Annotated in this window: 42 protein-coding genes, 1 rRNA gene, 1 other RNA gene and 1 pseudogene (1 of these 45 only partly in view); 22 read left to right on the forward strand and 23 right to left on the reverse strand. The window is 58.8% G+C overall.

The features are described 5' to 3' along the window. Positions 1-283 carry the 5' end (the start) of an FCD domain-containing protein gene (locus tag ACP7BN_RS06835; protein ID WP_420647540.1) on the reverse strand. 485 nt of this gene lie to the left of the window's left edge, so 283 of the gene's 768 nt are visible here — the first part of the coding sequence; its start codon is at positions 281-283; its stop codon lies off the left edge, out of view. 261 nt (positions 284-544) lie between these two features. Here ACP7BN_RS06835 and ACP7BN_RS06840 point away from each other — a divergent pair, with 261 nt between their 5' ends. The 13 genes from ACP7BN_RS06840 to ACP7BN_RS06900 all read left to right on the forward strand — a co-directional run bounded on the left by ACP7BN_RS06840 (position 545) and on the right by ACP7BN_RS06900 (position 15,003). Then, positions 545-2,239 (forward strand): lactate permease LctP family transporter, encoded by a 1,695-nt coding sequence (locus tag ACP7BN_RS06840; protein WP_426202655.1) that lies wholly within the window; start codon positions 545-547, stop codon positions 2,237-2,239. Positions 2,240-2,389: 150 nt separating this feature from the next. Further along, on the forward strand, positions 2,390-3,214 hold the full coding sequence (locus ACP7BN_RS06845; RefSeq protein ID WP_426202656.1) for a (Fe-S)-binding protein: 825 nt from the start codon (positions 2,390-2,392) through the stop codon (positions 3,212-3,214). Further along, positions 3,211-4,665, forward strand: a complete 1,455-nt coding sequence (locus ACP7BN_RS06850) for a LutB/LldF family L-lactate oxidation iron-sulfur protein (protein ID WP_426202658.1) — start codon at positions 3,211-3,213, stop codon at positions 4,663-4,665. The genes ACP7BN_RS06845 and ACP7BN_RS06850 overlap by 4 nt, the downstream gene beginning before the upstream one ends. Then, positions 4,665-5,336, forward strand: coding sequence for a LutC/YkgG family protein (locus ACP7BN_RS06855; RefSeq protein ID WP_426202660.1), 672 nt, complete (start codon positions 4,665-4,667; stop codon positions 5,334-5,336). Before ACP7BN_RS06850 ends, ACP7BN_RS06855 begins: the two co-directional genes overlap by 1 nt. Then, complete coding sequence (locus ACP7BN_RS06860; protein WP_426202662.1) at positions 5,333-8,143, forward strand: FAD-binding and (Fe-S)-binding domain-containing protein; 2,811 nt, start codon at positions 5,333-5,335, stop codon at positions 8,141-8,143. Before ACP7BN_RS06855 ends, ACP7BN_RS06860 begins: the two co-directional genes overlap by 4 nt. A 129-nt stretch (positions 8,144-8,272) precedes the next feature. Then, complete coding sequence (locus ACP7BN_RS06865; protein ID WP_420647534.1) at positions 8,273-8,554, forward strand: hypothetical protein; 282 nt, start codon at positions 8,273-8,275, stop codon at positions 8,552-8,554. 206 nt (positions 8,555-8,760) lie between these two features. Then, positions 8,761-9,036, forward strand: coding sequence for a hypothetical protein (locus ACP7BN_RS06870; protein WP_420647533.1), 276 nt, complete (start codon positions 8,761-8,763; stop codon positions 9,034-9,036). A gap of 97 nt (positions 9,037-9,133) precedes the next feature. Next, positions 9,134-9,530, forward strand: a transfer-messenger RNA (tmRNA) gene (ssrA, locus tag ACP7BN_RS06875). Between the two features lie 182 nt (positions 9,531-9,712). Further along, complete coding sequence (locus tag ACP7BN_RS06880; protein ID WP_426202665.1) at positions 9,713-10,957, forward strand: integrase domain-containing protein; 1,245 nt, start codon at positions 9,713-9,715, stop codon at positions 10,955-10,957. Between the two features lie 236 nt (positions 10,958-11,193). After that, positions 11,194-12,117 (forward strand): hypothetical protein, encoded by a 924-nt coding sequence (locus tag ACP7BN_RS06885; RefSeq protein WP_426202667.1) that lies wholly within the window; start codon positions 11,194-11,196, stop codon positions 12,115-12,117. 150 nt (positions 12,118-12,267) lie between these two features. After that, the gene (locus tag ACP7BN_RS06890) at positions 12,268-12,696 is read left to right on the forward strand and encodes a DUF6124 family protein (RefSeq protein WP_426202670.1); all 429 of its coding nucleotides are present in this window, start codon (positions 12,268-12,270) and stop codon (positions 12,694-12,696) included. Positions 12,697-12,913: 217 nt separating this feature from the next. Further along, positions 12,914-13,501 carry a ribosomal protein S5-alanine N-acetyltransferase gene (gene rimJ, locus ACP7BN_RS06895; RefSeq protein ID WP_426202672.1) on the forward strand — a complete coding sequence of 196 codons (588 nt, stop codon included), beginning with the start codon at positions 12,914-12,916 and terminating at the stop codon, positions 13,499-13,501. A gap of 68 nt (positions 13,502-13,569) precedes the next feature. Further along, positions 13,570-15,003 (forward strand): ArnT family glycosyltransferase, encoded by a 1,434-nt coding sequence (locus ACP7BN_RS06900; RefSeq protein ID WP_426202674.1) that lies wholly within the window; start codon positions 13,570-13,572, stop codon positions 15,001-15,003. Here ACP7BN_RS06900 and ACP7BN_RS06905 read toward each other — a convergent pair. Further along, positions 14,954-15,793 carry a phosphatase PAP2 family protein gene (locus ACP7BN_RS06905; protein ID WP_426202676.1) on the reverse strand — a complete coding sequence of 280 codons (840 nt, stop codon included), beginning with the start codon at positions 15,791-15,793 and terminating at the stop codon, positions 14,954-14,956. The two genes, ACP7BN_RS06900 and ACP7BN_RS06905, sit on opposite strands and share 50 nt — an antisense overlap. Next, complete coding sequence (locus ACP7BN_RS06910; protein ID WP_426202678.1) at positions 15,790-16,458, reverse strand: histidine phosphatase family protein; 669 nt, start codon at positions 16,456-16,458, stop codon at positions 15,790-15,792. Before ACP7BN_RS06910 ends, ACP7BN_RS06905 begins: the two co-directional genes overlap by 4 nt. Before the next feature lie 401 nt (positions 16,459-16,859). Between ACP7BN_RS06910 and ACP7BN_RS06915 the strand changes: the two are divergent. The 3 genes and pseudogenes from ACP7BN_RS06915 to ACP7BN_RS06925 form a co-directional block, all read left to right on the forward strand. Further along, positions 16,860-17,738: pseudogene (locus ACP7BN_RS06915) on the forward strand (methyl-accepting chemotaxis protein); the annotation flags it as partial. Between the two features lie 201 nt (positions 17,739-17,939). After that, the gene (locus tag ACP7BN_RS06920; RefSeq protein WP_426202734.1) at positions 17,940-18,644 is read left to right on the forward strand and encodes a methyl-accepting chemotaxis protein; all 705 of its coding nucleotides are present in this window, start codon (positions 17,940-17,942) and stop codon (positions 18,642-18,644) included. A gap of 607 nt (positions 18,645-19,251) precedes the next feature. Then, complete coding sequence (locus ACP7BN_RS06925) at positions 19,252-19,635, forward strand: DUF6124 family protein (RefSeq protein ID WP_426202680.1); 384 nt, start codon at positions 19,252-19,254, stop codon at positions 19,633-19,635. A gap of 53 nt (positions 19,636-19,688) precedes the next feature. Here ACP7BN_RS06925 and ACP7BN_RS06930 read toward each other — a convergent pair whose 3' ends face one another. Both ACP7BN_RS06930 and ACP7BN_RS06935 read right to left on the reverse strand, forming a co-directional pair. Continuing rightward, positions 19,689-20,081, reverse strand: a complete 393-nt coding sequence (locus tag ACP7BN_RS06930; protein WP_426202683.1) for a hypothetical protein — start codon at positions 20,079-20,081, stop codon at positions 19,689-19,691. A 93-nt stretch (positions 20,082-20,174) separates the two neighbouring features. After that, positions 20,175-20,444: a hypothetical protein gene (locus ACP7BN_RS06935; protein WP_426202685.1), complete on the reverse strand. Its 270-nt coding sequence runs from the start codon at positions 20,442-20,444 to the stop codon at positions 20,175-20,177. A 331-nt stretch (positions 20,445-20,775) separates the two neighbouring features. Here ACP7BN_RS06935 and ACP7BN_RS06940 point away from each other — a divergent pair, with 331 nt between their 5' ends. Then, on the forward strand, positions 20,776-21,801 hold the full coding sequence (locus tag ACP7BN_RS06940; protein WP_426202687.1) for an AraC family transcriptional regulator: 1,026 nt from the start codon (positions 20,776-20,778) through the stop codon (positions 21,799-21,801). Between the two features lie 240 nt (positions 21,802-22,041). On the opposite strand, the gene ACP7BN_RS06945 is transcribed toward ACP7BN_RS06940, so the two are convergent. From ACP7BN_RS06945 to ACP7BN_RS06985, 9 genes are all read right to left on the reverse strand, one after another. After that, positions 22,042-22,410, reverse strand: a complete 369-nt coding sequence (locus ACP7BN_RS06945) for a glyoxalase superfamily protein (protein ID WP_420651076.1) — start codon at positions 22,408-22,410, stop codon at positions 22,042-22,044. A gap of 107 nt (positions 22,411-22,517) precedes the next feature. Continuing rightward, on the reverse strand, positions 22,518-23,975 hold the full coding sequence (locus ACP7BN_RS06950; protein WP_426202689.1) for a D-aminoacylase: 1,458 nt from the start codon (positions 23,973-23,975) through the stop codon (positions 22,518-22,520). Between the two features lie 26 nt (positions 23,976-24,001). After that, on the reverse strand, positions 24,002-24,640 hold the full coding sequence (locus ACP7BN_RS06955) for a YdcF family protein (protein WP_426202691.1): 639 nt from the start codon (positions 24,638-24,640) through the stop codon (positions 24,002-24,004). Next, entirely contained in the window at positions 24,637-25,254 is a 618-nt protein-coding gene (locus ACP7BN_RS06960; protein ID WP_426202693.1) for an HAD family hydrolase, read from the reverse strand. Before ACP7BN_RS06960 ends, ACP7BN_RS06955 begins: the two co-directional genes overlap by 4 nt. Position 25,255: 1 nt before the next feature. After that, the gene (locus ACP7BN_RS06965) at positions 25,256-26,431 is read right to left on the reverse strand and encodes an MFS transporter (protein WP_426202695.1); all 1,176 of its coding nucleotides are present in this window, start codon (positions 26,429-26,431) and stop codon (positions 25,256-25,258) included. A 66-nt stretch (positions 26,432-26,497) separates the two neighbouring features. Next, positions 26,498-28,219, reverse strand: a complete 1,722-nt coding sequence (locus tag ACP7BN_RS06970; RefSeq protein WP_426202697.1) for a carbamoyltransferase family protein — start codon at positions 28,217-28,219, stop codon at positions 26,498-26,500. Between the two features lie 455 nt (positions 28,220-28,674). Further along, positions 28,675-29,568 (reverse strand): NAD-dependent epimerase/dehydratase family protein, encoded by an 894-nt coding sequence (locus tag ACP7BN_RS06975; RefSeq protein WP_426202699.1) that lies wholly within the window; start codon positions 29,566-29,568, stop codon positions 28,675-28,677. A 103-nt stretch (positions 29,569-29,671) separates the two neighbouring features. Then, positions 29,672-30,583 carry a LysR substrate-binding domain-containing protein gene (locus ACP7BN_RS06980; protein ID WP_426202702.1) on the reverse strand — a complete coding sequence of 304 codons (912 nt, stop codon included), beginning with the start codon at positions 30,581-30,583 and terminating at the stop codon, positions 29,672-29,674. Positions 30,584-30,655: 72 nt separating this feature from the next. Continuing rightward, positions 30,656-31,420 carry a sulfite exporter TauE/SafE family protein gene (locus ACP7BN_RS06985; RefSeq protein ID WP_420651068.1) on the reverse strand — a complete coding sequence of 255 codons (765 nt, stop codon included), beginning with the start codon at positions 31,418-31,420 and terminating at the stop codon, positions 30,656-30,658. 232 nt (positions 31,421-31,652) lie between these two features. Here ACP7BN_RS06985 and ACP7BN_RS06990 point away from each other — a divergent pair, with 232 nt between their 5' ends. The 4 genes from ACP7BN_RS06990 to ACP7BN_RS07005 all read left to right on the forward strand — a co-directional run bounded on the left by ACP7BN_RS06990 (position 31,653) and on the right by ACP7BN_RS07005 (position 34,033). Continuing rightward, positions 31,653-32,534, forward strand: coding sequence for a LysR substrate-binding domain-containing protein (locus ACP7BN_RS06990; RefSeq protein ID WP_426202704.1), 882 nt, complete (start codon positions 31,653-31,655; stop codon positions 32,532-32,534). A gap of 44 nt (positions 32,535-32,578) precedes the next feature. Continuing rightward, positions 32,579-33,154, forward strand: coding sequence for an NAD(P)H-dependent oxidoreductase (locus tag ACP7BN_RS06995; RefSeq protein WP_426202706.1), 576 nt, complete (start codon positions 32,579-32,581; stop codon positions 33,152-33,154). A 49-nt stretch (positions 33,155-33,203) separates the two neighbouring features. Further along, positions 33,204-33,575 carry a MerR family transcriptional regulator gene (locus ACP7BN_RS07000; RefSeq protein WP_426202709.1) on the forward strand — a complete coding sequence of 124 codons (372 nt, stop codon included), beginning with the start codon at positions 33,204-33,206 and terminating at the stop codon, positions 33,573-33,575. Between the two features lie 107 nt (positions 33,576-33,682). After that, complete coding sequence (locus tag ACP7BN_RS07005; protein ID WP_420651064.1) at positions 33,683-34,033, forward strand: cupin domain-containing protein; 351 nt, start codon at positions 33,683-33,685, stop codon at positions 34,031-34,033. A gap of 187 nt (positions 34,034-34,220) precedes the next feature. Here the strand turns inward: ACP7BN_RS07005 and mmsB are convergent, their stop codons facing one another. Continuing rightward, positions 34,221-35,108 carry a 3-hydroxyisobutyrate dehydrogenase gene (mmsB, locus tag ACP7BN_RS07010; protein WP_426202712.1) on the reverse strand — a complete coding sequence of 296 codons (888 nt, stop codon included), beginning with the start codon at positions 35,106-35,108 and terminating at the stop codon, positions 34,221-34,223. Between the two features lie 10 nt (positions 35,109-35,118). Beyond that, a complete protein-coding gene (locus ACP7BN_RS07015; RefSeq protein ID WP_426202714.1) occupies positions 35,119-36,645 on the reverse strand; it encodes a CoA-acylating methylmalonate-semialdehyde dehydrogenase in 1,527 nt (508 codons plus the stop codon). A 125-nt stretch (positions 36,646-36,770) separates the two neighbouring features. On the opposite strand from ACP7BN_RS07015, the gene ACP7BN_RS07020 reads away from it, so the two are divergent. After that, positions 36,771-37,718 (forward strand): LysR family transcriptional regulator, encoded by a 948-nt coding sequence (locus ACP7BN_RS07020; RefSeq protein ID WP_426202716.1) that lies wholly within the window; start codon positions 36,771-36,773, stop codon positions 37,716-37,718. Here ACP7BN_RS07020 and ACP7BN_RS07025 read toward each other — a convergent pair. The 7 genes from ACP7BN_RS07025 to rrf form a co-directional block, all read right to left on the reverse strand. Further along, complete coding sequence (locus ACP7BN_RS07025) at positions 37,715-38,173, reverse strand: OmpA family protein (protein WP_426202736.1); 459 nt, start codon at positions 38,171-38,173, stop codon at positions 37,715-37,717. The two genes, ACP7BN_RS07020 and ACP7BN_RS07025, sit on opposite strands and share 4 nt — an antisense overlap. A 41-nt stretch (positions 38,174-38,214) precedes the next feature. After that, positions 38,215-39,483, reverse strand: a complete 1,269-nt coding sequence (locus ACP7BN_RS07030) for a diguanylate cyclase domain-containing protein (RefSeq protein ID WP_426202718.1) — start codon at positions 39,481-39,483, stop codon at positions 38,215-38,217. Further along, positions 39,480-40,055, reverse strand: a complete 576-nt coding sequence (locus tag ACP7BN_RS07035) for a YfiR family protein (protein ID WP_420651122.1) — start codon at positions 40,053-40,055, stop codon at positions 39,480-39,482. Before ACP7BN_RS07035 ends, ACP7BN_RS07030 begins: the two co-directional genes overlap by 4 nt. A 119-nt stretch (positions 40,056-40,174) precedes the next feature. Further along, a complete protein-coding gene (gene recD, locus ACP7BN_RS07040; RefSeq protein WP_426202722.1) occupies positions 40,175-42,280 on the reverse strand; it encodes an exodeoxyribonuclease V subunit alpha in 2,106 nt (701 codons plus the stop codon). Next, positions 42,277-45,966: an exodeoxyribonuclease V subunit beta gene (gene recB / locus ACP7BN_RS07045; RefSeq protein WP_426202724.1), complete on the reverse strand. Its 3,690-nt coding sequence runs from the start codon at positions 45,964-45,966 to the stop codon at positions 42,277-42,279. Before recB ends, recD begins: the two co-directional genes overlap by 4 nt. Continuing rightward, positions 45,963-49,409 (reverse strand): exodeoxyribonuclease V subunit gamma, encoded by a 3,447-nt coding sequence (recC, locus tag ACP7BN_RS07050; protein ID WP_426202726.1) that lies wholly within the window; start codon positions 49,407-49,409, stop codon positions 45,963-45,965. Before recC ends, recB begins: the two co-directional genes overlap by 4 nt. Positions 49,410-49,563: 154 nt before the next feature. Beyond that, positions 49,564-49,679 (reverse strand): 5S ribosomal RNA (rrf, locus tag ACP7BN_RS07055). Between the last annotated feature and the right edge of the window lie 150 nt (positions 49,680-49,829).

The following is a 49,829-nucleotide window of genomic DNA, read 5'->3' on the forward strand; positions in this document are numbered from 1 at the left end:
CAGGGTTGCTTTCAAGCAGCTGCAACAGCGGATCGCTGAACGTTGAACCCAGCGACTCCACCACATAATTACCGCCGCCCTGCTTGCTGATCAGCAAACCTTTGGCCGCCAGTTTCTGAATCGCTTCGCGCAACGATGGGCGTGAAACCCCGAACTGCTCGGCCAGCGTGCGCTCAGCCGGCAGCCGCTCACCGGACTTCAGCGTGCCCTCGAGGATCATCCCCTCAAGCCGCTCGACAATATCGTCAGACAAACGGCGCTGACGTATCTGATCAAACCCCATAACTCACTTCTCCACGAGCCCGACCGCTCGCCGGGCTCTCTATTCTGGCCTATCGGCGCCTTCACGACACCTACCAGACAGCACTCGCTCGAGCGGATCAGATGCGCTCTGCACCGCTCATTCGACGAAATTTTCGGGGCGGCAAATTGACACACCCACATCAAGGCTTTTACCCTAGCCAACAGCGATTGTAAATTGGTCTTACCAATTAACCAAGAACGCTGACAGTGCCTGACCAACAACAATTAGGGGCCACCCCATATGCAAACCTGGCAACAGATCTACAGCCCGCTCGGCAGTCTCGGCGTTTCCGCACTCGCGGCCGTCATCCCCATCATATTTTTCTTCCTTGCTCTGGCGGTGTTCCGCCTCAAGGGCCATGTGGCCGGCAGCATCACGCTGGCGCTGGCGATCATCGTGGCGATTTTTGCGTTTCAGATGCCGGTCGACATGGCGTTTGCGGCTGCCGGATATGGCTTTGCCTACGGCTTGTGGCCGATCGCGTGGATCATTGTCGCGGCAGTATTCCTGTACAAGCTGACGGTCAAGAGTGGTCAGTTTGAGGTGATCCGCAGCTCGGTGCTGTCGATCACTGACGACCAACGCATACAGGTGCTGTTGATCGGTTTTTGCTTCGGCGCATTCCTCGAAGGTGCCGCCGGTTTCGGTGCGCCGGTGGCGATTACCGCAGCGCTCCTTGTAGGACTGGGCTTCAATCCGCTGTACGCCGCCGGCCTGTGCCTGATCGCCAACACCGCGCCGGTTGCTTTCGGTGCCCTGGGGATTCCGATCATCGTCGCCGGTCAAGTCACCGGCATCGACGCTTTCAAGATCGGCGCAATGACTGGCCGGCAACTGCCGCTGCTGTCGCTGTTCGTGCCGTTCTGGCTGGTGTTCATGATGGACGGCCTGCGCGGCGTGCGCGAAACCTGGCCGGCAGCATTGGTCGCGGGCCTGAGCTTCGCCATCACCCAATACTTCACTTCGAACTTCATCGGTCCGGAACTGCCGGATATCACCTCGGCCCTCGCCAGCCTGATTTCGCTGACGCTGTTCCTGAAAGTCTGGCAGCCGAAACGCACCGCAGGCGCGCAAATCGCTGGCGTGACTTCCAGCGAAATCGTCACCGCCAGCGTCGGCGGTTTCGGCCAGAAGCGCACTACCGTGGCGTCGCCTTACAGCCTTGTGGAAATTTTCAAGGCCTGGTCGCCGTTCCTGATCCTCACCGTACTGGTGACCATCTGGACCCTGAAACCTTTCAAAGCGATGTTTGCCGCCGGCGGCTCGATGTACGCCTGGGTGTTCAACTTCGCGATCCCGCATCTTGATCAACTGGTGATCAAAACCGCACCGATCGTCGCCGCGCCAACCGCGATCCCGGCCGTATTCAAACTCGACCCGATTTCCGCGACCGGCACGGCAATTTTCTTCTCCGCGCTGATCTCGATGCTGGTACTGAAGATCAATTTCAAAACTGGTCTTACCACTTTAAAAGAGACCTTCTACGAACTGCGCTGGCCAATTCTGTCGATCGGCATGGTGCTGGCCTTCGCCTTCGTCACCAACTATTCCGGCATGTCTTCGACCATGGCTTTGGTGCTAGCCGGAACTGGCGCGGCGTTCCCGTTCTTCTCGCCGTTCCTGGGTTGGCTGGGTGTGTTCCTCACCGGTTCCGATACCTCGTCCAACGCACTGTTCAGTTCGCTGCAAGCGACCACCGCGCACCAGATCGGCGTCAGTGACGTGCTACTGGTGGCGGCGAACACCAGCGGCGGCGTGACCGGCAAGATGATTTCGCCGCAATCGATCGCCGTGGCCTGCGCCGCGACGGGTCTGGTGGGCAAGGAGTCGGATCTGTTCCGCTTCACCCTCAAGCACAGCCTATTCTTTGCAACGATTGTCGGCCTGATCACGCTGGCCCAGGCCTACTGGTTCACCGGCATGCTGGTGCATTGAGATTACAAGCAACACGGATAAAACCGACGCCGGTGCGTGATTCCGGCGTCAGCAATTCACAACCCGGTCTGTAAGGCTGCTGAAAGCAACTCTCTCTATATTCAGCAGCCGCAGCAGACGGATAACCGGGCCCACCCGGAGACACGCCTGATGAGCGAGCTTTTTTACAACGCAGTGCCCAATGCCACGCGCGTCGCACCGCCACTGCCCGAACCTCGGCAGTACCCCAGCGAGAAACCGTCGCGGGTCTATCTGTTCGGCACGTGCGTGGTTGATCTGTTCTATCCCGAAGCGGGGATGGACGCGATCCACTTGCTGGAGCGCGAAGGCATTCGGGTCGAATACCCGCAAGGGCAGAGCTGCTGCGGACAACCGGCCTACACCTCGGGTTACACCGAGCAGGCGCGGACGGTGGCGCGCTCGCAACTGGCGCTGTTTGCCGGGGATTATCCGGTGGTGGTGCCGTCAGGTTCCTGCGCGGGCATGCTGCGTGAGCATTACGCCGACTTGTTCAAGGACGAGCCGGAAACGCTGCAACAGGTTCAAGCCCTCGCGGCGCGAACCTACGAACTGGCCGAGTTTCTGCTGTTCGTGTGCAAGGTGCAGCTCAAGGACAGCGGCGCACCGGTCAAAGTGGCGCTGCACACCTCGTGTTCGGCGCGACGGGAAATGAATACCCACCTGCACGGTCGCGAGCTGTTGGCGCAACTGAGCAACGTGGAGCGGGTCAATCACGACCACGAAAGCGAATGCTGTGGCTTCGGTGGAACATTCAGCGTCCGTATGCCAGACATTTCCGGCGCGATGGTGGCTGACAAGACCCGGTCGCTGAAGGAGTCCGGCGCGCATCAGGTACTCAGTGCCGATTGCGGCTGCTTGATGAATATCAACGGCTCACTGGAGAAACAAAAGGAAGCATTACGCGGGCAACACTTGGCGAGCTTCCTCTGGCAACGAACCGGAGGTGCGCAATGAGCACTTCCGCGATTATTCCTACGGTTGCCGTAGAAGAAGACTTCCGCACCCGGGCGCACAACGCCTTGGGTGACCAGCAGCTACGGAACAACTTCCGCACTGCGATGGATTCACTGATGACCAAGCGGGCAGCGGCTTTCAGCGATGCCCACGAAAGAGAACACTTGCGTGAACTGGGCAATGCAATCCGTGCCCGCGCGCTCTCCAAGTTGCCCGACCTGCTCGAGCAACTGGAACAGAACCTGACCCGCAACGGTGTGACAGTGCACTGGGCGGAAACGGTGGACGAGGCCAATGGCATCGTCCTCTCGATCATCCGCGCTCACGAGGCGCGGCAAGTGATCAAGGGCAAATCGATGGTCAGCGAAGAAATGGAGATGAATCATTTCCTCGCTGATCAAGGCATTGAATGCCTGGAATCGGACATGGGCGAGTACATCGTCCAGCTCGACCACGAGAAGCCTTCACACATTATTATGCCGGCGATCCACAAGAATGCCGGTCAGGTCGCGTCCTTGTTCCACGACAAACTTGGCGTGGAATACACCAAGGACGTTGACCAACTCATTCAGATCGGTCGCAGGGTTCTGCGGCAGAAATTTTTCGAAGCGGACATCGGCGTCTCCGGCGTCAACTTCGCCGTGGCCGAAACCGGCACTTTGTTGCTGGTGGAAAACGAAGGCAACGGGCGCATGACCACCACCGTGCCGCCAGTGCACATCGCCGTCACCGGCATCGAAAAAGTCGTGGAAAACCTGCGCGACGTGGTGCCGCTCTTGTCCCTGCTGACGCGCTCGGCACTGGGCATTCCGATCACCACCTACGTCAACATGATCTCCGGGCCACGCAAGGAACATGAACTCGACGGCCCGCAGGAAGTGCATCTGGTGCTGCTCGACAACGGTCGCAGCCAGGCCTTCGCCGACAGCGAATTGCGCCAGACCCTGAACTGCATCCGCTGCGGCGCCTGCATGAATCATTGCCCGGTCTACACCCGAATCGGCGGCCACGCCTATGGCGAGGTTTACCCCGGCCCTATCGGAAAAATCATCACCCCGCACATGGTCGGCCTGGCGAAAGTCCCGGACCACCCGAGCGCGTCTTCGTTGTGCGGCGCTTGTGGTGAAGTGTGTCCGGTAAAAATCCCGATTCCGGCGCTGCTGCGGCGTTTGCGCGAAGAAAACGTCAAAGCCCCGGACGCGCCAAATCAAGTGATGCGCGGTCAGGGCAGCAAGTATTCGCGCAAGGAGCGTTTCATCTGGAACGCCTGGGCGAAGCTCAACAGCTCGCCAACGCTGTATCGACTGTTCGCGTTCTGCGCCACACGCCTGCGCGCCCTCGCCCCGAGCAACGTCGGGCCGTGGACACAAAACCACAGCGCACCGAAACCCGCCGCCCGCTCACTGCACGACATGGCGCGCGAGCATCTGGCCAAACAGGGAGATCGTTGATGAGCGCCAAGCAAAATATCCTCGGCAAGCTTCGGAAAAGTCTGACTGGCGCCACGCCGATTGCCGACAACTTCGACGTCGAACTGGTGACCCAGCCCTACACCTACAGCGCCGAACAACGCATTCCGCAACTGCGCAAACTGATGGAAGCGGTGCACACCGAAATCCATCTGACTACCGATCAGGAGTGGCCAGCGCTGTTGGCGCAGCTGTTACATGATCGCCAACTGCCAAGCCTGCTGATCGCGCCGACTACGCCCCACGGTCAACGCATCGCACAGCACTGGGCGAACAATCCCGAGCTGCCGACACTGAAATCCTACGCCCGGCCGATGGAAGAGTGGAAAGCCGAGCTGTTCAACGACACCCCGGCCAGTCTCACCGGCACCCTCGGCGCCATCGCCGCAACCGGCAGCCTGATTCTCTGGCCGAGCCGCGAAGAACCACGGCTGATGAGTCTGGTGCCGCCAGTGCATTTCGCCCTGCTCAAGGCCAGCCAGATCCGCGACAACTTCTATCAGGTGCAGCAGGAATTCGAGTGGGCGCAAGGCATGCCGACCAACGCGCTGCTTGTGTCCGGCCCGTCGAAAACCGCTGACATCGAACAAGTCTTGGCGTACGGCGCCCACGGCCCGAAAGATTTGGTGGTTCTGATCCTGGAGGACCAATGACATTACCGGCGGCTTTCCTGCGCGATGTGCAAAACCTGATTCCTGCCGAACGGCGTTTCGACGATGCGTTGTCGACTTTAGCCTTCGGCACTGACGCGAGTTTCTATCGGCTGATCCCCAAACTGGTGATCCGCGTCGAATCCGAAGATGAAGTGGTAGCGCTGCTGCAACTGGCCCAGCGCGATCAGGTTGCGGTGACCTTTCGTGCGGCCGGTACCAGCCTCTCCGGGCAAGCAATCAGCGATTCAGTGCTGATCGTGCTTGGGGATAACTGGAACGCGCGTGAGATTCGCGGCCAAGGTATGCAGATTCGCCTGCAGCCGGGGGTGATCGGCGCTCAGGCCAATGCCTGGCTGGCGCCGTTCGGGCGCAAGATCGGCCCGGACCCGGCGTCGATCAACGCCTGCAAGATCGGCGGCATCGTCGCTAACAACGCCAGCGGCATGTGCTGCGGAACCGCGCAAAATACTTACCACACGCTGGCCGGGATTCGTCTGGTACTGGCCGACGGCACGCGCCTTGATACCGAAGATGCCGCCAGTGTTGCGGCGTTTCGTGTGAGCCATGGGGATTTGCTTGAGCGTCTGGCGACGCTGGGTCGTGAGACTCGCGCGAATGCCGAACTCGCCGCGAGAATCCGCCACAAATATCGTCTGAAAAATACCACCGGCCTGTCACTCAACGCCCTGGTGGATTTTGACGAGCCTGTGGATATCTTGAGCCACTTGCTGGTCGGCTCCGAAGGCACCCTCGGGTTCATCAGCGCAGTGACTTACGACACGGTGATCGATCATCCGAACAAAGCTTCGGCATTGATCGTGTTCCCGGACGTGGAAACCTGCTGCAACGCGGTCACGGTGTTGAAAAGCCAACCGGTGTCAGCGGTGGAACTGCTTGATCGACGCAGTCTGCGCTCGGTGCAGGACAAACCCGGCATGCCGGATTTCGTACAACAGCTGTCGAACAATGCCTGCGCGCTGCTGATCGAATCCCGCGCGGCGTCTTCCACTTTGTTGCAAGAACAACTTGCGCAGATCATGGCTTCACTGCACGGTTTCCCGGTGGAGAAACAGGTCGACTTCACCGAAGATCCGCTGGAAAACGCCCGTCTCTGGGCGATCCGCAAAGACACTTTCCCCGCGGTCGGCGCGGTGCGCAAAACCGGCACCACGGTGATCATCGAAGACGTGACCTTCCCGGTCGAGCAACTGGCAATCGGTGTTAACCGTCTGATCGAGCTGTTCGACAAGCATTCCTACGACGAAGCGATCCTTTTCGGACACGCACTGGAAGGCAATCTGCACTTCGTCTTCACCCAAGGCTTCAACAGCCCGGAAGAAGTCGCACGCTATCAGGCGTTCATGGACGACGTGGCGCAACTGGTCGCGGTGGAATTCGGCGGTTCGCTCAAGGCTGAACACGGCACCGGGCGCAACATGGCGCCGTTCGTGGAGCTGGAATGGGGCAGCGACGCTTACCAGTTGATGTGGCAGCTGAAACGATTGCTCGACCCCAACGGCATTCTCAATCCGGACGTGGTGCTCAGCGAAGATCCGCAGATTCATCTCAAACATCTGAAACCGCTGCCGGCGGCCGACGAGATCGTCGACAAGTGCATCGAGTGCGGTTTCTGTGAACCGGTGTGCCCGTCGAAAGGCCTGACCCTGAGCCCGCGCCAGCGCATTGTGATCTGGCGCGATATTCAGGCGAAAAAACGCGCAGGCGTCGACACCACCGAGCTGGAAAAAGCCTACGAATACCAAGGCATCGACACCTGCGCGGCGACCGGTCTGTGCGCGCAACGCTGCCCTGTAGGAATCAATACCGGGGAGCTGGTGAAAAAGCTCCGCGCCCGCACCGCCACGCATACGAAAGCGGCCAACTGGATTGAAGGAAATTTCGCCAGGACGCTGCAAGGTGCGCGACTCACCCTGCACGTGGCCAACGGCGCACGGATGATGTTGGGGGCGCCGCGTCTGGCCAAACTGTCAGCGACTTTGACCCGACTGTCCAAGGGACAGGTGCCGCAGTGGAACAACGCGATGCCGCAACCGGAAAAAGCCATTCGTTTCAGTCCTGCAGTCTCGGACGAACGTCCGCGCGTGGTGTATCTGGCGGCGTGTGTGTCGCGGGTGATGGGGCCGGTGGCGGGCGACAACGAGCAGATGTCGCTGTACGACAAAACCCGTGGTTTGCTGGAAAAGGCTGGTTACCAAGTCGTCTTCCCCGACAATCTGGACAACTTGTGTTGTGGGCAGCCGTTCGCCTCCAAGGGTTACGCCGAACAGGCCGAGCACAAACGTCAGGAGCTGATCAGCGCGTTGCTGCACGCCAGCCGTGGCGGGCTCGATCCGATCTATTGCGACACCAGCCCGTGCACATTGCGCCTGGTGCAGGATGTCGGCGAAACCCGACTGGACCTGTACGACCCGGTGCGTTTTATCCGTACGCATCTGCTGGATCGGCTGGACTTCACGCCGCAAGACGCGCCGATTGCCGTGCATGTGACGTGCAGCACTCAGCATCTTGGCGAGAGCCAGGCGCTGATTGATCTGGCGCGCAAGTGCAGCAAAAACGTGGTGATTCCGGAAGGCATTCATTGCTGCGGATTCGCCGGCGACAAAGGCTTCACCACGCCTGAGTTGAACCGTCATTCGCTGCGCACGCTCAAGGACGCGGTGCAGCATTGCAGCGAAGGGATTTCCACCAGCCGGACGTGCGAAATCGGCCTGACGCAACATGGCGGGATCGATTATCACGGCCTGGTTTATCTGGTGGATCGGGTCACTCAGGCCAAAGCCTCCTGACGAAAATCAGAACCCTTGGCGGAGACGGTAGTCCATAGAACAAGCCTCAGACAGTTGGGGTTTGTCCTGCTTTCGCTGGACCGCTCACGGTCAGCGAAGTGTGGATTACTCAATTTGAAGGAGATACTCATGAAGCGTTCTGTACTGCTGGGTCTGTTCGTTACTGCCTCGATGATGGCTTCCACCTCGTTCGCCGCTGATAAGCCAGACAGCCTGTGCGATGCCAATTTGAACCAGATCGAAAGTGCCAAGACGCAATATCAGACGTCGCCCGATCTGAATGCGCGCGTTTCAGCCAGTGTGAGTAAAGCCCGGGCCCTCAAGGCACAAGGCAAGACCGACGAATGCCTCATTGAAACCCAGCAAACCCTTCTGGAAATCCAGAAAGGCACGGGTGACACCAAAAAATGACCCTTAGGCTGACCAACTTCTAGGTCAACGTCGTCGGATGGGAGTTTGCTGCGCTGGCCTTTTCATACCAGACGTAAAAAAAACCGAATTCCTGTGTGCCGTCGCGGTCGATTGAACAGGCCCGATTCGAACGCGGCCTGTTACGACCTCGGCATCGCCGCCAGATCGTCCGGCAGCACCGAGACCACCTGCTCTAGGAGAGACCCATGAAGCTTTCTGCAATTGCTGGATTGTTCATCGCTGGTGCCCTGCTGACGTCGCCGGTGTTTGCGGCAGACAAAGACCTTTGCGCCGGGAATCTTCAAACCATAAAAGACTTCGTGACCAGCCAGCCGTCCATTCCTGAAACGTCCATGAACAACGTCAAGGAAGCACAGGAACAAGCGGTAGCGGCACAGGCAGCCGGCAACGACAAGGAATGCGTTGAGGTCACCTCGTCCCTGATCACCAAGATGCAAATTCGCAATCCGACACGTAACTGATCCGTCACAGGGCCAACCTTCGGGTTGGCCTTCCACGACTGATTGACGTACACTGCGCACGTCTGCTGCTCACTGAGATGCAACGAGCAACAGGCACGGGGCCGTTTTGGATTCGACGCCGGTCGCGAAACTTTAGGTGCATGCCGACTTGGTAACAGAAGTCGTAAATCCACTGTTGCAACTACTTATAGTTGCCAATGACGAAAACTACGGCCAGGAATTCTCTCTCGCTGCGTAAGCAGCTTTAGACCTGAGCTTCTGGTACCTTCGGGTCCAGCAATCACCAGGGGATGTCTGTAAACCCAAAGTGATTGTCATATAGAACAGAATCGCCGTGCAGTACGTTGTGGACGAAGCGGCTAAAACTTACACAACTCGCCCAAAGCACCCTGCCCTTCGGGTCGCTGAGGGTTAACTTAATAGAACCGGCTACGCATGTAGTACCGACAGCGGAGTACTGGCGGACGGGGGTTCAAATCCCCCCGGCTCCACCACTTAATCATCTAAAGACGTCCAAGGGCGTCTTTTTTTGTGCCTGAAATCCAGCAAATACAGGGGATTCAGGTCCGACGGGGTCCGATGGTATCTGAGCACATCCTACAATTCGTGTATTCCACGTGGTATTCCAAGCCCACGACTGCTATTTTTTGGAATACATGCAGTATCGGAGATTCTCATGGGTGCCCAAGCCACTCGACTTTCAGACGTCAAAGTCAAAGCAGCGAAACCAAAGGAAAAAGACTACATCCTCACTGATGGCGACGGCCTCCAGATGAGAGTGAGGGCTAATGGCTCAAAGCTCTGGAATTTTAACTACATTCACCCAGCCACCAAGAAGCGGATCAATATGGGCCTTGGTACGTTTCCGGAGGTGAGTTTGGCTCAAGCCAGGAAACGGACGGTAGAGGCCAGGGAGCTGGTGGCGCAAGGGCTTGATCCGAAAGCGAAGCGTGACGAAGATCGGCAAACGTTAAGAGCGACTACTGAACATACCTTTAAAAACGTAGCCACCGCTTGGTTCGAGCTCAAGAAAGACTCGGTTACTACTGCTTATGCTGAAGACATCTGGCGCTCGCTCACGCTGCACGTTTTTCCCGACTTGGCCGCTACCCCAATCTCAGCGATCACTGCTCCGGCGGTTATCAAACTGCTCAGACCGCTTGAAACCAAAGGCAGTCTTGAGACCGTGAAGCGACTGAGCCAGCGTCTTAACGAGATCATGACTTATGGCGTGAATTCCGGCTTGATTCACTCGAATCCACTGAGCGGAATTCGCTCTGTCTTCAAGAAACCCAAGAAGACGAACATGGCAGCACTTGCGCCAAACGAACTCAATGAGCTAATGGTGACGGTGGCCAACGCCAGTATCAAAAGGACCACACGCTGCTTGATTGAGTGGCAACTTCACACCATGACTCGCCCTTCAGAAGCAGCCACCGCACGATGGGCAGATATCGACATCGGCAAGAAAATCTGGACGATACCGCCTGAACGGATGAAAAAGCGCCGGACCCACATCATCCCACTCACAGAACAAGCTTTGGGGCTCCTAGAGGCTATAAAGCCCCTTAGCGGGCACCGCGAGCATGTCTTCCCGGCGGATCGCAATCCCCTTACTCATTGCAACAGCCAAACAGCCAATATGGCTCTGAAGCGCATGGGTTTCGAAGGCCGCTTGGTTAGCCACGGCATGCGCTCAATGGCCAGCACCATTCTCAACGAACACGGCTGGGATCCTGAGCTAATCGAAGTTGCCCTGGCTCACGTGGACAAAGACGAGGTGCGTAGCGCCTATAATCGGGCAGATTACATAGAGCGCCGCAGGCCAATGATGAAATGGTGGAGCGAGCATATCCAGGAAGCTGCTACCGGGAGCCTTTCTATGTCCGCAATCAATGACAGCGGGGGTGTAGTCCGCTAACGCAATACGCACAATTTTGCATGACATAAATTACGTGCAAATCACCAGGCACGATTTCCGGTCTTCCTTTCGTGACTGGCCTGGTGAATGCCCCCAGCCCACCAATTCCAACGACGAAGCCCGCCAAGTGCGGGCTTTGTCGCATCTGGCGTGTGGATAAACACTGCCCCTCCGCCGTTGGACGGAGCCCGTCACGAGCCCTATGCTGCGGGCACTGATTTGCTCCGAGGTACCTCATGAAAATTTTGATCGCCGCAGCTCTCGCCACAATCGTTTCCCTGTGCGCTCACGCAGCCGACGCCCCCACTGCGCGAGTCGAGCAGATCACCTTCAAAAGCGGCTCCGACAGTGTGCAGCGCAAGCAATCGATCAAGGGCTATCAGACTGCCGAATACAAGTTCGACGCCAAGGCTGGGCAGATTCTGACCGTTGATTTCAAACCTTCCAGCACCTCCGCCTATTTCAACATCGCAGCCAAAGGCTCGGACTACGCGTTGTTCAACGGCTCGATCATGGGCAATCACTTCTTGGGTTCGCTGCCCGCCGACGGCGGGTACACGGTTCAGGTCTACTTGATGCGCAATGCCGCACGACGGGATCAAGTAGCGAATTACGCGCTGTCCGTGAGTCTCGCCGGTGGCGATGCGACAGATAACAAAAAGCCGTTCGACCAGATGCTGCAATTGAACGGCATCATCTTTCATGTCACTACCGAACAGGTTGATGGCAAATCCATGCTGCGCATCACGCCCAGCGGTCTGCAGATCGACAACGCTCCCGTCACCCGCCCGCTCGGCGGCAATATCGTGCGCGCCGAAGTTGCCGACCTGAATCGCGACGGTTCGCCTGAGGTCTACGCCTTTGTGCACTCTGCCGGTCGCGGCATGCCGGGCGAGCTGATTGCTTACTCGGCCAACAATAAGAAATCCCTAAGTGAAATCTACTTGCCGCCGGTCAGCGACAACCCGAAAGCGGCCGAGGGTTATCAGGGCGAGGATTCGTTTGCGGTGGTCGAGAACACGTTGGTCCAGCGCTTTCCCTTGTACGACAGTGCGGATGCAAACGCGGGACGGACGGGGAAAATGCGCCAGATTCAGTACCGGTTAATGGCGGGTGAGGCCGGGTGGGTTTTACGCGAGGACAAGGTGAGCACTTACTGATTCAGGCACTGCGGGGCGACGGTTCTCCGGTGCAGGCCATCAGGAATTGGCGTCTTAGGAAATTTCCCGCAACACGCGTCGACTTTCATGAACTAGTGGCCACAGCTCCACAAGGTTAGTCTCCAGCCCTCGTTTCCAACCGGACGTTGGATGACCAACCGGCAGCGCCGGGATCCCGAACTGCATGGAGCCACCGTGATGAAGAAAGACAGCGCAAAGCCTGTTGATGAATTGCCGCAATCCAAACCTGAAACGCTCGAGCTTTCAATTGTTCCAAAGCCTGTCGAAGCAGCACCAGCGGTCCGCGAACAGCGGCGTCAGCGCCTGCCGCTTGATCAGATCCTCAGCGTGCGTACCGACGTCGATCTGCCCACCCTGCTCACCCACGCCTGCGAAATGCTCGCGGCGGTCAATGCGCTGGCCCTGGATTTCGCCGGCGAACTTACCCCACCCCAGCGCCAGAAACTCATGGCGATTCAGCAGTTGACGATGTTGGCGGAGATGTTGGTGCTCAGGGCATGCGAGACCGTCGACCCGTTGAAGCTCGCGACCCGACCGACATCGCCCGTGCGCCACTGAGAATCAGCGAGTGCCTGCTGCCCGAGCCGTGCATCAAGATGAACTTATCTTCACCCCTGGTTCAGGTTTGGCCGTGTACAGTCCACTCGCTCATTCAAGAAACTACGGTTCGCCCGCTCTCCCGCGGGCTTTTTTTTGCCTGGTGTTTAGTGGCGATTTGTATTTCCAGGCCCGCCGGGCAATTCTGTTGGAGATTTCCAGCCTCCCGGAGCGTCCGATGTCCCTGCTGACCCTGCCCTGCCAACGCCTGACGCTCGCCGTTCTTTCGCCGGATCAAGCCGCGCTGGAAAGCGCTTTCTATCAGCGCAATCAACGCCATCTCGCGCCGTGGTCGCCGATCCGCACCACCGAATATTTCTCCACTTCACAAATTCGCCGTCGTCTGGAAATACAGGCCAGTGCATTCGAAGCAGGGCTGGCGGTGCATCTGGCGCTGCTGACGCCGGACGGTGAGCAGATGATCGGCGCGTGCAATTTCAGCGGCATCATTCGCGGCGCGTTTCAGGCGTGTTATGTGGGTTATCACATTGATCAGGCGCATCAGGGCCTGGGTTTGATGCACGAAGCGCTGGAGGCGGGCATCGGCTACATGTTCGACACGCAGAACCTGCACCGGATCATGGCCAATTACGTACCCGGTAACGAACGCAGCGCGCGTCTGCTGGAGCGCCTCGGTTTTGAGCAGGAAGGTTACGCCAAGGCCTACCTGAATATCGCCGGGCGCTGGCAGGATCATGTGCTGACGGCGCTGGTCAATCCGGGATTCGAAACGCCGGATCAGCGCTGGTCGCGACGTCTCGCCTGACGTTCACCAATTGTTAAGCAATGGCCATATAAGCTCAGGCTTCCGCTCCTGCCCGGTTGCCTGAAACCATGTCGCGTGCCGCCTCTTCGCTGTTTCTGCTTGCTGCCCTGCTGTTTTTCTCCGCCTTGGGCAACCACCAACTGCAAGGCTCCACCGAGGCCCGGGTCGGGGGCATTGCGATGGAAATGCACCTGGATAATGACTGGGTCACGCCGCGTCTGTTTGGCGAACCGTTCCTGGAAAAACCGCCCTTGAGCCTATGGCTGGACGCTGGTGCCATGCGCCTGTTTGGGGTTTCGCCGTGGGCGGTGCGTCTGGCCTCGGCGGTCGCCGGGCTGCTTAGCGTACTGTTGCTTTACGCGATGTTGCGGCGCTTCGAACGGCCGAAGGCGATTGCCTGGACGGCGGGGATTCTGCTGGCGACCATGGCCAGTTACTGGAGCAACGTGCGCGGAGTCGGTGAAGATGCGCTGCTCGCGCTCGGGGTGACGATGGCGTTGCTGGCGTTTTTTCAGGCGCAACGTGCATCGACCCGCGCCAACAGTCTGCTGTTCATCGCCGGGATCGCCATCGCCACGTTGAGCAAAGGCGTACTTGGTCTGGCGATGCCGGGTGTAGTGATTTTCGCGTATCTGCTGGCCGACAACCTGCTCGATCGACATTTCAAACTCAGTGCGTGGATACGTCCGGGGCTGTTGACGGCAGTCGGCCTGATACCGCTGCTGATCTGGCTCGCGCTGCTGTATCAGCGCGGTGGCACACAAGCGGTCAGCGAAGTGTTGTTGACCAATAGCGTCGGGCGTTTCAGCGGCTCGTTCGTCGAGGCCGGGCATTACGAGCCCTTCTATTACTACCTGGCCAAACTGCCGCAAGCGTTTCTGCCGTGGAACATCCTGGTGTATCTGGGACTGTGGCACTTTCGCAAAGACCTGCGCGCCAACCGCTATCTGCTGTTTTTCAGCCTGTGGATAATTGCGCAGTTCGTGATGCTGACCCTCGCTTCCAGCAAACGCACGGTGTACCTGATGTCGATGACGCCCGCAGCCGCTGTCATCGCAGCGGAATATGCCGGGGTTCTGTTCGAGAAGTTGAAAGCTTACGAAAACGGTTTCAGCGGCTGGATTGCGCGCCATCGGCAGACGCTGGCAATCAGCATTCTGGCGCTGGTGATCGGCAGTTACCTGGCCGCCGCGCAATGGGCGTTGCCGCACGCGGACCGCAAACTGTCGTTCCTGCCGCTGACTGAACAGATTCAAGCGCTGCAAGCCAACGGTCATCAGGTCGCGCTGTTCCAGGCCAATGAGCGCGTGGGCGGCGCCAGCGTGTTCTATACGCAGAGCGTGCTGAAGGGTCTGGATACCGCGGCGCAGTTACGCGACTTTCTCGCTGCATCTACTGACAACGTGGCGGTGATCGCCGGGGATCAACCGCCCGCCGCGCCGCTGAAGGTAATCAGGACAATGAAGGTGGGGCGTCAGGCGTATTACTTTGTGAACCTGTAAGCGCAGCTTGCTTGCGCTGAAGCACCGGCAGATCCAGCCGTGCTCGCCCGTAAAACGCCAGCGCAGTCAGCAAGCACGCCAGCCAGACAAAGATTCCGGCCCAGAACGTGTGGGACATGTAATGCCAGCCCTGTAGGACCCGCGTGGTGCCATAGACGAAACCCAGCAGCAGCGAGCCCCACAACACAGCGCTGGAGAAGCGCCACTGATAACGCCGCGCCACGAAATACAGCGCGAGCATGGTGAACCCGCCGGAAGCATGTCCGCCCGGCCAGCAGCGTCCGTCACCAGCCTCGTGGAACAACTGGAAGTTTTCATACCACTCGATGCGGGCCATTTTGCCGCCGTACAACGTGGTTTCAATCGGGCAATACACGCTGGTGTGGGCCTTGAGGAAATGGATCACCCCGGTGCAAACCGCGAACGCCACCACCACGAAGATAAAGTCGCGTCGATGCTCGGCAGCAAAGCGCAGCACTGGCGCAACGTTGCTGCGCTGAAGAAAACCGCCCAGCCGTGGATGCTTCTCCGGCTTCACCAAAGGCCAGACAAACGACAGTAGCGCGCCAATCAAGGCGATTTCCGCTGTCCAGTTCGGAATGATCCGCGCCCACTTGTGGGTCAGTTGCTCGAAGAAATGAATCTTGTCCAGCGGGAAGGTGTGGGTCAGCGGGTCGTACAGCAGATTGCTGAAGGTGATATCGATGTTGGTCATGTCGAACATGAAAAGCACCAGCGTCGCGCAGATCAGCGGAAGACCGAAGTTGTAGGCGTAAAACCGAGAGTTCATTGGGTGCTCACCGTGCGCCAGTCAGAGGCTTCGATAAAGCCGAGCATCTTCGGCGCCGCCGGGCTGGCAGCTGAAACAAACAGTGAGGCGCCATAACCGACATCTGCGATCGGCACTTTCAGATCTTTTGCCAGTTGCGCCATGCATTCGCTGTGGGTCACCAGCACCAGGTTGCGGCCGGGAATCTTGTGCGCGAGGGCTTCTTGCAACATGCGGCCCTTGCAACTGATCAGCCAGTCTTCGTTGGCGACCTTGTTGAACATGTACCCCGCGGTCTGCACGGTGCGCACCATCGGGCTGTTATAGATGTCGACGTTACTCAGCCCCAGTTGCTCAAACTGCGCGCCGACACTCACGGCAACGCTGCGCGAACGGTCAGTGATGCCATCGTCGCCGCTCAGGCAAGGTGCTTTGGAGTGATCGCAGCGTTCGACATGGCGTACCAGCGCGATCATCTCGCCCCTAGCCCAGCCATCCTTCAACGCCTGCGCACCCTTGATGTTGCCGTGGGCCAGGTCAGGCACCGCCGCCGGTGCCAGCAGCCACAGGGTCAGCGGGATCACCAGCACCGAGGCTGCCAGCACTACCCAGGTGTTGCGAAACCGCGCCAGCCCGCGCAGATCGATCGAGCGTTTTACGCCGAACAGACTCAGTCTCAATTCCACATCAAGCCGCCTCACCGGCATACATCACGTTCATTTGATGCCGCGAGGGTAGCGACCGGCGCGTGTGCAGCCGGTGAAACCCATGTGAAAAAAGTCTTGAGGCAGCTTAGGCAAAGCTTGTTACAGAATTTGTCCGACAAAAAACCTTTCAGCTCTCGCAAACACGGCCGATACAGACCTGCTAACACCCTTGCTGGCTCGAAAAAAACAACAATCTTCCAGCCCAACTGACGATCAAGAAGCACAACGTTTCTGGAGGAATTGTGATGAATAGCTGGTTCGGCAACATCAGCGTGAACCTTAAACTCGGCCTGGGATTCGGCCTGGTTCTGGCACTGACCTGCGTCCTGGCCCTGACTGGCTGGACCAGCCTCGGTGGCCTGATTGACCGCAGCAACTGGATGAGTGACATCACCCAGCTCAATGCCGGTCTGACCAAATTGCGCGTGGTGCGCCTGCAATACATGCTGACCAACGGCGACGAAACCGCCGCGCAGAATGTGCAGACCACCCTCGACGGTTTCGCCGCGCAACAGCAAGCGCTGATCAACAGCTTCAAGAGCCCGGAGAACGTCAAACTGCTCAAGCAGCAGGCGGCAACCATCGCCGAGTACCAGACGTCGCTGAACAAAATGCGCAACGCCTACCGCACCGGTAACAGCGCGCGCGACACCATGAGCGTCAACGCTGACACGGCCTATAAACTGATCGAATCGATCAGCGCACGCGTGCAGCAGATGGACATGAGCGAACAGCGTTTCGAACAGTTCCAGGCGATTACTGCGGCCAAGGAAGCGTTCATCCTCGCGCGCTACGAAGTGCGCGGCTACACCGCCACCACCAATGCCGAAACCGAGCAGAGAGCGGTTAGCCAACTGGACGCGGCAATCGCCAGCCTCAAACCGCTGAACGTGCATTTCGCCGCCACCCAGCAAGACGCATTGCGTCAGTTGGAGACCGCACTGGTCAACTACCGCAGCGCTCTGCAGGCGTTCAAGAACGCCAACATCGAAGCGGTGCAGGCGCGCAAGGAAATGACTGATCAAGGCACGACCATTGTCGCCTTGAGCGAGCAGCTGTATCAGATTCAGCTTGATCGTCGCGATGTGGAAAGTGCCCAAGCCCGGACTTTCCAGTTGATCAGCACCCTGCTGGCGCTGCTGGTTGGCGTGATCGCTGCGGTGATCATTACCCGTCAGATCACCCGTCCGCTACGTGAGACCATGGCCGTTGTCGAGCGCATCGCCAGCGGTGATCTGAGCCACAACGTGGTCGTCACTCGTCGCGACGAACTCGGCGTATTGCAACAAGGCATTGCGCGCATGGGCGTGACCCTGCGTGACCTGATCAGCGGCATCCGCGACGGCGTGACCCAGATCGCCAGCGCCGCCGAAGAACTGTCAGCCGTTACCGAGCAGACTAGCGCCGGCGTCAACAGCCAGAAGATCGAGACCGATCAGGTGGCCACCGCGATGCACGAAATGACTGCCACCGTGCAGGAAGTCGCGCGCAACGCCGAAGAAGCCTCGCAAGCCGCAGCCGCCGCTGATGGCGAAGCCCGCGAAGGCGACAAAGTGGTCAACGAAGCCATCGCCCAGATCGAACGTCTGGCCAGCGAAGTGGCGCGCTCCACCGAAGCCATGGCCGTGCTGCAACAGGAAAGCGACAAGATCGGCAGCGTCATGGACGTGATCAAAGCCGTGGCCGAACAGACCAACCTCCTGGCGCTCAACGCCGCGATCGAAGCCGCGCGTGCCGGTGAAGCCGGCCGTGGTTTCGCGGTAGTTGCCGACGAAGTACGTGGCCTCGCCCAGCGCACACAGAAATCCACCGAAGAAATCGAAGGCCTGGTGGCCGGTCTGCAAAACGGTACTCAACAAGTCTCGGCCGTGATGAACAACAGCCGCGCCCTGACCGACAGCAGCGTCGCGCTGACGCGCAAGGCTGGCGTATCCCTGGAAAACATCACCCGCACGGTGTCGAACATCCAGTCGATGAACCAGCAAATCGCTGCTGCTGCGGAAGAACAAAGTGCTGTAGCTGAAGAGATCAGCCGCAGCATCATCAACGTGCGCGACGTGTCTGAACAGACTGCGGCGGCGAGTGATGAGACGGCAGCGTCGAGCGTTGAACTGGCGCGGTTGGGTGGGCAGTTGCAGCAGATGGTGAGTCATTTCCGCGTTTGATGCTTTATTGGCGTTGAAGCTGAAATCGAATCGCGGGCAAGCCCGCTCCCACAGGGATCGAGTCGGGCACAGATGTTGTGTTCGACACATAACCTGTGGGGGCGGCGGTGCGACGATTCGACTTGCCCGCGATTGCGGTCTTACTGAAGAAACTGTGTTGAAGCCCGCTAGAGACAGTGGGCTTTTTTGTGAGCTCAAATTTTACACGCCGGATGGATTTAGCCAGCGCTTCTCCCAGCATGTTGTTAGTGAGTAAACAGGGTGTATAGAAGCTGTTTAACGAGCCGTCGTGACACGTCCAGTAGCCCACAAAACCTTGCGCCTTTGCCTACAGCTACGCCAGAATCCGCCGGCTTGTGCGTCTTGGGCATGCTGGGTAATTTGGTTGCTTCACTGATTCCCAGTGATCGAGCTTAGCGGCTCGGGTTGTTCTCAGTGCACAAGTCTTATCTAGTCAGACATACGTCTGCGCTCGATGGTGGCTGTGCGCATGGCACCCTCGGGTGCACCGGGTTCTGAGAGCTTACCGGTCCGCTAACTTGCGCACAGCCGCCACCCATTCGCTTAGCGGCGAGATGGAAGCGGCCTCATTAGAGGTAAGCTCATCATGTTCAAAGTAACGCCAAATCCACCGATCACCGAACCAACATCCATCCCCGATCCCGCATCCCCCTACGAATGCCCCGGCTCGAAGAAATTCAACGAAGCCGCCGACCGCGCGCTCGATTATCACTTGGGCCCATTAGCCGCCCACATGATGGCCGCGCCCTACTACACCAACCGCCTCTACATCGCCAACCCCAAGTCCAGCAACGAAGCCTTATTGGTCGACGCCAGCGAAACCCTCGGCTCGGCCAACGTCATGCTCAGCGACTTCGCCGCGACGCTTCAAGGCACGCACCGCAAGACTTTGTTAGGCATTGCGCAGATCGTGATGTTGGGAGAGTTGGCGGTTAATCAGGTGCTGGATAATTTGGTTCCGACTGAGTGACACCAAGCTGTGGCGAAGGGTAGCCCTCGCCACAGCAGTCGAACAACCTCTCACTACCGGCGCCCGATAACAGAATAATCAAAATCCTCTTCAATCCGCAGAATGTGATCGTATTTCGCAGGCTTCGCGGCTCTTGTTAGTTGAACATTCCAACTTACAAGGGCGGTTGTATCGCCTGCCTTGCGGGTGATACCAGTAATCTCTTCTGAGAACGCTTCTCTTAACACGCCAAGAATTTCTTCATTGGTTGCCAGTGCTGGTAGGTTTTTTACTGATGTAGTTGGCATGGCAGTGCTTCCAAGTCGAAAATATTCAAGAAATAAAAACAACATAGCGAACCCGTAATTTGCCACTTCACGCCGCTCAAAAACCACTGTCACAAATGACAGTTTTTTATGACAATTCGCAATATAGGCAATCGAAACTACGAATAACCTTTGATTCAATATTGAAAAAAACTTCCGCACTGAATCCAAATTTTATCGACAAATTTTTTCGGAATTAACATCGCAGGTCTTCCAGCCAGCCGAAGTGGGGAATCAGAAAGTTTCAGCCTCGTATTCATGCACTCGATCAGCAATCAACTCAGCAATGTGCGCGGCCGCGTGATCTTCGCTGTCTGCGTGAGAGTAGAGCTCATCGATCAGCGCCATTCGCACCTGCAAGTCGTCGTCGTTTTTAATACGGTCATTACAGGCCGACAATATTTGTGGCGAAGTAACAATCTGATCGTTGAAATCATCAAGCATCGGTGAAATATCAGCTATTGAGGAATGCAGCACTGCAGGTTCGGCTTTAGTGCGATTCATGTTTTCGGCCTGATCTTAATTGAGGACGAAATTTATCTCGGATGCAGAGTTCTGGTGTGCAGATAGTTCGTCACACTTTGTTGCGCCATTCATTGGGACTGAGTGATCGACGGTGTGGCTAGGACACGACGGATACCGCCAAGAGCCCCCCCTCACCCCAACCCTCTCCCCCAAGGGGGCGAGGGGGAAAGGGAGCCGATTTGTATACAGTCAGCGAGTTCCGCACTACGGCAATACCGCCGCGCCCGCAAATCGTGGACTTTACTCAGGGTTTCAAATTACCTTTTAAAACATCCACCGCCCCGCTGGCCTTGCTCTAGAGAACCCGATCATGCAATCGCTCGGCTTCACCTCCGTCCCCCCACTGCTCAAATACCTGCGCCACGCCGAGCATCTCGGTATGGCGATTGAGCCGGCGTTGGCGGCGGCCGGGTTGCAGGCGCAGCAGTTGAGCGACAACAGCCTGCGTTTGCCGGGTGAGGCGCATGAGCGGTTGCTGGATTACTTTTGCGAGTACTCGGGCGATCCACTGTTCGGTCTGAATGCCGCGTGTTATGTGCTGCCGAATTCGTGGAGCGTGCTCGGTTACATCACCATGAATTGCGCGACGCTTGGCGATGCGATGAGCCGGATCATGCCGTTCGAGAAACTGGTGGGCGACATGGGCGTCAGCCGCGTCGAAGTTCACGAAGACCATGTGAATTTGATTTGGAATTGCCGTTATCAGCGCCCGCGCATTCGCCGGCATCTGGTGGAAAACGTGCTCGGTTCCTGGCTGCACTATGCGCGGTGGATTGCCGACACCCAACTCGCGCCGGCCAGCGTATGGCTGGAACATCCGCGCCCGGCGAACACCACGCAGGAACAGTACGAGCAGTTCTTCGATTGTCCGGTTCTGTTCGATCAGTCTTATTCGGCGTTGATTGTGCCGCTGGCGTATCTGCAATTACCGCTGCGCCAGGCCGATGCGCAATTGCTGCGGACTCTTGAAGAACATGCGATGGGTTTGATGGCGACGCTGGAGGATGCGTCGCTGCAACAGCGGGTGAAAAGTATTCTGCGGCAGTTGCTCAAGGAAGGGTTGCCGCGCAAGGAGCAAGTAGCCGAGCAACTCGCTGTGTCGGTCCGCACGTTGCAACGTCAGCTGCATCTGGCTGGCACTTCGTATCAGCAGATTCTGGATGATTTGCGGCAGGAACTGGCTGAGCATTATTTGCTCAATAGCACGCTGCCGATTCAGGATATTGCGCAGTATTTGGGCTTCAGCGAACCGCGCTCGTTCCATCGAACTTTCAAGAGTCGGCGCGGGATGCCGCCGGGGGAGTTTCGGCAGATGCATCGGGTGGGTGGTGGATGAGTGGGTTGCGGGGGTTTTTGTTTGGATTGGGATTTTTTGCCCTCACCCCAGCCCTCTCCCGGGGGGAGAGGGGGCCGACCGAGGTGTCTGGCGTTGTACATCGACCTGAAAGATCGAGTCGATTATGGATTCGCTAGAGCATTTTCAGGTCGGCGTATTTCCCGAGCATCCCCGGCTCAGTCCCCTCTCCCCCCGGGCGGTCCGACGTTTCGGGAGGGTTAGGGTGAGGGGCTTCTCAGATCAGAGGCTGATCGCATTGGTAAACACCAACCGATTGCCAAACGGATCGGCAATGGTCATGTCCTGGCTGCCCCACGGCATCGCCTGAATCTGCGGGTGCGAGAACTTGTAGTCCTTGGCCAGCAACTGTTGCTGAAACGCCTCGAGTTCATCAGTCTCGATACGCAGCGCCGACCCCGGGCTCGCATCGCCATGATGCTCGGACAGATGCAACACACATTCGCCACGCGACACCTGCAAGTACAGCGGGAAATTCGCTTCGAAGCGGTGCTGCCAGTCGATCTTGAAACCGAGGAAGTCGACGTAGAATTCGATGGCCTTGGCTTCATCGAAGATCCGCAGGATCGGAGTGGTTTTGCCGAAGCTCATGAATTGCTCCCTGACTGGTTGGCCCGACAGTGTAGCTGGGCTGGATGTCAGCACTTCGGCTTGGCTCAGACTTTCTTTAATTGCACTGTGCCACTATGCGACGCAGATCAAATAAAGCCGTCGCGCAAATCGCCCTGCCGTGCCAGAAACCGCCCTTCGCGCCGACCATTGGCCTGCCCGTCCTTGTAGCTCAACACGCCGTTGATCCACACCCCGTCAATCCCCTGCGCCGCGCGTTGCGGATCGTTGAAATCCGCCACATCGCGCACGGTCGCGGGATCGAACAACACCAGATCCGCCCAGTGTCCTTCACGAATTTCGCCGCGTTCCTTCAAGCCAAAACGCGCCGCCGACAATCCAGTCATTTTGTGTACAGCGGTGTGCAGTGGAAACAGCCCGACATCGCGACTGAAATGCCCAAGCACCCGTGGGAACGCGCCCCACAAACGCGGATGCGGAAACGGATCCTCCGGCAAACCATCGGAGCCGACCATCGACAACGGATGCGCAAGAATCCGCCGCACGTCGTTCTCGTCCATCCCGTAATACACCGCGCCGGCCGGTTGCAGACGCTTGGCGGCTTCGAGCAACGGCAGATTCCATTCGGCGGCGATGTCGATCAAGTCGCGGCCACTCACGTCCGGATGCGGCGTCGACCAAGTAATAGTGATGCGATGCGCGTCGGTGACCTGCTTCAAATCCAGCGTCGAAGAACTCGCCGCATACGGATAACAATCGCAGCCGACCGGATGGGTTTTCGCCGCTTCTTCCAGTGACGCCAGCAGTTGCGGACTGCGCCCCCAGTTACCCGCGCCGGCACACTTGAGGTGGGAAATGATCACCGGTGACTGGGCGTGACGGCCGATGCGGAAAGCTTCATCCATCGCCTCAAGTACCGGTTCGAATTCACTGCGCAAATGCGTGGTGTACACCGCGCCGAATGCCGTGAGTTCTTCGGTCAGTTGCATGACTTCATCGGTTGATGCGCTGAACGCACTGGCATACGCCAAGCCTGTGGATAAACCCAACGCACCGGCCTCCAGACTTTCACGCAACTGCTCACGCATCGCCGTAATTTCATCGGCGCTCGCAGTGCGGAACAAGTCGTCGAGGTGATTGCTGCGCAGCGCCGTGTGCCCGACCAGTGCCGCCACATTCAGCGTGGTGTTGGCCGCTTCGACCGCCGCGCGGTAGTCGCTGAAACGCGGATAAACGAAGGCTGCGGCCGTGCCGAGCAAGTTCATCGGATCCGGCGGATTGCCTTTCAAACTCACTGGTGATGCGCTGATCCCGCAATTGCCGACGATCACTGTGGTCACACCCTGGCTGAGTTTGGGCAGCATCTGCGGCTGACGAATCACCACGGTGTCGTCGTGGGTGTGCACGTCGATGAAACCCGGCGCAAGCACCCGGCCAGCGGCGTCGACTTCTTCAACGGCGCGAGCGTCGTGCAGGTCGCCGATGTGCTCGATGCGGCCGTTGAGCAGCGCCACATCAGCGGAGTAACCGGGCGTGTTGCTGCCGTCGATGACCAGCGCGTTGCGAATCAGGGTGTCGTAGAGCATGTCAGTCTCCCGGCAGCGGATCCGCGTCAACTGCTGCCCTTGATCAAATGATGATCGAACCCTTGCTCTATCAGATATCGCCATGCGACCTGAACCTCTTCAGGTACTGCCTGCTCGACCTGAAAACCCAGCGAAGGGTAAACCATGATGCGGTGCACATCACCGACCATTTCGTCGATCAGCCCCAAGACTCCGATCAAATTGCTCACCTCGCCCGGGAAGCTGTAGGAAGGGGCATCCACCGATGCCTCAAGTCCCGGCCATTGCACCGGCACGGTCAACGCCACTCGCCGAATCGAATTCGGCTTGGTCAGAAATGTGGCCCGGCGCACGTCTGGAAACAACGCCCTGGCAAAGGCAATGTTCTCGGCGAAATTGGTAGCGCGCGACTCCAGTGTGAACTGATCCACCGAGACGCCCAATGTCACGGCTCGTTGCGCAAAAACGTCGGCTTCGGTCTGTGCCCACAAATGCCTCGTCCAGTTCCCGGTATTACCGGTGAACAACAGGTGCGGGGCAACACCTTCTTTCAACAATTGGCAGGCGTAATCACACACTCGAAGATCGTATGAACCGCAGACCACGATCAGTTCACATGCGCTATGCGCGCGTCCTTGCGTGAGGTATTCCCATAGCACACCGGCGTGCCGCAGAGTGAGCGTCATGGTAGAGCGAGCCTCCCGGTCAGCGAGATCGGCAGCAGCGTGAAGTCCATATAAGAGTGTGCGGCTCCGTGGGCGATCAGCGTCGGGTCATCGCCGATGCCGATGCATTCTGCACCACTGCTGACCGCTGACTGCACGCCGCTGACGGAGTCTTCGAAGACCAGGCACTCTGCATTTTGACGCCCCAATTGCGCAGCTGCCAGGCAATAGGGATCAGGCGCCGGCTTGCCGCTGCGAACGTCGTCGCGACAGATGATGCTGTCAAACACGTCAGTCAGATCGTGTTGCTGCAGAACGTGGTCGACACGCGCTCGCCAACTGCTGGTCACCAATGCCAAGGGTACGGCGCGATCCTTTAGCCGAGCGATAAACGCGGCCGCCCCCGGCACCATCGGACAGTTCGACACCTGCTCGATGGCGTCGACTTCCTGCTTGATCGCCACACGCTGATCCTCATCGAACTGACCAAACAGGGTCTGCAAGGTATGACCGCCGGGTCTGCCGTGAATATGATCGTCGATGAATGTCTGATCGACGCCAACGCCGTACTTGCGTGCAACGCTGGTCCAGGCAAATTCAATGACATCGCGAGACTGGATAAGCACACCGTCCATATCAAAGCAGACGGCTGTAAACGTTCGTTGTTTCATCGGGTGAACTTCGCATCTTTTGATGGGCGAGAAATGCCAGCACCGTTCCGATCAGGGCGAACAGAGCCATCACATAGTAGGACCACTGCGGGTGTGTCTCGTATAAATATCCGGCAAAGGGCGTAGCCAGCCCCATGGGCAACGCAACAGCCAAGGAGTAATAAACTCCTTGCGTAAAGACCTGAATATCTTGCGGTGCATGGTCGCGGATGAACCGCATGATCGCTGCGTGGTAGGCGGCAAAACTCAGCGCATGCAAGCCCTGGCCGAGCAGAATCAGCGAGACCGCGTCGCTGCCGGAAAACAACGCCCAGCGCAGTGCCGCACAGACACTCGAAAACATCACGATGGACAGTGGCGAGTAATACGACAGGACTTTGCTCGAGAGCGCGAAGTAGATGATTTCCGCAATCACAGCCACCGCCCAGAAGGCTCCGATGGCCGCCGGAGAGAAGCCTTTGACTCCCCAGCCAATGGAGGCTGTGGAAAAATACAAGGTGTGGCTCAGTTGAATAAAACTGGCCGCCGCAATGGCGATCAGCAGACTCTTTTGCGCAAACAGGGCTGTCCAGTCAGGTCGTTTGATGGTGCGGGCGACAGGCTCCAGATGCGCACGGGAAACCTGGTGTTTCAAGTGCAAACACGCCAAAGCGGTGAACAACATGCTTGCGGCGATCATGATCGGCACCCAGGACTGGCCGTACTTCGCGAGCACAAGACCGCCAAGCGTCGAGGTCAGGATGAAGGCCGAGGATCCCACCGCCCGGACCCAGCCATAATTTTGCAACGCCTGTTTGTCGCGCTTGAGCAAATAGGACTCGGACAATGGCAATACAACCATCCACAGCCCGCCAAACAGAATACTGAGGCACACAAATATCCATAGATGTGCCGGAATGAAATAAAACAGCAACGTACAGAACGCCGCCGTGAAGCCGAGAAAAGCGGCGAGGCGCAGTTGGTCCACACGCCAGTCGGCCACATAAGTGATAAACACCCCGGTGAACACCTGTGGCCAATATGCCGCGGCAATCAGCAAGCCTATCTGGCTGGCACTGAAACCCAGTGAATCCAGCCAGGTCGGCCAGAACGGATAGATAATCCCTTCCGCTGCGAAGAACCCGAAAAAGACTAGATACATGCGTCAACCATACGCTTGATACTCCAGAAACAGGGCTCGCGAGGAGCCCCGAACACTGTCAGCCCGCTATTCGAAGCGCTGGCCGGTGAAGCTGTTTTTGCCTTTGCGCCAGACAATCAGGGACTCGCTCATCACCACCAGGTCGACCATCCCTTCTTTCAACGCATCCAGGGCGTCCTGGGAAGAGCACACGATGGGTTCTTCATGGCGGTTGAACGAGGTGTTGATCAAAGCGGCCTGCCCGGTCTTTTGATGCCATGCGTTCAACAGGCGATGCATGAAAGCATCACCTTGCGGGCGGATGATCTGCGGCCGCGCGGTGCCGTCAACGTGCACGACTGCCGGGCTTGCTTCCCTGAACTGCGGGTGACAATCGTAGGTCATGGTCATGGTGTCTGCCGCCACCTGATCCGCGTCCCAACCGACGTAGCAGGCGGGTGCCTGCTCAATGGCCGTGACCGGGCCGAAGGGCATGAACTCCGTGCGGTGCATGCGTTTGTTGAGCCAGTCGTTAACGTCGGCATCCTGCGCGTGGTAGACGATGCTTCGGTTGCACAGCGAACGCGGCCCGAATTCCATCTTGCCCTTGAACATACCCAGCACCTGATTTTCCATCAGAGCGTCGGTCAGCACTTCGATGATGTTCGACGGCGTGTGGTAACCCAGTTCGGGGTAGTCGCGATTGATCAGATTGATGTTCTGCGAAACCGTGCGCGACTCAGGCCCGAGTGCCATTGCAGGGTTTTTGAAGCGCGTGCCTTGCTCCAGATAGGCCGCGCCCACCGCCGCAGCCAGTGCCAACCCGCCATCGCCCATGCACGGCAGCACATAAACATTCTTTACACCGCTGATCTCACGCAGGCGCTGATTGAGTTTGACGTTGCCAAATACACCACCGGCCAGACACAGATTGGTGCTGCCACGTTGCGCCAGATGGTGGGTGACTGTCGCCACCAGCAGGTCTTCGGTATGGCGCTGCACGGCCGCGGCGATATCCTCAGGCGTTTCCCGAGCGAAGAGGGTTTCCAGTGGTTCGCTGTAGTGGTTGTAGGACGGCAGGAACATATCGCCACAACAGGCCTTGATTCGCCCGTCTTCAAAACGGATCATTTGCTGCATCACCCCCAGCAACTTTTGCGGATCGCCAAAAGCGGCCAGTCCAGTGACTTTGCCCTCGTGCCGGTTAGGCTTGTAACCGAGTAAATGGGTAATCCGCCCGTAGAAATACCCCAGACTGTCAATACTGGTTTCGCGTTGCAGCACGGTGGTTTCGGTCGGACTGTGCCAAGTGACCGTCAGGGACTGGAAGTCGCCGCGCCCATCGCACGTCAGGGTCAGCGCTTCGTCGAACGGTGAACAGACATAGGCTCCGAGAGCATGGCACTCATGGTGATCAATGTAATAAGCCTTGCTAGCCAGACCGTTGGCAGAAATATATTGGTCAAACTCGGCGCGTTTCTCTTTATCGTTGTTTATTTCATCGGTTACACGTTGACGGAACTGCGCAAGCCCTTGGGGATTATTCCTGACCTCCTCGACAATTCGATCAAAGTACAACTCAAGGTGTTTTTCGGCATTGAAGCCAGCGTTCCATCCATAGGCAACATAATCGACATCTTCCAGTGACACCCCTGCCTGGCTCAACACGAACTCAATGGACTTTACCGGCCAGATCTTGTGATCCTTTATGCGAGTGAAGCGCTCCTCGCTGACGGCTGAAAGAATCTGACCATCACGTACCAGACAGGCACCCGACAAGTCGTTGTTAGTAACGCCCAAAATGATCATGACTACTCCTTGTTCTTGCCAATTCAGGTGATGACTTCGCCTACGCCGGGGAATGCCCGGCGCCAGCTTTGATTAACATCAGATACGGACTTCATGCTCGCCCCTCGCCACTAAGGAGACGGTCGATCTGCTTCCGCTTGCCGGGATATACCTTCACGAGAAGGCATCAAGAGTGTGTTGCCATCGCGAATTCCATTTGCATAAAACTCCATGAGCAGTAACTTGCTGGCCGGCTTCATGCCTATGCAACAAGTTGTTGCCGTATAACCAGTCGGCGGCCATTAACGCCACCCTGTTTGACCGTGTGAAAGCCTAGTACGAAATTTCTGAAAAACCCCAAACACCCCTGCCTAAAAATTAAATCTTGCTTACAGGCCCCTGTTTCCGGGGACTTCACAGGCAAAAAAAACCGTGGAGCCAACCTGCTGGCTCCACGGTTTTTTTTTGGGGGGGGGTTACACCATTTCGTTACGAATCCATTCAACCACCGACGTGCGTTTCGGCGCCCAGCCCAGCAGTTCGCGGGCGTGTTTGCCGCGTACCCGGCTGTTGGAGCCTAGGCCGTAGTTGGCCATTTCGTAGCCCCACTCGGCTTCGGCGTCTTTAAGTGGCCAGTCTTGTGGTTGGCCGAGGTTCAGCGCTTGGGCCATGGCGGTGGTCATGTCGATGAACGAGGCTTCGCCGCTTTCGACGAAGTAGAAGGTGCCCGGCACATTCTTGGTCAGCGCCAGCAAATACAGAGCGACCACGTCTTCGATGTGCACGTTGGACCAGATGTTCTGGCCAGTGCCGACGTGGCGCACCACGCCGCTCTTGCGTGCCTGTTTGAGCAAACGCGGCAGTTGCACGCTGTCGCGCTTGACGCCGAGGCTGTGGCCGTAGATCAGCGTGTTGCAGATGACTGCCGAATTCACCCCGTCCTTGGCGGCGGCGAGAATCAGGTTGTCGATGGCCACGCGCGCGGCTTTGTCGACGGTTGGCGCCGGCAGGTTGTCCTCGTGGTAGATGACGTCGCTGGATTTGCCGCCGGAAGCGTCGCCGACGATGCTCGAACCGCTAGTGTGCAGGAACACTTTGTTGCTACCGCGCAGGCCGTCGAGCAAAGCTTCGACCGCGCCGCGATGGTCACTGCTGGCGGCGTTGATCACGGCGTCGGCGGCGCGGGCCTGTTCGGCGAGCAGCGCTTGATCTTCGAGGGTGCCGATCACGGGATTGATGCCCAGTGCTTTCAGTTCATCGGCCTGTTCGGCGCTGCGCACCAGACCTGTGACGTGATGCCCGGCCTGCACCAGACCGGTAGCGATGGAACCGCCGATAAAACCGGCAGCGCCGGTAACGAATACGTTCATGGAGAAAGTCCCTGCGTGATTAAGTGATGGGACGAGTATCGACCTGCGACTCGTGCGGAAAAACCCGCCCTCACCCAAATCACTCTTGCGCAGAGATCACGAATCAACCCTGGAAATCGGCGCTGGCGTAGGCCGCGAGCTTGCTCTGGATGAAATCGAGGAAGCATTGAATACGCAGCGCCAGTTGCGAATTGCGGTAGTACACGGCGTTGATCGGCTGGCGATAGCCGCTGTTGTATTCCGCCAGCAGGATCTCAAGACGCCCGGCTCGAATATCGTCGATGGTCATGAAGTGCGAGAGGCAGGCAATGCCCTGCCCCTGCAGTGCCAAATGGCGCACGGTCTCGCCGCTGGAAGCGCTGATTGCGGGCGTGATCGGCCAACGATCGCCATGCACATCGCGCAACGGCCACTGGTTGAGGCCTTCGTTTTGGGTGAAACCGAGCAGCGTGTGTTCGCTCAGATCGGCGACTTGCTTGGGTGCGCCGTACTTTTCCAGATACGCAGGACTGGCGACGATCAGCAACGGGCTGCAACCCAGCGAACGCGCGTGCAGAGTCGAATCGGCGAGGGTGCCGATGCGAATGGCGATGTCGGTGCTTTGTTCCAGCAGATCAATGATCAGATCGTTGCTGTTGAGTTCGAGCTGGATGTCCGGATAGAGCCGGCGGAATTCATCGATGTACGGCACGATGGCATGCAGCATGAACGGCGCGGCGGCATTGATTCGCAAGCGGCCGGAGGGGTTTTGCTGGCGTGAGGACAGGCGTTCTTCGAGTTGTTCCATCTGGTCGAGAATCAGCTTGGATTGTTCGAAAAAGTATTTGCCCTCCTCGGTCAGGTCCATGCGTCTTGTGGTGCGGTTGATCAGCGTGGTGCCGAGCTTGCCTTCGAGGCGCGACAGGGTGCGGCTGACTGCCGAGGGCGTTTGCCCGACCTGCTCGGCAGCAGCGGAAATCGAACCGCATTCGATCACGCAGACGAAAATCTGCAACTCATCGGATCTGGCTTTCACGGGTGTCCTCTTGTGCTCGCCCGGCACAATTGCATTGTGCTGTGAGAAAAGGAGTTTAACCGACGATGGCGACTAACCGTTGACCAGCAAGTGGGCACCAAGCGCTCCCAGACCGATAAAAAACACGCGTTTGAACAACACGGCGCTGATGCGCTGACGCAGCCACTGCCCGAGCAACATGCCGAGCACGGCCGGGATCAGCGCCAGCAACGAGGCGCTCAACTCGCCGCCACCGAGTGCGCCGCGCCACAGCAGTGCGCCGGCCAGTGCCAGGGTCGAGACGGTGAAGGACAGGCCAAGCGCCTGCACCAGTTGATCGCGGTTCAAACCCAAGGCTTGCAGGTATGGCACTGCTGGAATGACGAACACGCCGGTGGCCGAGGTGATGATGCCGGTGATCACGCCGCACAGTGGGCCGAGCCAAGGCTCATGTCGGCGCCTGACGTTCAGGGTAGGCAGGAATAATCCGCTCAGCGCATACAGCAGCAACGCCGCGCCCAAGCCGCGCACCAGCCAATGCCCGCCGGCCATGCCGATCCATAGAGTACCGACGCCGGTACCGAAGAAGATCGTCAGCAGCATGGGCCACAGGCGTTTGATCAGCCCTCGCAGATGTCCGCCAAACGCCAGTTGCCAGACGTTGGTCAATGTAGCGGGAATGATCAGCAATGCGGCAGCCTGTGCTGGCGCCATAGCCAGACCGAGCAGGCCCATGGCGACAGTTGGCAGGCCGAGGCCGATCACGCCTTTGATCAGGCCGGCGAGCATGAAGGTGGCGATGACCAGCAGGGTTAGGGTCAGACCAAGGTTTTGATAGAAATCTGCAAGTGTGTTCATAGGCTGACTTTGCGCTTTGGCCAGAGTGTTGAAAATCTGGCATACACTGAGGCTGCCTCTCACACAGCAAGAGGCTGACAAATCAGTTGTGGCCACCGGCCTCATCGCTGGCAAGCCAGCTCCCACAGGTTTCAGCGTTGAACACAAAAGCTGTGTACGGCGCCACACCTTGTGGGAGCTGGCTTGCTGGCGATGAGGCCGGTGCTGACACTAAAAATATTCAGGCGACCCCATGCACTTCGACCTCACCGACCTGCGCCTCTATCTGCACATTCTCGACGCCGGCAACATCACCGCCGGGGCCGCCCGCAGCCACTTGTCGCTAGCCGCCGCGAGCGCACGGATCCGTGCGCTGGAAGCGTCACTCGGGAGTGAATTCCTGCAACGCGGACGTCGCGGCGTCACGCCCACACCCGCCGGCAAAGCTCTGGCTCATCACGCCCGAATCCTGCTGCAACAGGCCGAGCGCATGCAGCAGGATCTCGCCGAATACGCCCAAGGCGTCAAAGGCCAAGTGCGCCTGCTGTGCAACACCACGGCGATCACCGAATACCTGCCGGAAGTGCTCGCAGTCTTTCTGCGCGAGCATCCCAACCTCGATATCGATTTGCAGGAACTGCCCAGTGCGCGCATCACCCACGCCTTGCGTCAGGGTGCGGCAGACTTGGGAATCGTCTCCGATGCAGTCGACACCAGCGACTTGCAGACGCAGCCGTTTCGCGACGATCCGCTGGTGCTGATTGCGCCGCTGGATCACCCGTTGGCGAACGCTGACGCGGTGAGTTTCAGCGAAGCCTTGCGCCACGACTTCGTGGGCCTGGGCAGCGACAGCGCACTGGCGATCTATCTGGAAGAACAAGCCCTGCACAGCGGCGCGCGCATGCAGATGCGCATCCGCGCCGATAGTTTCGACGGCGTGCTGCGCATGGTCGCCCACGGCGTCGGGCTGGCCATCGTGCCGCAAGCGGCGGTCGAACGTGCAACGCGACACCCCTTCAAAACCATCGCGCTGAACGAAGCCTGGGCCCGGCGCAAGCTATTACTCTGCGCCCGCGAATTCGCAGCAATGCCCACCTACGCCAGCGCATTGCTGCAAGCCTTGACTCTCCCCTAGGGGGCAGACTTTAACCTTGGCTTTTCATCGGCCAGGACAAGACCATGGGCAAACGTATTCTGCTGATTCTCGGGCATCCTTCGGCCGCGAGTTTCTGCGGCGCAATTGCTCAACGCTATGCACACGCCGCCGTGCAGGCCGGGCACCAGGTGCGTCAGTTGGCGTTGGGCAATCTGCGATTCGACCCGATTCTGCGCGAAGGCTATCAGCAGGTTCAGGCGCTGGAAGCCGACTTGCTCGACGCGCAGGCCGATATCCTCTGGGCCGAGCATCTGGTGCTGATTTATCCGATCTGGTGGGGCGGTGTTCCGGCATTGCTCAAGGGGTTTTTTGATCGGGTGTTCCTTCCCGGTTTTGCTTTCAAGTACCGCCCAGGCAAAGCCTTTCCCGACAAGCTGCTGGCCGGTCGGACCGCGCATCTGCTGGTGACCATGGATACACCGCCCTGGTATTTCCGCTGGGTATACCGCATGCCCGGGCTGCGTCAGGTGCGCAATACAACCCTGCTTTTCTGCGGTATCAAACCCTTGCGCACGCTCACATTCGGCCCGGTTCTGAACGCCAGTGCAGGTCAGCGTGAAGCCTGGCTGCGGCGCACCGCAGCTATCGCCAGCCTCTGACGCCAGGCAATAATGCGCGGGCCGCATCACCGCAAAAGAGGGATCCTGGATGTACATCAGCGAAGCCGCCGAACGCTCCGGCACCACGGTCAAGACCATCCGCCATTACGAGGCGATCGGCCTGCTTGCGCCCGCTCAACGCAAAGGCAACTACCGCCTCTATGACCTGCAGAGCGTCGAGCGGCTGCGCTTCATAAAATGCGCAAAAGCGCTGGGTTTCAGGCTTCGCGAGTTGCAGGAAATCTTCGCCCCGCATCGCGGTAAAACCATCCCTTGGGCCGTGGCCCGACAAGCTATCGAAGACAAGAAACGCGAGATCAGCGAACAGCTCGCCACGCTGTCGCGCCAACACGCGCAACTGGTGGCGTTCGAATTGACGCTGGAAGACGCCGAAGAGGATTGCCCGCTGCAAAATCTTTGAGGAGGCTGCGTTTCTGGGCAGCTCAATGTCGAGCACAGACAATTGACCTTCAACCGGGCGCTATAGGGTGCGAGCTCATCTCTCACCCCCACTGCCCGGAGCTCCCAATGACTGCCACCGCACCTGTCACCGTTCTTCGCGACACTCATCCGCTACCGGTACTCGACGCCTGTAAATGGGAAAAGCTCGAAGGCGATCCGCACACCGTCAATCTCAACGCCTATACCAGCGAAGATGGCAGCAAGATCATGGGCACGTGGATTTGCACGCCGGGCAAGTGGCGCGTTGATTATGTGAAGTGGGAGTACTGCCATTTCCAGGAAGGCTACTGCGTGATCACCCCGGACGGGATGGAGCCGATTCATCTGCGTGCCGGCGATATCTTCGTGGTCGAGCCGGGGATGAAAGGCACTTGGGAAGTGGTGGAAACCGTGCGCAAATATTTCGTGTTTGCGTGATACCAAGAGAGTCGGAAGTCACCTGTGGCGAGGGGATTTATCCCCGTTGGGGCGCGAAGCGGCCCTAAAAATCAGCGACGAGGTCTATCTGACAAACCTCAGTCGTTGATTTTGCGACTGCTTCGCAGTCGAACGGGGATAAATCCCCTCGCCACAATTGCTTTGTGATCGCAGTCTGCCGCGGCCGCTACTGCGGCTTGCGGTAGCTGTTGATGATCGCCGAGAAGTCCTTGCCACCCTCCCCGCGCTGGCTCATCGCCTGATACAACTGCTGCGCCACTGCGCCGAGGATCACAGGTTGATGTGCCTGACGCGCGGCCTCGGTAGCCAACCCCAGATCCTTGAGCATCAATTCGGCACCGAAGCCGCCGGTATACCCGCGCGAGGCCGGCGCCGTTTCGACGATGCCCGGCCATGGGTTATACATTTCCGAACTCCAGCAACGCCCGGTCGAGCTATTGATGATGCCGGCCAACACGCTGGTATCTATCCCCAGCGCATCGCCCAACGCCATGGCTTCGCTGACGCCGACCATCGAGATCGCGAGCAACAGGTTGTTGCAGATTTTGGCGATCTGCCCGGTGCCGACTTCACCGCAATGCACGATGTTGCGGCCCATCTGCGCCAGCACCGGTTGCAGGGTGGCGAACAATTCGGGAGTGGCGCCAACCATAAAGGTCAGCGTGCCAGCCGTTGCGCCGCCAGTACCGCCGGAAACGGGTGCATCGGCCATGGCCACGCCTTGTTTGGCGGCGGCAACGGCAACATCACGCGCGGTCTGCGGATCAATGGTGCTGCAATCGACTGCCGGGACGCCTTTGCCAATGCCGGCGAGCACGCCGTCTTCACCGAGCCAGACCCCGCGTACATGCACCGCGGCCGGGAGCATGGTGATCACCAGTTCTGCGTCTTCAGCAGCTTCGCGGGCCGAAGCGCGGATGCTGCCGCCAAGTTGTTCCAGTTCTGCCAATACAGTCTTATTCAGGTCGACCAGGTTCAGCGAATGGCCAGCCTTGATCAGGTTGCGCGCCATTGGCGCGCCCATGTTGCCGAGACCGATAAATGCGATTTTCATGGCCGGTTCCTCAGCGCAGATTGATGGTGGTGTTCACGCCGTCGTTGACGCTGTCGTCATCGAACCAGCGCGCCGTCACGGTTTTGGTCTGGGTGTAGAACTGCACCACTTGCTTGCCGTACGGGCCGAGGTCGCCGAGCTTCGAACCGCGCGAACCGGTGAAACTGAAGAACGGCACCGGCACTGGAATCGGAATGTTGATGCCGACCTGGCCGACGTCGATTTCAGTCTGGAATTTACGCGCCGCTGCGCCGCTCTGAGTGAACAGGCCGGTGCCGTTGCCGAACGGGTTGGCGTTGACCAGCGCAATCGCCTGATCGAGGGTGTCGACTTCCAGCACCACCAGCACCGGGCCGAAGATTTCCTGGGTGTAGATCTGCATGTCGGTGGTCACACCGGAGAACAGGGTCGGGCCGACGAAATTGCCTTTTTCGTAACCCGGCACGCTGATCTCGCGACCGTCGAGCTCCAGCTTCGCGCCTTCTTTGATGCCGCTTTCGATCAGATCGAGGATCCGCGCCTTGGCCTTTTTCGAAATCACCGGGCCAACATCGGTGCCCGGCTCGTTGCCAGCGTTGACCTTGAGCTTCTGCGCCAGCGCTTTCAGATCCGGCAACCATTGTTTGGCGGCACCGACCAGCACTACTACCGAGGTGGCCATGCAGCGTTGCCCAGCGGCACCGAAACCGGCGCCGACCAAGGCATTCAGGGCTTGCTCGCGATTGGCGTCCGCCAGCACCACGGCGTGGTTCTTCGCGCCCATCATCGATTGCACGCGCTTGCCGTGTTTACCAGCCAGGTCATAAACATGGGTGCCGACAGCGGTCGAACCGACGAACGAAATCGCCTTGATGTCTTTGTGCGTGCACAGACCATCGACCACGTCCTTGCCGCCGTGCACAACGTTGAGCACGCCCGCCGGAACGCCGGCCTCGATTGCCAGCTCCACCAGCAGCATGGTCGACAGCGGATCTTGTTCGGACGGTTTGAGTACGAAGGTGTTGCCGCAGGCGATGGCCATCGGGAACATCCAAAGCGGAATCATCGCCGGGAAGTTGAACGGAGTGATGCCGGCGCAGACGCCGATTGGCTGACGCAGGGTGTAAGTATCAACGCCGCCAGCGACGTTCTCGGCGAACTCGCCCATTTGCAGGCTGCCGATGGAGCACGCATGCTCGACCACTTCCAGACCTCGGAAGATATCGCCCTCGGCGTCGGCAATGGTTTTGCCCTGCTCGGCGCTCAGCACCACGGCGATGCGTTTGGAGTGCTCACGGATCAGCGCTTGCAGCTTGAGCATGATGCGCATGCGCGCACCGATTGGTGTCAGCTTCCAGGTCTGGAACGCGCGGTGTGCGGCGCTGATGGCGGCGTCGACTTCATCAGCAGTGGCAAACGGCACTCTGGCCAGCACTTGCTGGGTCGCCGGGTTGACGATGTCGTGCCATTCGCTGGTCTGGGATTCGACCCACTCGCCGTTGATCAGCAGCTTGACCGTTTGAATCGTGGTGTCGGTAGGCGTAAGCGAAGCGTTCATGCGGTTCTCCTGGAATTGTTTTTATCGAGGGAGCAAAGCCGTGTGTCACGAATTGGTTGTCGGACGGTTTTTGGAGTATAGATGTGCAAACTTCTAATAAGTACGCACATATAAGCCCGTCCATCATGCAAAAAAACATCACGTCTTTAGGTTCGCTGAACTGGGATGACCTCAAGTTTTTCCTCGAAGTCGCCCGTACCCGCAAGGCCAGCACTGCGGCCAAACGCCTGGCGGTGGACTACACAACCGTGTCGCGGCGCATCAGTTCGCTGGAAGCGGCGCTCGGCACCTTGCTGTTCGAAAAGTCACGCACCAACGGTTTTGTCCTGACCACTGAAGGCCAGCGCTTGCTCGGTTATGCCGAGTCAATTGAAAGCACGCTGCACATGGCCTGTGAGCAGGTGTCCGGCTCAGGCGTCGCGCTGTCAGGGCATGTGCGCATGGGCTGCACCGAAGGCTTCGGCAGTTTCTTTATCACGCCGCAACTGAGCCATTTCGTCGATGCTTACCCGGCGATCTCGGTGGACATCCTGCCGCTGCCGCACTTCATCAGCCTGTCCAAACGCGAGGCCGACATCGTCATCGCTCTGGAACGGCCGGAACACGGGCCGTATGTATGCTGCAAACTCTGCGACTACCGTTTGCAGCTGTACGCGACTCAGGACTATCTGGACCAACACCCGCCGATCCGCCGTCCCGCCGACTTGAGCGAGCATCAATTCATCAGTTATGTGGACGATCTGGCGTTCAGCTCGGAGCTGCTGTATCTGGGGAACGTGCTGCCCGGCGCCAGCGCGAACTTGCGCAGCACCAGCGTGATCGCGCAATTCGTAGCGGGGCAGCAAGGGCGTTCGCTGGCGATTCTGCCGTGCTTCCTCGCCGCACAGGATCCGCGCCTGCTGCCGGTGCTGCCGGAGGAAATCGACATCACCCGGCAGTTCTGGATGTACTGCCGGGAAGATCTGCGCAAGTTGAAGCGGATCACCCTGTTGTGGGATTACATCCGCGAGGTGACTGAGCGGAATCAGGGTCTGCTGATGGGGCAGACTCGCGAGATGTTGTTCGCCGATTAGTCGGCGCTGACCACGATCGAGACGCGGCGGTTTTCGGTGCGGCCGGCGGCGGTGTCGTTGGACGCCACCGGTTCGCGACTGCCCAACCCCTGCAACTGAATGTTCTCTTGCTTCATGCCGACGCTGCTCAACACGTTGGCCACGCTTTTGGCCCGGCGCAGCGACAGTTGCTGGTTGTAGGTTTCCTTGCCAGAGGCGTCGGTATGCCCGTCGACCCGCACGCGCTCGATGCCAATCCCCAAGAGTGCCTTGCCGATCCTTTCGACAATCTCGGTACTCTGCTGGTTAAGGCTTTCGACATCACTGCCAAACAGCACTTTGCCCGACAGACCAAACTCCCAGCCCTCGTCGGTCGGGGCGAAGCCTTGTTGTTTGAGCACGGCAATCTGCGCCGGGGTCAGGCCTTTTTGCGGCGCGGTCTGGCAACCGGTCAGGGCCAGCACAGCCATTAGCATCACAGAGAAAAACAAACGCGAAGAAAGTGAGAACACGAAGATCAGCTCCTGGTTTGAACGGGTTCGACCGGGTGCTCCGCCCCGGCAGTGAATTGGGCGCCACGCGACAGGCGCTTGGCTTGGTACATGGCCGCGTCGGCGGCATTCAGCAAGGCGCCGGGCGTGGAGCCATGATCGGGATAAACCGCGATGCCGATACTGAGCGAGGTCACCACACTGCTGTCGCCCGGCAACGCGATGGGCATATCCATGCTCGCGAGAATCTTGTCAGCGATGCGCTCGGCGTCTGCGGTCTTGTGCAACGGCGTCAGCAGCACGGCGAACTCGTCGCCGCCCAGACGCGCCACCAGATCTTCTTCGCGCAACTGCGCGCGTATCCGATTGGCCACCGCGACCAGCACCGCATCGCCGGCAGCGTGGCCGAAGTTATCGTTGATACCTTTGAAACGGTCGCTGTCGAGAAACAACACCGCCACCCGCTCGTTGTTTTTGTGCGCGCTGCGCAGGGCGCGCACGAGTCGGCCTTCGAAAAACCCGCGGTTCGGCAATCCGGTCAGGCTGTCGTGGCTGGCCTGATGGGCGAGAGTTTCGTTCTCGGTCTGCAGATGCGATTGCCAGGATTCGAGTTCGTCGAGCAAGGCATTGAAGTCGTTACCGAGATTGTCGAGCTCGGCAATTTTGGCGGGCGGCACACGACGATCCAGTACGCGTTCGCTGCGAGCGGCGTGGGCTACGCTGGCGAGGCTGTGCAGTGGGCCGATGATCCCGCGCAATTGACGACGCGCCAGATACAACGCGACCCAAGCGCTGATCGCGGTACACAGAATGATCCCGGCCAGACCACTCAGCAGAAAGCGCATCAGACTGCCGCCGTGACCGGTGAGCAAGACGCGGCCGATCTCACGATCCTGATGCACGATTGGCAGGCTCACGGGTTTTTCCAGGATGACGCGGGCGACCTGCATCTCCAATTCAGTAATGAAACCGTTCTCCGGCCGCTGCCAACTGGCGATCAATTCACCGTTGCTGTCGAGGACCTGCGCGTGGGCGACTTCTTCGGTCCCGGCGATCAAGCCCAGCGCTTCGGACGCGGCGGTCTTGTCGTCGAACACCACCGCCGCTTCGACCGTGTAGCTGATCGAACGGGCAATAAGGTGCAGGTTGTGATCGGCATAAACCCGCAACGCCAATACGCCGAGCAGTGTCAGCGAAACGCTGGCCATCGCCACCGCTATCAACGCAACAATCAAATGCCCGCGACCGATAACCGAGCCGAGGCTCGGCAGTTCTGTGGAGTTATGCTTTTTCATGGCGCCGCCGGCTTGCGGCGGGACAACTGCAGCACGCTTGGATGAATGCGCACGCCACTGCGGGCAACGGAGTCGAGGTTGACCTCGAACGACACTTGCTCATCTCCGACGCGCAGGCAGAACAGGCTGCCGACCGTGCATTGATCGTCGCTTTCGCTGATGCTCAATATCGGATGGCCAATCAAAGAAGCGAACAGCCGGCTGCGTTCATCCGCCGTGAGTTTGCCGATGTACACCGCGTTGCATTCACTGACGATGGCTGGATTGTCGGCGAGCAAACGGCGCACGGTAACCGGACGGCCCGTGGCTTGGGTCGTGCCCTTTACCAGATCATCGGTGTATTCGGTGGGACCGACGATGCACAGGTGCAACTGCGCCGGCTCGACCGGCCAGCGCGCATAACTGAGGATCCCAAGCACGACCTGAGTAACCGACTTGGCTCGTTGCTCAGCCATGCCCGGCGGCGTTTGCGCTTGCGCGATGGCCATACCTGCCAGCATCAGGAGCAGACTGCCAAGCACCAGCTGCTTGCAGCCATATACGCGCTCTGTCGCCCAGATGGCCACCTTCATGCAGAGATACTCTTGGATCGTTACGGAATGATGCCGCAACGATAGCACAGCGTTGGAACACCAGCGATACAGCGCCCTCTGACCGGTTGGTCAGTTATCGCCATCCAACGCTGCAATGTTCATAAGTGAGTATCAGCGCCCTGCTCCAGCTCAAGCATCAACCCGCTCAGGCGTTTGACCTTGCGTTGTACGGCCTCTTCAAACACGCCGGCACGCGGTTCGATCAGGGTGAACCAGTGCTTGGCGCGGGTGATTCCGGTGTAGATCAGTTCTTTGGTCAGCACTGGATTCAGCGCATCGGGCAGGATCAGCGCGGTATGCGCGAATTCGGAGCCCTGGGATTTGTGTACGGTCATCGCGTACACGGTTTCAACGTCGTTGAGCCGGCTCGGCAATACGAAGCGCACCCCGCCGCGACCATCATTGCGCGGGAATGCCACGCGCAGCACTGGTTTACCGGCGTCCGGCCCTTCGCGCTCGGGCAGCTTGAGCGCGATGCCGATATCGCCGTTCATCAGACCCAGACCGTAGTCGTTGCGGGTCATCAAAACGGGCCGACCTTCGTACCATTGCTGATCGCTGTCGATCAGTCGAGCCTTGAGCAGTGCGTCGGTGATGCGCTGGTTCAGGCCCTCGACACCCCATGGGCCTTTGCGCACGGCACAGAGTAACTGGAAGGTGTCGAATGCCTGCAAAACATCCCGCGCCCATTCGATCCATTGCGGGTCTTCAAGTGGTGTGGCGGTTGATGGACGTTGCTGGCGCAGGACGCTCAGGTAATGCCGGTAGCCTTGCGGGCCTGCGCCGTGTCCATCGAGAACGAGGCGTTCAAGGGCCTGATCGCGCTCGCCCTTGAGCGACAACGAGAACACATCATCGTAGCCGCCGGCGCTCAAAAGCTGCCGTGCCTCGTCCGGCAATTGCCGATTCACCCGGCGCGCAAGTTGCCCAATGCCACTGCCCTCGCCGAAGCGCCGCGAGTGTCGCAGCATCACCACTTGCTGGGCGAGCGGGTGCGATCCGTCGGTGTCTTCGTGCAACTCGCTGGCGGCCAGGGACTCACCGCTTACTGACTCCAGCCACTGGCGCGTCTGCGGACTGTAGTAACCAGCCTCGGCGTCGCGGCACAGATCGCCCAACACCGCGCCGGCCTCCACAGAGGCCAGTTGATCCTTGTCACCGAGCAATACCAGGCGAGCGTGCGGCGGCAGGGCATCGAGCAGGTTAGCCATCATTTCCAGGTCGATCATCGAGGCTTCATCGACCACCAGCACGTCCAGCGGCAGACGATTACCGGCGTGGTGGCGGAAATGCCGCGTGCCGGGACGGCTGCCGAGCAGGCGGTGCACGGTCGTCACGTCCGAAGGGATCTTCTCGCGAACCGTTTCGGCGATGTCCAGTGACTGCACTTGCTGGCTGATGGATTCGGTCAGGCGCGCCGCCGCTTTACCAGTAGGCGCTGCCAGACGGATACGCAGTGGCTTGCCGGCCTGAACGGCTGGCGACTGCAGCAAAGCCAGCAGGCGCACCACCGTGGTGGTTTTACCGGTCCCCGGGCCACCGGTGACGATGCTGAAGGCACCTCGGGTCGCCAGCGCGCAGGCCAGTTTTTGCCAGTCGATCACGTCTGTCTGTTGCGCCGAGCCGAACAGTTCGTTAAGTCGCTGCGACAGGTCTTGCGGTGTTGGTTCTTGCTGTGCGAGGCGTTGGCGCAACGCATTGTCTATGCGTCGCTCGTAGGCCCAGTAGCGACGCAGGTACAAGCGTTTGCCCGACAACACCAGCGGACGTTGCGAGGCTGAATCACTGACATCGGCCGCCTGCGCTACCAGCGAACTCTCGGCTAATACCTTGCACCAATGCGCGCCATCAAGCGTCACGAGCAACTGCGATGGTAATAAAACCCCAGCTTGTTGATCACCTTCCGGTGGCAATGACAGAGCGAAATCCGGAGCTTCAAGGGTTTCGAACAGATCGAGGCAGACGTGGCCATGACCCAGTTGGTGACTGGTCAACGCGGCGGCGAGCAGCACCAGCGGGTCAACTTCGGGTGCCAGCTCGTGCAGAAACCCGACGAACGCCTTGTCCAGCGAGCGTAACCAGCCGCGCTCGACCCAATGGCCGAGCAACAGCAGCAGATCATCGGCGCGGGTGAGGGGCGTCAGGTTGGCCAGCGCGTCTGCGTCTAGTGGGGCCGATAGTCCGTCGGCGAATGTCCGGCTCATAGCAAGATTCCTTGTTCCCATGCAGGCTCGGCCTTGGGTTCAGCTTTGCCCTGGAACATGCGGTCCAGTCGCTCGATCAGCTCTCGCGGTGGGCGGGCAAAATACACGCCTTGGCTAGTGGCCCGGGTTCCGCGCAAGAACAGGTACAGCGCACCGCCGATGTGCCGGTCGTAGTCGTACTCGGGAAGTCGTGCTTTGAGCTGACGGTGCAGGGCCAGGAGGTACAGCACGTATTGCAGGTCATAGCGATTATCGAGGATCGACTGCTCCATGGCCTGTTCGGTGTAGGCGCTGTCATCGGCACCCAGCCAGTTGGATTTGTAATCCGCCACGTAATAGCGACCTTCGTGTTCGAAAGTCAGGTCGATGAAGCCTTTGAACATGCCATTGAGTTGCACTGGCTCGGCGGCGACTCGGGCGACGCCGTTGTGAGTGTGTTGGCGCACCAGTTCGTCGAGTTTGAGCACATCGACTTTGTGGCTGGCGAACCAGAACTCCATCTCGACGCGATACTGTTTGAGCTGTTCGAGCGTCACCGGCGGCTGACCAATCCCTGCGGGTAGCGGCGTCTTTAGCAAGTGTTGCAGCCAGTCGCTGAGGGTGGTGATCCAGCCTTGCCAGCCGCGCAGATTGCAGCGTCGCGCAATCGCATCTTCCAGCGCCTTGCGCGACACGGCGAAACCTTCATCGCCCGCCCATTCCAGCAAACCATGCAGAAACGTTCCGGGATTCGGGCCACGCGGAAACCGGTGGATATCGGCACCGCCGGTGATGATTTCGCGCGGAGCGTCCGGGTCGAGACGCTCGTCGTCGAAGAGTTTTTGCGCTTGCGGACTGTCCGGCGCCTCATCACTGCCAACGCTCAATACATCGCTGATACGCAACGCACTGTAGGAGGCGATCCACCAGTTTTCGCTGGCCTTGCGTTTGGGCACCAAGGTCGCACTGAGTGTCGCTTCGTTGCGTGGCGGCAGATAAAACTCGCTGGTCGCCAAGGGCATCTCGCTGACCTTTAGCGCAGGAGCGTTTTCCTGCAAGTCCTCCAGCCAGCGGTTGAGTGCACTGGACTCACGCAATATCGCTCCGCCGCCCAACAGATAGCCAAGTGCCGAAAGATGCAGCACCGAACTGTTGTTATTGCCGCGTTTGAGATCCGTCACGCCGAGCCAGCAAGCGTGTTGCGCGCGGGTCAGAGCGACGTAGAGCAAGCGCAGATCTTCTGCGAGGCGTTCATCGTCGGCCAGCGCAATCAGTTCAGCGGTAGGCTTGAGACTGACCTGCGCCTTGCCGGATGTGTCGTGGTAATGCAGCGGCAAGCGACTGCCATCCACTGGTTTCGCCGAGCAAATGAACGGCAGAAAAACCAGCGGATATTCCAGGCCTTTGGATTTGTGGATGGTCACAACCTTGACCAGTTGCTCGTCGCTTTCCAGGCGCAGGATCTGTTCTTCGCCCGCCTGACCCGATAGCGCCAGATGCTCAGCCAGATGGCGGATCAGGGCCTGCTCGCCATCGAGTTCAGCCGCCGCTTGCTGGAGCAATTCCGAGAGGTGCAGCAGATTGGTCAGCACCCGCTCGCCGTCGGTGCGCGTGATGAGAATCTGCGGCAGGTGAAAATCGTGCAGCAGGCGCCGCAACATCGGCAGCACGCCTTGCTTGCGCCACAGATCGCGATAGCCGCGGAACTGCATGACCCTAGCTTCCCACACCAACTCGTCCTGATTCAGCCGCTCCAGTTCAGCCAATGGCAGATTCAGGGTCAGGCAGGCCAGCGCCGCTTTCAACGCGCGCTCGACATCCGGCTCGGCACACGCCTTGAGCCAGCTCAGCAGGTCGTGGGCTTCCTGAGCGGCGAAGACTGAATCCTTGTCCGACAGATAGACGCTACGTACGCCGCGAGCCGCAAGTTCACCGCGCACTGCTTGAGCTTCTTTACCGTCGCGCACCAGAATTGCAATGTCCGCCGGGCGCAGGCCGCGCAGCTCTTTGCCCTCTTGCGCAAACCCTGCATCACCAGTTTGTCCGCCATTGAGCAGCGTGGTGATTTCACTGGCGCAAGCGGCGGCCAATTGTTGGCGATACACCACACCGGAGATTGGTTGCTCGGTGGAGAGCTGCCAGATATTCAAGGCTGGAACGTCTTGTCCGCCGATCTGCAATCGCTCCTTACGCCCCTGAGATTGCACCGGCTGAAACGGTACCGGGTTGACGCCGCTTGGCTCTCGAAACAAAAACGCGCCGCGCCCTTCGTTACGGGACTCAGCGCGTTCGAAGACATGATTGACCGCGTCAACCATGCCGTGGCTTGAACGGAAGTTGGTACCCAGAGTGTGCAATCGGCCGGTGGTGGCTTGTCGGGCGCGCAGGTAGGTGTAGATGTCCGCACCACGGAAAGCGTAGATCGCCTGCTTTGGATCACCGATCAGAAACAGCCCGGTTTCAGGGTTGTTGTCTTCGATGCGATAAATGCTCTCGAAGATCCGGTACTGCACCGGGTCGGTGTCCTGGAATTCATCGATCAAGGCGACCGGAAACTGTTCGCGGATCAACGTAGCCAGACGCTCGCCGCCTTCCGATTGCAGGGCTGCATCCAGACGCAGCAACATATCGTCGAAGCCCATTTCGGCGCGGCGACGCTTCTCTTCTTCGAAACGTGCACCGACCCATTTGGCGGCGTGTTGCAACACGGCGGCATCGGGAGTAGGCAGAGCATCAAGACTCGACTTGAGGCCCGGCATTGCATCCAGCCCTGGATGGCTTGGTGGATCAGTTTTCCAGGCTTCGGCCATGCCATCTGGGGTCAGCCGGGTGAAGCCGGTGCCGATGTCGAGTTGTTCGAGGCTCTCGTCTTCGGCCCACATCTTGAGCTTTTCGAACCAGGGTTCGAAGTAGCGCGCCTGCATCTTGCGCCCATCAACTGCTTTGCTTGCGATGCCTTGGTGGCAGATCGCGAGCAATTCGTCTGCCCACTCGCGCCAAGGCATCTTTAGTTCGATCAACGCGTTGCGCCGTTCTTGCAGACACTCGGCAATCAGCTCGGCCGGGGCTTTGTCATCGTCACTTTCACGCTCGATGCCAAACAGGCCACGAACACGAGGTAACAGAGCTGCCGGGCCACCCCAATTGCCGCGAACCCAATTCAGCACATCGCCCTGCATTGGATAGCAGAACAGCCGCCAGTAATCGCGCAGCACTTCGCCGAGCAGATCGCTGTGATCGGTTTCCAGGGTCTGGGTGAACAGACTGCCGCTGTCGAACGCGTGCTCGCGCAGCATGCGCTGGCACCAACTATGGATCGTCGAGACCGCGGCTTCGTCCATCCATTGCGCGGCGATGTCCAGGCGGTTTGCGCAACCGGGCCACTGCTGAGGATCGTATTCTTCGCGCAAATCGGCAATCAGCGCATCGGGCGCGGGTGTTTCGTCACGGAAGAAACGGGCTGCTTCAGACAGACGGGTGCGAATCCGTTCGCGCAGCTCTTTGGTCGCGGCATCGGTGAAGGTCACCACGAGAATTTGCGGCGGCAGCAGCTCACGACCAAAACCGCTCGACTCGTCACCGTGGCCGAGGATCAGGCGCAGGTAGAGTGCGGAGATGGTGAACGTCTTGCCGGTGCCGGCACTGGCTTCGATCAGTTGGCTGCCGCGCAGAGGGAACGCCAGTGCGAGGGGCTTTTGCTTACTCATGAACCCTCTCCGTTCAATGAACGCCACGGGGCTGCGAGTAATGGTCGATACAAGGCGTCGCACCAGTCGGGAAAAGTCTCGTCCGCCAATAGCGCGTCGTAGTCGGCGAATTGGCGGGTCAGGGCTGGGCTTTCACGTCGCTCGCCTTCGCTGGTCTGGCCGTCACCTTCGTAGGTTTTACGGGCGGCGGCTTCGGCTTTTAGCGGGTCGCTCTGACTTAGCCAGGCGAACGCGGTTTTCACCGCGATCGGCAGTGGCTGGCGCATTCCGGTTTGCCAGGCGAGCAGTACGTTTTCCAGGATGCTCAGGGCCTTGTCCTCAGCCATGGGTTCAAGCAACAACGTCTCATCGCTGGCCACCAATGCAGTGGTCAAGGAAAGCCCGCTCGCGCCTGCCACCAGATGATTGACCCAGGGTTTGATCAGTCGATGCCACTTGCGATTTTTGATCGAGCCGATGCTGTTGGGGATTGTCGTCACCGACAGCACACCGCCATCGGCGCGCAGGTGCAAACCACCCAGCCATCCTTCCAGGCGCAACCCTCGGAGTTCGAGACTGACCGGTATTGCGCTGGTCATCGGAGTCGGCCAAAGCGTCAGCAGCTGTTGATAACGCTGCAGCAAATCCGGCAGCGGCTCGATCAACTCCCGTTGCAGACTTGCGCCGAAACCGGCCATCGGCAGCAGGCCACTGTTTTGCAAGCGCAGTGCTTGAGCTGCCAGGGCTTGATCAATGTTATCCGGCTGGCGTAGAGCGGCTTCGAGCAAACTGTCGCTAAGGGAGTAGCGTTGTAGCGCATCCAGAACGAAGGGTTCTTCGTCTGCCAGAGGAGCTTGCGCGGCTTCGAAGTAAACTTTCAATCTTTGTGTGAAGAAGTGCCGAACCGGGTTGCGCAGGAAATCCTGAAGCAGCGCGAGACTCAGTGGTTCCTCTTGAATATGGGGCTCGAGCATCGTCGCCGCGTTGGCCGGCATGTGATGTTGATGCAACACCTGCCACTCACTGGCGTAGCTGAACAGTTCGTCGCCTTCATGAAAATAGCGTGCACTGAATGGCTGGAGTGGGTGCTCTTCAGTCATGCCGTGCAGCAGATCCTGGCTTTCATCGCTCAATCGCCAGCCATTGGCGAGGTGATCTCTTAGTTGTCCAATCAGCACGGAGGCGGGACGCTCACTGTTGTCGCGAATGCTGCGCCCGACCCAACTGATGTAGAGCTGATGACGAGCGGAAAGGAGCGCTTCGAGCAGCAGATAGCGGTCGTCTTCCCGACGGGAACGGTCGCCGGGGCGGTAGTCACTGCCCATCAGGTCGAAGTCCAGCGGCGGTTGTGCCCGAGGATAGTCGCCGTCATTCATGCCCAACAGACAAACAAGCTTGAACGGAATGGCGCGCATCGGCATCAGGGTGCAGAAGTTCACTGCACCGGCGAGGAAGCGCTGGGACAAGCGCCCCTGATCCAGCCCGGCCAGCCAGGCTTCACGGACTACCGTCAGCGGCAGTTCGTCGAGTAAGCGGACTGACTCGCAGGTCTCTAGCCATGTTTCACGCAGCTCCTCGAGTTGAGTCAGCAGGTAGTCGTCGTGCTCGTTGCTGGCTTTGAAAAACAGCTGCGTGAGCGCCTGCAAGCGGCCCCCCCATTCCTGAGGTTTGGCTGGTTGTGAGAGTTGCTGATGGGAAAGCTCCAGCGCATCAAGCAAGGCAACCAGCGGGCCGATCAAAGCTGCGTCAAGACCACCGATTTCATCGTAGGGTTCTATGCCGGCACAGGCTGAAGAATTGCCTACGGCATAACCGAGCAGCATTCGCCGCAGACCGAAACGCCAGCTGTTCTGCTCCAGTTCTTGAGGTAGTCCCAGCCCGGCTCTTTGCTCGGCATCCATGCCCCAACGTACGCCTGCGCCCTCGATCCAGCGATGCAGCGTTGGTAAATCACGTTCTTCCATACCAAACCGGGCGCGCAATGCGGGGACATCGAGCAGGTCGAGGATTTCGCTGACCGGGAAACGGCTGTCCGGGAGCTTGAGCAGGTGCTCGACCGCGATCAGTAAAGGATCACGGCCGCGCTGGCCCTGGTCGGCCAATGTGAACGGGATGAAGCGCGGATCGTAGCGATCCAGTTGACCGAACACGGCACGGATATGCGGGGCGTAGCTGTCGATGTCCGGCACCATCACGATCACATCGCGCGGGCGTAATTCACGGTTGGCACTGAAACGAGCTAGCAACTGATCATGCAGAATTTCCACTTCACGCTGAGCGCTGTGAGCGACGTGAAAGCGGATTGATTGGTCTTGCGTCAGATCGACCGCAGGCCAATGCTCGCGGGTTTCACTGAGCGGGCGCAGTTCGAGAATATCGTTCTGTAGCTGGTTGAGCATATTCAGCGGATCAGTGTCGCTGAACAGGTCGATACGGCCGTCGCGAAATGCACTGCGATAGCCATCAGGATCGTCGTAGCTGTCGAGCAGATTGATGTAGTCGCGGCCCTGTTTTCCCCATGCGGCAAGCAGTGGGTGCGCGTGCTGATGCAACAGTTCCGGATCCAGAACGACGGGCATGCCGCTCTTGCGCGCCTGACGCTTGTATTGGTGCCGAAGCAGATCTTTGTCAGCGACGATATCGGCCCAGTGATAACGGCAGGGGTTGTGTACACACAAGAGGACTTGGCTGAAACGTGCCAGCCCGGCCAATGCTTCCAGTACTTGCGCGGGCAGTGAAGATATCCCGAACACGATCACACGAGACGGCAAGCCTGGTGGCGCTTCTTCAAGCGTGGTGATGCGTTCGATGAATCGCTGGTGCACGCCGGCTCGGCTCTGCGCCATGCCTTTCTCACCCACGTCCTGGAGCAGCGCGCGCCACAGTTCTGCCTGCCAGCAACTGGTGGGGGGCAGCGGCTTCACTTCGCCTCTGACACTTCGTAACTGATGACGTCCTTCGGCCCAATCTTCCAGCCAGTCGGCACGGTATACCTGATATTGGTCGAAGAGATCCGCCAGACGTTCGGACAACTGATAGCGCTTGCGCATATCGGTATCGCGCGTAAGGAAGCGCTGGAGTGGTTCGAAATGCGGTTGATCGATAACTTGCGGCAATAGACGCATCAGGCGCCAAGTCAGAGGGGCTTTATCGAGTAAGGATTTGGCGGGGATTTCATCTCGTCCCAGCACCATTCGGTAAAGCTGCCACATGAAGCTGCCCGGCAATTGCACATCGATGGCGGCCGCGATGCCGCAACCACCCGAATCATCGTCTTCAGGATCTTCGGCCAAGGCCAGCTTCAGCCACTGGGCGATACCGTTACTTTGCACCAGCGCAATTTCATTCTCCAAGGGAGCCAGTGGATAGCGCCGCATTATGCTGACCACCAGGCTGCGCAGTTCGTCCAGGCTGTTGCTCTGAACCACCATGAATGCAGCGTTGAGGGACTTGGCGTCCGGCATGAAGGCTTCCTTGGAAAAGTACAAAAGCTAGGTCAGAACCTTAGCATTGTCGGCCGTTGGCGGCAGCCTGATCGCGTCCGAGAATGCTGTACGAACTTTCCTGCGGGCAAAACAAAACCCCAACTGCTTTCGCAATTGGGGTTTCGGAATTTAATCTTGACGATGACCTACTCTCACATGGGGAAACCCCACACTACCATCGGCGATGCATCGTTTCACTGCTGAGTTCGGGATGGGATCAGGTGGTTCCAATGCTCTATGGTCGTCAAGAAATTCGGGTACTGAGTCGTGACCAGAAGGTCTCGCTTCAGCAAATTGGGTATGTGACAGCTTTCGGTGTTTTTGCGAGATCGAACTTTCGGTTCATTGCGTCTTCACACACCGCAATCTGGTTGCTCTGGTTTAGAGAGCCGACGCAAA

The sequence above is a fragment of the Pseudomonas sp. TWP3-1 genome, from assembly GCF_049896625.1.
GTDB lineage: Bacteria > Pseudomonadota > Gammaproteobacteria > Pseudomonadales > Pseudomonadaceae > Aquipseudomonas.

What these genes read in the sequence shown, in the direction of transcription:
- ACP7BN_RS06890 (WP_426202670.1), top strand. Translation starts at nt 12,268, where the DNA reads ATGACCAACCGGCAGCGCCGGGATCCCGAACTGCATGGAGCCACCGTG.
- ACP7BN_RS06960 (WP_426202693.1), bottom strand. Translation starts at nt 25,254, where the DNA reads ATGGACGGTGTGCTTATCCAGTCTCGCGATGTCATTGAATTTGCCTGG.
- ACP7BN_RS06920 (WP_426202734.1), top strand. Translation starts at nt 17,940, where the DNA reads ATGACTGCCACCGTGCAGGAAGTCGCGCGCAACGCCGAAGAAGCCTCG.
- ACP7BN_RS06955 (WP_426202691.1), bottom strand. Translation starts at nt 24,640, where the DNA reads ATGACGCTCACTCTGCGGCACGCCGGTGTGCTATGGGAATACCTCACG.
- ACP7BN_RS06905 (WP_426202676.1), bottom strand. Translation starts at nt 15,793, where the DNA reads ATGAACTCTCGGTTTTACGCCTACAACTTCGGTCTTCCGCTGATCTGC.
- ACP7BN_RS06925 (WP_426202680.1), top strand. Translation starts at nt 19,252, where the DNA reads ATGTTCAAAGTAACGCCAAATCCACCGATCACCGAACCAACATCCATC.
- ACP7BN_RS06950 (WP_426202689.1), bottom strand. Translation starts at nt 23,975, where the DNA reads ATGCTCTACGACACCCTGATTCGCAACGCGCTGGTCATCGACGGCAGC.
- mmsB (WP_426202712.1), bottom strand. Translation starts at nt 35,108, where the DNA reads ATGAAAATCGCATTTATCGGTCTCGGCAACATGGGCGCGCCAATGGCG.
- ACP7BN_RS06945 (WP_420651076.1), bottom strand. Translation starts at nt 22,410, where the DNA reads ATGAGCTTCGGCAAAACCACTCCGATCCTGCGGATCTTCGATGAAGCC.
- ACP7BN_RS07030 (WP_426202718.1), bottom strand. Translation starts at nt 39,483, where the DNA reads ATGAAAAAGCATAACTCCACAGAACTGCCGAGCCTCGGCTCGGTTATC.
- ACP7BN_RS06975 (WP_426202699.1), bottom strand. Translation starts at nt 29,568, where the DNA reads ATGAACGTATTCGTTACCGGCGCTGCCGGTTTTATCGGCGGTTCCATC.
- ACP7BN_RS06840 (WP_426202655.1), top strand. Translation starts at nt 545, where the DNA reads ATGCAAACCTGGCAACAGATCTACAGCCCGCTCGGCAGTCTCGGCGTT.
- ACP7BN_RS06860 (WP_426202662.1), top strand. Translation starts at nt 5,333, where the DNA reads ATGACATTACCGGCGGCTTTCCTGCGCGATGTGCAAAACCTGATTCCT.
- ACP7BN_RS06995 (WP_426202706.1), top strand. Translation starts at nt 32,579, where the DNA reads ATGGGCAAACGTATTCTGCTGATTCTCGGGCATCCTTCGGCCGCGAGT.
- ACP7BN_RS06865 (WP_420647534.1), top strand. Translation starts at nt 8,273, where the DNA reads ATGAAGCGTTCTGTACTGCTGGGTCTGTTCGTTACTGCCTCGATGATG.
- ACP7BN_RS06855 (WP_426202660.1), top strand. Translation starts at nt 4,665, where the DNA reads ATGAGCGCCAAGCAAAATATCCTCGGCAAGCTTCGGAAAAGTCTGACT.
- ACP7BN_RS06940 (WP_426202687.1), top strand. Translation starts at nt 20,776, where the DNA reads ATGCAATCGCTCGGCTTCACCTCCGTCCCCCCACTGCTCAAATACCTG.
- ACP7BN_RS07015 (WP_426202714.1), bottom strand. Translation starts at nt 36,645, where the DNA reads ATGAACGCTTCGCTTACGCCTACCGACACCACGATTCAAACGGTCAAG.
- ACP7BN_RS06870 (WP_420647533.1), top strand. Translation starts at nt 8,761, where the DNA reads ATGAAGCTTTCTGCAATTGCTGGATTGTTCATCGCTGGTGCCCTGCTG.
- rimJ (WP_426202672.1), top strand. Translation starts at nt 12,914, where the DNA reads ATGTCCCTGCTGACCCTGCCCTGCCAACGCCTGACGCTCGCCGTTCTT.
- ACP7BN_RS07020 (WP_426202716.1), top strand. Translation starts at nt 36,771, where the DNA reads ATGCAAAAAAACATCACGTCTTTAGGTTCGCTGAACTGGGATGACCTC.
- recD (WP_426202722.1), bottom strand. Translation starts at nt 42,280, where the DNA reads ATGAGCCGGACATTCGCCGACGGACTATCGGCCCCACTAGACGCAGAC.
- ACP7BN_RS06880 (WP_426202665.1), top strand. Translation starts at nt 9,713, where the DNA reads ATGGGTGCCCAAGCCACTCGACTTTCAGACGTCAAAGTCAAAGCAGCG.
- ACP7BN_RS06885 (WP_426202667.1), top strand. Translation starts at nt 11,194, where the DNA reads ATGAAAATTTTGATCGCCGCAGCTCTCGCCACAATCGTTTCCCTGTGC.
- recB (WP_426202724.1), bottom strand. Translation starts at nt 45,966, where the DNA reads ATGAGTAAGCAAAAGCCCCTCGCACTGGCGTTCCCTCTGCGCGGCAGC.
- ACP7BN_RS06845 (WP_426202656.1), top strand. Translation starts at nt 2,390, where the DNA reads ATGAGCGAGCTTTTTTACAACGCAGTGCCCAATGCCACGCGCGTCGCA.
- ACP7BN_RS06935 (WP_426202685.1), bottom strand. Translation starts at nt 20,444, where the DNA reads ATGAATCGCACTAAAGCCGAACCTGCAGTGCTGCATTCCTCAATAGCT.
- ACP7BN_RS07025 (WP_426202736.1), bottom strand. Translation starts at nt 38,173, where the DNA reads ATGCTAATGGCTGTGCTGGCCCTGACCGGTTGCCAGACCGCGCCGCAA.
- ACP7BN_RS07005 (WP_420651064.1), top strand. Translation starts at nt 33,683, where the DNA reads ATGACTGCCACCGCACCTGTCACCGTTCTTCGCGACACTCATCCGCTA.
- ACP7BN_RS06900 (WP_426202674.1), top strand. Translation starts at nt 13,570, where the DNA reads ATGTCGCGTGCCGCCTCTTCGCTGTTTCTGCTTGCTGCCCTGCTGTTT.
- recC (WP_426202726.1), bottom strand. Translation starts at nt 49,409, where the DNA reads ATGCCGGACGCCAAGTCCCTCAACGCTGCATTCATGGTGGTTCAGAGC.
- ACP7BN_RS07035 (WP_420651122.1), bottom strand. Translation starts at nt 40,055, where the DNA reads ATGAAGGTGGCCATCTGGGCGACAGAGCGCGTATATGGCTGCAAGCAG.
- ACP7BN_RS07000 (WP_426202709.1), top strand. Translation starts at nt 33,204, where the DNA reads ATGTACATCAGCGAAGCCGCCGAACGCTCCGGCACCACGGTCAAGACC.
- ACP7BN_RS06970 (WP_426202697.1), bottom strand. Translation starts at nt 28,219, where the DNA reads ATGATCATTTTGGGCGTTACTAACAACGACTTGTCGGGTGCCTGTCTG.
- ACP7BN_RS06850 (WP_426202658.1), top strand. Translation starts at nt 3,211, where the DNA reads ATGAGCACTTCCGCGATTATTCCTACGGTTGCCGTAGAAGAAGACTTC.
- ACP7BN_RS06985 (WP_420651068.1), bottom strand. Translation starts at nt 31,420, where the DNA reads ATGAACACACTTGCAGATTTCTATCAAAACCTTGGTCTGACCCTAACC.
- ACP7BN_RS06965 (WP_426202695.1), bottom strand. Translation starts at nt 26,431, where the DNA reads ATGTATCTAGTCTTTTTCGGGTTCTTCGCAGCGGAAGGGATTATCTAT.
- ACP7BN_RS06990 (WP_426202704.1), top strand. Translation starts at nt 31,653, where the DNA reads ATGCACTTCGACCTCACCGACCTGCGCCTCTATCTGCACATTCTCGAC.